This is a genomic window from Vulcanisaeta sp. JCM 14467, assembly GCF_001316245.1.
In the GTDB taxonomy this organism is placed as follows: Archaea; Thermoproteota; Thermoprotei; order Thermoproteales; family Thermocladiaceae; genus Vulcanisaeta.
Window position 1 is genome coordinate 1 of sequence record NZ_BBDM01000014.1, and the last position, 55043, is coordinate 55043.

Genomic DNA, 55043 nt, shown 5'->3' on the forward strand with positions numbered 1-55043 from the left:
CAACCTAGCCAGGGCAATGATCAACGTCTTGCCACCAATCCTCAAGGACATCCTCGGCGCGTTATCATTCGAGAAGTGGAACAACCTAAGGAGAATCGCCGAGATGGAGGTAAAGTATAGGAGAGGCGAGATGCAAGTGGATGTAGCCGGCTATAAGTTCACGGTGAGCGTTCGGGGAACACCATTGTATTAGAGCATAAGGTTAGGGATGATGTTGAGGCTAGGAGGGTCGTTAATGCGTTGAGGGCGAGGTACGGTGACGAATTCGCCGTTAACATCCATAAAAGTGGTAGGTATAGGGTTGTGGCAATTCCAGCGTACATATTCGAGAAGTATGATGATATCAAGGCACAGGTCATTGAGGTGTTGTGCAGGAGGCTCGGGAAAACGAAGGATGAGGGAAAAAGACAGAACATAATCATGATACTAAGGCGCTTAGCACCCACAGGGGCCGCGATGACTCGTCTTCCTTCATGTGCAATAGCCGCATGATTAATGTGTCTTGGTAACGAATTAGCCCTTCCTGCAACTTACTAACTGAGTTTTATTTTTACGCATATACGATAGCCTATGAAGATAAGAAGCATGACCAGCCTTTAATACTCAAATACCCCTAAACCATCAGTAACTAGGTATTTTATTCAGCAATATTAAATTGTGCCATACCTCCTCATTATGCCTAGTAACTCATCGACATGCTTAACGACTTGGTCCTTAATCCTCGGCAGTAAATTAGCGAGTTGGCTGCCCAGTCTATTCATGTCCCTTGCCTGGGATAGTATTATCATTGATGATGGGGACCTAATGTCGACCTTGACGACCACGTCCTCACCAACCCTAACCCTGACAATACCCGTCACCTTACCCTCGGTATAGGTAATGACCTCGATAACACCACCCTCTATGGGCTCGGCAACTAGGTTAAGCGTTATGTTATTACCGCTGTGGGTTACGTAAATTCTATCACTACCTGCAAGGCTAATGCTCGCCTTGCCAAGTCTCACTGAGTCTAGGATCCTCCTCCACCCATCACCAACAAGCCTGAGATACTCGTCATGATTATTGAGCCTCTTAATTAGGTACTGAATGGGATCCCAGGTTCAATGTTCTTCGTACTAATATTGACGTTGATCTCACGCCCAATATTGATAATGAGCTCATCGAGCTTATTAAGGAGTTCATTGAAGTAATCCTTATTATTGGTAATTATTTGCCTAGCATCGTCACTATTAATCTCCAGTAACCTCTCTTCATAACTACCGTCAGGCCCAACACCAATTATAAAGACGTACTTATCACTTATTGAGACCTTGGCATTACTTAGTACTCTACCTCCAACATTAACTGAGCCAAGCGGTGTCAGGAACTCCATTTATTATTACATGGTTGATTTAATCCTTATAAATGCTTGGGCGAGGTCTATGTTCGTATGGGCGAGTTCAGCAATAAGGTGGTCCTGGTCACAGGTGGCACCCGCGGTATTGGTAGGGCCATTGCGAGGCATTCCTTAAAGAGGGCGCCAGGGTTGCGGTTACCTACGTTAGTAGGGATGATAAGGCGAGGGAACTCGAGAAGATGGGCATACTAGCCATTAAGTGCGATGTGGCGAGTAGGGATGAGGTTAGGAGGGCTGCGGAGATAGTCAGTAGCAAGCTTGGTGATGTTGACATCCTCGTTAATAACGCTGGGGTCATGTACCTAATGCCCTTTGAATCATACAATGAGGAGTTGTTTGACAGGATGTTCGCAATTAACGTCAAGGGCATTATATACACGACACTCGAGTTTCTACCCCAGTTAAAGAGGACGAGGGGGGTCATAATTAACATAGCCTCAAACGCAGGCATTGGCACGGCCTTCGAGGGAACTACCTATTACGCAATAACGAAGGCCTCGGTCATAATACTGACTAAGCGCATGGCCTTCGAGCTTGGGAAGTATGGTATTAGGGTTAATGCCGTGGCGCCTGGCTGGATCGAGACGGACATGACCACGGCCGGTAGGGCTCCCGAGGAGGTTGAGAAGACAAAGGCCCTAGTTAGGTCGAGAACGATGCTGAGTACGACAGGTATACCTGAGGATATAGCCAACGTGGTTCTCTTCTTAGCCAGCGAAAGGGCTAGGTACATAACTGGCCAGACCATAGTGGCTGATGGCGGTAGGATTGATTACCTAACCCACGGTATCTAACACGAATTACTTAATAACCTCCCAATTTCTTAATCTTAAAATCATGGGCCTAACATTCGCTGAGTACTACGTATTGGCAGTACTCACGCTGGCAATAGTGTTGTTATTAATGCACATTGTCAGGTACGACGTGGTTGGGCTCCTCGTGATGGCACTACTAATCATTGGCGGTATAATCAGCCCGGGAAGGCCCTGGCATTTATTGGTTCAACCACGGTCGTGGTGCTCGGCAGCATAATGATCATCAGCAAGGCCCTCGAGGAGTCCGGATTCCTCGATAGGTTAGCTGAGGAGCTAGATAAGGTACTTAGGAATGAGTACCTACTCCTAATCGTGGTATTACTCATTATTTCACTGTCCTCGGGCTTCATGAGTGACGTAGCCCTGGTCTCCATATTCATCCCATTCATGTATGCGGTATCGAGGAACCATAACAAGAGGTTATCCAAGTACCTGCTACCCCTGTCCTATGCCGCGATTGTTGGTGGTAGGTATACGATCTTTGGGACCAGCACGAACCTAGTAATTGACCAGCTTTGGTTTGAGAGGTTTGGTAAGTACTTGTCTGTGTTTCAGTTCTTAAATATTGGACTTGCGATAGTATTTGCAAGCATACCCGCACTTCTACTCATATACTTATTACTGCCGAATAGGGAGAGCGTGGTCACCAGCGTTGATGATTTGAAGATTGGTGAGTACGTGGTTGAGGCCCAGGTCGGTGAGGACTGCGAGTTGGTTGGTAAGACTAGGCGTGAGGTGGAGAGGGAGTACGGCATTAGGATAAGGTCCATATTACCTAGGAGACTATCCAGGACTGGGAGGATACACGTAGGGACCACGTTAATCATGGAGGTCCCAGTGGATAAACTACCAGTGATATCATCAATAAAGGGGCTTAAACTGGCATCAGAGTCTGAGCAGGTTGAGGGTAAGGAGGTGGTTGAGGCATTGATAACGAGCTCCTCGCCGATCATTAACTACACAATATCCGACTTAGACGTGTTGAGTAAGTACGGTGTTAGGATCGTGGGAATCTCCGCAGGTAATAGGAGGATTTATGGCAGGATATCCCACGTAACCCTTAGGCCAGGCGACGCACTACTCCTAATGGGTAGTGAAGAGAGCATTGCGAAATTCATGGGTGATTACGGCCTCGTACCCCTCAGAACCAGGGGTGCCAGGTTATTCGATGCTAAGAAGGGCGCCGCGTCAATAATCGTGCTCATGGGAGCCACCATAGCATCACTACTCGGAGTCAACATAGCATTGGCATTCCTCACGGGGGTCATTGCGCTAATGCTCAGTGGCGCCGTTAATTATAGGAGGATTTACCAATACATTGATTGGCCAGTCCTAATATTCATAGCGTCCTTCCTATCCCTGGGCTACGCAATGAGTAGTAGTGGTTTGTCAATGGCCATAGCTAATGTACTCCCTAAGTCCCTGATAGTCCTGTTCGTAATAACAGCACTTATGGCGAACTTCGTGAATAACGTGAGTGCGGCGACTATAATGACGCCAGTAGCCCTGACCTACCCAAACCCGTTACTCGCTGTTACCGTGGTTGCCATGGCCTCAACAACCACATTCCTCACACCCTTCAGCCACCCAGCAAACCTCCTTGTGTATAACCCAGGGAATTACAGGCCCAGGGATTACCTAGCAATGGGTGCGATCCTCCTAATCATTGCCTTACTCATCACGGCCATATTCACCCACACGATTCAAATCTAAGTGTCAACCCGCATTGCTTCTTATAAAGTCATTGATTTATGATGCAACGAGTAAGCTTTATAAGTTAGATATCTATTTCGATATCGATAAATATGAAGGTCGTAACAGCGCCCGGCCCGGTCTCGTACCCACTAATACTTGCGACCAGGGAGTATAGGGACTTAGACCTGGTCTTTGGGAAGGGTAATGAGGAGGGTAGTGCCTATGCTATTGCAGATTCCTTAACATCACTTGTTAGGAGTGGTTTAAGGGTTGATATTGTGACTGTAAGGAGATTAATGTTTGTATACCCTGAATTAAGGGGACCTAGGATAGCCGTTTGGAGACGTGGTAGCGCAGCCGACGTGTTAATCAGGGCTTTGTTAGATAAGGTGGGTTTAACGGCTGAGCTTGTTTATGCTGATGATTGTACTCAGTACTTAACACGCTCAATAACGGCTCAGTACAAAGTGCCGTATTGAACCTAGGGGTCCCTGAGCATAAAGGTGAGTTTCTCGAGGATTTAATTGGTGCGCCAGGGGCTTGCGGTGCCCAGATTAATGGCGATCCTCAGTATTTCATTGATGTATATAAGGCTGGGATTAAGGCTGCTAAGAAGGATTTAGCGAGTACCGTTGATTACGTGGCTAGTAAATTACCGATAAGGTTGCCGAGGGAGTTCATTAGGAACATCCTTGCCAGGGTGGAGTATGGAATTTATAGCCCGGGTAATTACCGGGAGTTTGTAGAAATCGTTAGGAGGTACGGTGGTAAGGAGTGACGAGGAGTCAATATCTAGGGTTGCTTCAGGCGATTTCCGTAATAGTACCCCTTACCATAGCCATTAGGGCATCGAATAATATGTTACTCACCACAATACCGCTATTGGCTAGGTATAACTTTCAATTCAACAACACGCTAGTCGGCATCCTATCGGCCCTAGTCTCGTTAATGACCTTCCTAAGTAGTGGTCTAATAAACTCGAGGTTGAGGGCGTGCACTAGGAGAATAGCCTTCATAGCATCATCGGCTACCTACGCAGCCGTGTTTCCACTGTTTTGGTTATCATCACCAATAACGATCTGGATATTATCCGCAGCCGCAGGCTTCGTGCTGGGCTTCCTAATGCCCAACGTAATAACCTCAGCAAGCCTACTGCCAGACAGGAGAACCAGGGAGAGACTACTCAATATATACACGCTGTCCCTAAGCATAAGCCTGATCCTGGGCCCTGCCATTGAGTCATTAATACTTAAGTACTACGGGCTTAGGGAGTCCTTCCTATTCTTCACGGTATTCCCAATCCTGGCCCTCGCTATAGCGCCCTTCGTTAAATTCCCCGAGGAGAATATGGCAGGCGATTCTGTAGTGAGCACGTCCACGGTCATTTCGAACCCAGGTTTCATAGCCGCCATCCTAAACATAGCCACCTACAACGTGGTCTTCTCATTCCTAATGGCCTTCGGCGGCATATATGCCAGGACACATTTAACTTAAGCTACTCAATGGTTGAGGTATTATTCTCGCTATTTTTCGTGACATCCTTCCTGGGTAGGCTATACCTATCGATAAGACCCGCCGAAAGACTATGGCCCTACATGGCTAGTGCGGTCACAATGACCGTGGTTGGCGTGTTGATCATAGTCCTCACGGACAACCCACTGATCTACGCAACAGCCTTATTAATACTGGGTATACCCACGGAACCACCTACCCACTCTCCGTGGTCTCCATATCCAGGGCCTTCAAGCCGCAGCATAGGAATGCCGCGAATAGCCTATCTTCTCATTCATGATGCTCATAGGAATTGTGATGCCCACAATAACGGGTTACATAGCCGACCTAATCGGTATTAGGAATACCTTCATCGTACTAATACCGCCCGTAATAATTGCATTAATACTCCTGAGGAGGTACGTGAGGGCTGTTGATAAGCCACGAGATTAAACCCAATTAAGGGACAAGGGACATGATTTTAAGTCAAGTCCTCCAGGTGTTATTATGGTGAGTTTATTCGTAATTAGGAGACCGGATGTTGAGGGTGTCTTTGTTAGGAGGTTGAACAGGTTCGTTGGTGTTGGCGTCATTAACGGTAAGGAGGAGTTCGTGCACATTCATGACCCAGGTAGGTTAACGGAGCTGCTTAAGCCCGGCGTTAGGTTCTTCGCCTACTCAAAGTCCACGGGTAAGACAAGGTTTTACCTAACGGCCGTTGACCTAGGCAATGAATTAGTCCTTGTGAACTCCGCGATACATAATGCCATTGCTTCCTGGCTCATTAAGAATGGTTATGTATTAAGTGGTTATGAGGTGGTTAGGAAGGAGCCCGTCTTTGGCAGTGGTAGGTTCGACCTACTACTCAAGTCGCCAAGTAATGATTATGCCCTAGTCGAGGTTAAGGGCGTAACGCTGGAGGAGGGTGGGGTCGCCAAATTCCCCGATGCACCGACGGTACGTGGTGCAAGGCACATGCGTGAGTTAGCCAGGGCAGTGGAGCTTGGTTATGAGGCCTACGTACTCTTCCTCGTGCTTAGGTCAGGGGCGTCGATCTTCATGCCTAATACGGCGCTTGACCCAAAATTCTCGGAGTCGCTTAGGTACGCCATTGAGCATGGGGTTAGAGCCATAGCCTATAAGCTAATACTGACCAGGGACTGGGCATTAATGCCGGTGGGTCAGCTCGAGGTTAGGATTTATTAGTGGTTAGCGAGTGTGAATTCGATCATTAATCGCTCGCTGAAGTGTTCATCGCAATTACCTCCTGGGTAATTCCGGCCCGAGTATGTATGTACCAACATCACTCCTTGGGTTTAGCTCCCCAGCCACTGGCGTCAGCATGAGCCTCCTAACCTCACTCAAGTCTCTCGTCTGACCAAGAACCCAGGAAAGTTTAACAAAGGCAACCTCAGGCAGCATGTCCTCGGCAGGTATCACGCCAAGCTTCATTAGTTCCACGCCCCTCCTATACACGTTCAGGTTCACCCTGCCGAATATTGTTTGGCTCGTCATAACCACGGGTATCCCACTATCAATAGCCCTCTTTATTGGGTCGAGAAGCTCCTCCCTAACGTGGCCAAACCCCGTACCCTCAATCACAATCCCGTGATAACCCCTGTCAATTAGGAAGTGTAGTATCTCAGGGTCCATGCCCGGGTAGAACTTCACCAGGGCCGTCCTCTCATCGAACCTATTCATTAGTACCGTATCCTCAACCCTAGACCTAGGCGTGTAATTATTTGTGTTCATTACTATCTCAAGCTTATTAATGTCGACGTAGGCCACGGCCTATCATTAATGCTAATGAAAGTATCCCTCCTGGAGGTATGCATCTTCCTAACTCGCGTCCCCCTGTGAACAGCTATTAAGCCGTCATTAGTCGATGCATGCATTACTATGTAGGAGCCCGCGAATGGGACCCTGGCGCCGACTAGGACCGCTGCCAGCATGTTCTCGAAGGCGTCACTAGACGGTCTATCGCTACTCCTTTGTGAACCAACTAGGGCTATTGGGCCGGGCGGGTTCCTGATTGCGAAGGATAGGGCGGCTGCCGTGTAGTGCATGGTGTCTGTTCCATGAAGCACCACAACGCCCGAGACCCCGTCTAGGAACGCCCTGTAGGCGGCCTCGGCAATCTCGGCCCACCTCCTCGGTGTCATGTCCTCGCTGAATATGGCCATTAGGTTGAGGAGCTCCACATCAGCTATACCCTTAATCTCCGGGTACATGGCGTAGAGGTCCTCGAGACTAAAGCTTGGGTAAACAGCGCCGGTCCTGTAATCCACCTTGGACATTATGGTGCCGCCGGTCGCTACAAGCCTAACCCTAGGGAGTCCCGTGGACTCTGCCTTGACGAACTGGCCAATGGGTATGGACACGGCACTCCTCGACTCAACATGCCCGAGCACCTCCACCCTCTCTATGTTGCTCACGTGGATGCCCACGTTATAGCCATTATCAAGCTTCAGAATAACCACGTTAGGGTCACCAACACCAGGCCTGGGTAGCACCACACCATCGAGTGTGGTTCCATCCCTTAAATGAGCACGCACAAGGTCAAACTCCTTAATACCTAACTTACTCAATACCTCGCTTGACACGGTTAAATACGTGAAACCCCGGGTATAAGTGTTTTAAGGCGTGATTATATTAGAACCCTAGATGGTTAAGGCAGTGGGCAGTTTCAAGTATAGGATCAAGGTGGGTAAGGGTGGTCGGGTCACGATACCCAAGGCCATTAGGGATAATCTCGGAATTAGAGAGGGCGACGAATTAGTAATCGGCATTGAGGATAGTAAGATCGTGATTGAGAAGATGGATTTCGATATTAATGAGTTTGATGAAATAATTAGGAGACATTTAGAGACCATAAGGAGTTACCTGCGTATTAAGCCAAGGCTTGGCGACCTCAGTGGATTGAGTTTAGAGGATGAGTTTGAGGAGGATCTTCATAATAATAGATAAAGCATTTCTTGACGCAAATGTCGTAATATATTTAAATGTTGGTGAGGAAAAGGTGATAAGATTTTTTAAGGATCTTCTAATGAAGAAAGTAAAATTATATACTAACGTGTTAGTGCTTGATGAAGGTATTTATATTTCGAAGAAAAAGTATGGAATAAAATATGAGGATACCATTAATTTTCTTGACAGTATAATACTAACCTATGTTAATGTACTAAATATTGGCCCTAATGAGTATAGGATTGCTAAGAGATACATGAATATCTTAAAACCGTCTGATGCCCTTCATGTAGCAACTATGCTGAGTAATCACATAACAACGATAATAAGTGAAGATAGAGATTTCGATAAAATAGATTCAATTAAAAGAGTATGGGTTCAGGATTAACGAATTATTGGGTTACATTTAATAGTATTTTGAAGAGCCTTGTGTCTGTTTCCGTGGGTTGGCGGGTTATTATTACGTACTTGAGCCTGGACAGTGCGTATTCGCTTAGTAGGCCGAAGCCGTCCATGGATATGCATAGAACCTTGTTTCCGGCGGCGAGTAGGTAATCGACCTCGGTCTTATCCTTAATGCTCCTTAGCAATACCGTGATGACGCCGTCTAAATGCCTTAGTGAGTCATCGAACTGCCTGGCGAGTAATAATGCGCACTCGCCGGGTCCTAAATCAATGAGTACCTTATCAAGGTCTGAGTAGTTATTGATCCTGACGATCCTAACCATATCATTAATAACCCAGGAGCTCAGCATTTAACACCCAATTACTCAAAATAACTAAGCCTAATAACCCACTACACATTACGGTTCCGAAATACCTTTAAAGCCCTGGCAGGGCTTTCCTACATGGATTATAGGACTAGATTACGTGAGGCGAGTAAGGAAATTATTGAAAGGAGGGTAACATCGGATGAAGACCTTAGGAAAATAGCCGATAAGTACAACCTACCATTATCGACAGTTAAGACATTATCCACATTCTACTTCCACGACTACTCAGAGACCCAGGTATGCATGGGTCTTCCCTGCATACTAAAGGGAGCTAGGGAGGTGGCTAAGGAATTGGAAAGGCGTGGCATTAAATACTCCATAACGTACTGCCTCGGTCATTGTGATAAGGGCCCAGTGGTTAGAATGGGTGATAAGCATTACACGTACGTTAATGGTGAGTTTAGGGAGATTGAGGAGTCAAGGAGTGATTATGTTCAGTCTCAGTATGAATCTCTTGATAAGTACATAGCGAGGGGTGGTTATAAGTACTTTGAGAAATTCCTCAACGAAGACAATAAGCTATTCATACTTGAATTCCTGGTTAAGGCAGGCTTAATTGGAGGTGGTGCCCTAAGTAGGTTTAAGGCCCTGGCGGGTAGCGCAAATAGGCCTAAGTACTTAATTGTTAATGGTCACGAAGGCGAGCCAGGAGGCTTTAAGGATAGGCTCATTATGGAGAGGAACACGCATCAGCTTCTTGAGGGTGCATTACTGCTATCACTGGCGTTGGGTGTTGATGAGGTTATAATTGCGGTTAATGAGAGGTTTAGGAATGCCAAGGCAATGATCGATAGGGCGCTTGATGAGTTAAGGCGATTCCTGGCGGGTAAGGGTTTGCTTAATAGGTTACCCGTAATCACGGTTTCACTGGTTGGTTCTCCATACATCGTTGGTGAGGAGACGGCATTAATAAACTCACTCGAAGGTAACAGAGGTGAGCCTCGATTAAGGCCTCCGGATCCCACTGAAGCCGGCTTATTTGGTAAGCCCACTGCCGTTATTAACGTGGAGGTTGTGGCGGCCATGCCCGTACTCCTTAGTAATTACTATGAGGGTAGGGAAATAGAGATTGAGAAGTACTTCTGCATCACGGGTGATGTGGATAGGCCGGGGCTTTATAGGGAGAGGTTAACAGTAGGTCTAAATGAGTTATTGGCTAAGGCTGGGGCTAGGGAGGAGAATGTTAAGGCTGTCTTTGTTGGTGGGGTTTCCTCAGGTCTTGTACATTCGTCAAGGATTAGGATAAGGCTTACACCTGATGAGACGAGGAAGCTAGGCGTCTTCCTAGGCCCTGGCGTGGTCATTGCCCTATCTAATAATAGGTGTATTGTCGATGTGATGCTTGAGGTTGAGAGGTTTTTCTCCCATGAGTCATGTGGTAGGTGTGAGCCGTGTAGGCTAGGTACTAAGGAATTGGTCGATATCCTCGAGAGGGTTAGCGTGGGTAAGGCGAGTGAGGAGGATCTTAAGTGGGCTGAGTCGGTGGCTAGGACCATGATGGAGACCTCGCTCTGTGGCTTGGGCATGTCGGCTGGTAAGGTGTTCCTTGACGCACTTACTCAGTTTAGGGATGAGTTTGAGGATCACATTAAGGGCGTTTGTAGGGCTGGGGTTCATTTCAGGTGATGGGTATGGTTAGGGTAATCCTGAATGGTAAGGAGGTCGAGGCATTTGATGGGGAGACCATACTAAGCCTGGCTAGGAGGTATGGTATTGAGATACCGACGCTGTGTTACTACGAGGGTTTTGCGAATGGTTCCTGCAGGATATGCGTTGTTGAGGTAAATGGCAGGTTAATGCTTCATGTATAACAAAGGTTTCAGAGGGAATGAAGATAGAGACCGAAAGTACGAAGGCCATCGAGGCCAGGAAGACCTTACTAAGGCTCTTACTGAAGAATCATACCCACAGGAGTAAGGAGGAGCAAATGAGGTGCAGGGTGTGTGAGTACGCCGTTAAGTACGGCCTTGAACCAGCACCAATAATACCAGATACCAAGGTTGATGATACCCACCCAGCAATTGTGTTTGATCCATCGGCCTGCGTAATGTGTAGGAAGTGCGTAATTGCCTGCGGAGTTGATCAGAATAATGACGTAATAGCGGTCATAGGTAGGGGCTCAGGTACAAGGGTTGGTTTTGACCTTGACGTCTCAATGGGTGCATCAAGCTGTGTCAGCTGTGGTGCATGCGTTGATGCATGCCCAACGGGCGCATTAATGGAGCGGGACTGGGCACCGGCGGATAAGGTCGTCGAGACCACATGCCCATACTGCGGCACAGGGTGTCAAGTGGAGTACGGTGTTAAGGATGGTAGGGTTGTCTGGGCCAGGGGCGCATACGGACCTGCAAATGAGGGTAAGCTCTGCGTTAAGGGTAAGTTCGGATTCCACTACGTTGATAGTCCCGAGAGACTTACCAAGCCATTGATTAGGAGACCTGGTGTTCCCAAGGGGCCATTAAATGGTAGGCCGATTCATGAGGTGTTTAGGGAGCTACGTGGGAGGAGGCCCTGGACCTAGTAGCCAGTAAGATTAAGGAGATCCTGAGCAAGTATGGGCCTACGGCGATTGGCGGTATAATGAGTGATAGGAGTACCAACGAGAGCATTTATGCGTTTCAGAAATTCATGAGGTGCGCAGTTGGTACTGACAGTATTGATCAATCAGCCACGCTTTGCCATGAGCCATCGGCATGGTCCCTGGCAATGCAGTTGGGCTATGGCGCCGCCACCAACCCCGTTAAGGACGTGTTGAATTCCAGGACTATAATAGTGGTTGGTTCAAACATGAATGAGACGCACCCAGTCATTGCGGCATACGTTAAGAGGGCTGCCAAGCAGGGTACGCACTTAATAGTCGTTAACCCAATCCATACCGAGTTAGCTAGGTATGCCGAGTATGAACTCCTCATTAGGCCTGGTACGGATGTCGTGTTATTCTCGGCAATGGCTAAGTACATAATCGACATGGGCTGGTACGATAAGGAATTCATCAGCAAGTATACGGAGGGCTTTGATGAGTGGGTAAGGAGTCTCGGCGCATTTACCCTAGACTTTGTCGAGAAAATCACTAGCGTGCCCAGGGAAATCATTAGGGAGGTTGCCAGGCTATACGCACTTGAGAAGCCATCAATGGTCATGTGGACCCTTGGAATCACCGAGCATGAGAATGGCACGGAAAATGTATCGGCATTAATAAACCTGGCATTGCTCACGGGTAATGTTGGTAAGCCGGGCGCCGGTCTCATGCCCCTACGTGGGCAGAACAACGTCCAGGGTGGCGCAGACGTTGGGTGCGCACCGGGTAGGTTACCTGGTTATCAACCATTAATGGACCCAGAGGTTAGGAAGCGTTTTGAGGATGCCTGGAGGTGCAGGTTGCCGTCTTTCATTGGTTTTAGGAGTACTGAGATGATTGATATGGCTAGGAGGGGCTTGATAAAGATGCTTTACATCGTTGGCGAGAACAGCATTAGGTCACACCCAGACAGTAAGGCCGTTGCTGAGGCATTAAGTAAGCTCGAATTCCTCGTTGTTCAGGATATATTCCTGACAGAGACCGCTGAGTACGCAGACGTGGTATTACCCGCAGCCTCCGCAGCCCTTGAGGATTATGGCACGTTCACTAATACGGAGAGGAGGTTGCAGCTTACGAGGAAGGTCGTTGACCTGCCGGGTAGCGCAAGGCCTGACTGGTGGGTCTTCATTGAGTTGGCTAGGAGGCTTGGTTATGACATGAGTTTTAGTGATAGTGACGGCATAATGAGGGACCTGCCAGGGTGGCGCCAATATTTAGTGGCTTAAGCCATGAAAGGCTTGAGCGTGAGGGTGGTCTTCAATGGCCGGTGCCGTCAAGCACTAGTCCAGGTACTCCAATACTCTATTCCGACGCTTCCCAAGGGGTAAGGCCAGGTTTAGGGTTGTTAGTTGGAGGGGCTTTGACGTGGTTATAGAGAGACTCTACCATACTCGCTGATCATTGGTAGGGAGAGGGCTCAGTACCACACTGCCACCATGACTTCGAGGTCACCAATACTTAGGGTCATTTGGAGGGGACCCGTCGTTGAGATGAACCCTGAGGATATGAAGGCTGAGGGCATTAAAGATGGTGAGGTTATTAAGTTGGTTTCACCAGTTGGGGAGGTGTTGGCTAGGGTTAAAGCGTCAACTAGGGTTCCGAGGGGTGTATTGTTCACCACATTCCACTACCCAGAGCTTCCTGCAAATAGGTTGGTACCAGCCGTGTTGAATCCATTTACGAAGACGCCGGCGTATAAAGATACGAGAGTTCGCATTGAAAGGACTATACGGTAGTTTGAATACCTTAATCAATGCCATGGGTTAGTATGAAAAACTAATGAACTTTTCACGGTTTTATCACTGTTTATTATATTATAGTGTAAAGTATGAGTAGTTTACCAAGTCTTTAAGCGTTATTAACCCAGGTCTCGCACTTAAGACCCTCGGTATCAGGTTAACAATTACAGCGGCTGTGGCTGGGTCACCAAGCGTCCCCGTGCTCCTCCACGTAATTGATGGTTCACCCTCGAGCCTTACCTCCTCAAAGTCCTCACAGCCAACGCAAGCCCTCAACTCAACCCTAATCACCTCCCTACCACCAATGAAGCCACTTCCATGACCGACAACACCCTTAACCTGACCAGGCTCAACCTTGAAGTACTGCGTCTCATAATGTCTCTCCGCAATTAGCGCCTCCTGGCTCTCCTCAACCCTGTCCAGCCTAAGCCCAATAATGCTGGCCAATAGCAGTACCGATTCCGCAAAGCCCACGTGTGCTGTTATTTCACCCTTACTTAATGCCTCAGCGAATTGACTTGGCGTCATTCCAAGACCAATCTTCTTCTGGAAGGAGTACCTCCTCTTTGAGGCATCCAGGGATCTAATCACGGTGATCTTATCAAGTCTCGTCAGCGTCACCGAGAGAACCGCAGGTAATACATCAAATACGAAGCCTGGATTAACCCCGGCGCCAAGCACAGTCACTTCGCGGCTCCTTGCATAGTTATCGACAAGCTCCGCAAGGTCTGGGTACCTATACCAGGGCCATGCCAAGGTCTCGCATGTTGATAGGACATCAGCGCCAGCCCTAATTGCCTTCATTATCTGTGGGTAAACCCTATCGAAGAAGCTGCCCGTCGAGTGAAGGACTATGTCAGGCTTGGTATCCCTAAGGACCTTATCAGCATCGCTCTCAACCCTAATGCCCAGGGTCTTACCTAGCCCAATAACTTCGCCGAGGTCCCTACCAACCTTCTGCGGGTCAACATCAATCGCACCAACAATATCGAAACCCCTTTCAAACGCAGCCCTCGTTATTAACTGGCCAATGGGCCCCACGCCATAAACCACAACCCTAGCGACCATTAACTAAGGGTTAGGGTTTCATTTTATAACGATTATCACCCTTTATTACCTTAGCCTTAGGATTAATTATTCATCCTTTAATCAGCGCTTGGATCCCATCATCCCCAATCAGCCAAGCCCTAAATGTGTTCATCCTTAAAACCCTTCCCCTAAAGTATTAATAATATTAATTATTTACTTTAAGATGGGACAACACGTATTAATGCCATGTTAATTACCGTGGGGAAATACAATTACTAATGCATAATTTATTGTTATGTCTTTCATACCTACTCTTGTAATTACTCGTGTAAAAAGAATATTATGAATATTGATTTATGAGTTATTTACGACTATGATTATTTATTAAGGATAGAATAATCATTGAGATGCAATATGGCAGAACTATCAAGTTACATGGAGAAGGAGTATGAGATTGATTGCGATGGTCAGATAGTGAAGCTTAAGCCTGTCAAGGTCTGGATGCTTGCACCAAAGGGTAGGAGGGGCGTTATAATAGGGCTCTTCAAATGCCCCAATAATAAGGTGGTTAGGAAGGCCCTTGGTAGGGCTGAGTAGTTCAATTGCTTAAATGAAAATACCTTTAAAATAATTATTTTTCACAGTGATGAATGCGTAATTACGACGCCACCGAAGTATTGGCTGAGGAGTATAGATCACGCTTTGGAAGGGTTATACAGCAGATTTGCAGGTGTAAGAGTGAGTATGAGAGGAATAGGGAGTTAATTAAGGTCCTAGGCATTAGTGATAGTATCACTGAATGCATTAGGCAGAGGAGGCCCTGTGACCTGGGGTTTGTGAAGGTTAGGGTTGTTAAGAAATTCCTCAGTACTCAGGTAATCATTGTATTTAACAATGAGGAAATCAGTATTGACGCATTTAATAAGTTGGTTGCATCGGCTAAGTTCTTTAAGGAGTGGTATGATAATGATTGCTCAATAGATTCATACATGCAACCACTAATAGGCGCTGATCATTACGACATCATTAAGGAATTCCTAACGAAAAACCTAGAGAAATTACAGGAGGTATGCAACCACGTTAAGCCAAGCCTCAACCTAAATGATTTACCGATTTACGTATCCAACGGAATAACCAGGGCTATAAATGACTTGATAAATAAAACTAAAGAAAACTTAAGAATATAAAGCGAACAGTGACTTATGAATGATCCGGGGACCAATCGTATTGAAACTGAGTGGCCACCTCTTTGACGATGAGGATTTGCTACTTAAGTACGTGGACTTGATCCGTGAGCTTTGGAATAGTGGCTATAGGATGGCCGTGGTGACTGGCGGTGGGTCACTGGCGCGTAGGTACATAGAGGTTGGTAGGAAAATGGGTATAAATGAGTCGTTACTGGACATGCTTGGTATATCGGCTAGCAGGTTGAATGCCCAGTTACTTGCAGCTGCGCTCAGTGATATTGCGTACTTACCAATACCCACTAACCTCGATGAGGTCTTTAGGGCTTGGTCGACGGGCAGATTGGTAATTACGGGTGGCTTTCAACCAGGTCAATCAACAGCTACCGTGGCATTCCTCGTGAGTGAGTCCCTAGGTATTAAGCAGTTAATTGATTGCGCAAACGTGGATGCAGTCTACACGAGTGATCCTAGGACCGACCCCAACGCCAAAAGGCTCGATAAGGTGAGTATCAGTGAGTTGATGGGCATGCTTAGGTCAAGGACGATAGCGGGCACGTATGACCTGCTCGACCCATGGGCATTGAGCATAGCCCAGAGAAGCGGTATCACCATTTACGTGGTTGGCTGCAGTAGATTAAGTTCATTGAGAAGGCTTATCACCGAGGGTGTTAGTGATGGTACGGTCATCACACCATGAAAAGATAGGTCTAACAACATTTTTAATGACCTGCCCAACATCCCCAGTGAGTTCACTTAATAATCTCTCCACAACCTCCCTGTAATTAGTAATTAATTCCCTCATGTCGTAACCAACCCTGGCGTACATACACGCCCTAATTAGCGTTGCCAATTTATCGGAGAGATTCACAATCTTACCCTCAATACTCAACGCATACCTATACTCATGGAAGTATTTGGTTAATTCCTCGGGGAGTTGAAGTTCATTAAATAGCCTAACCTCGATATCCCTCCAATCACTAATTAATGATCTAACGTTATTACCCACATTACCTATTAAGGCTTCATGGGCGTCATGTATAAGCGCCATTGATGCGCACTTATCGGCGTCAATATTACTATCAACTCTCCTAGCACTATTACAAAGGACTAGGGCTAGGTAGCTCGTGAGGAGTGTGTGATCTCCCACACTTTCGGCAATGGCTTGCGGAACTCCGCGTTGTATCCAACCAATCCTTGGCGTGTTAAGTATTGTGTTTACGATATTAATTATGTCTATTAATGATGGCACCATGAAATCGGCGGGTGAACCCACTTAAAAGGGTTTTTAGCGTAATTTCACATGCATAACTAGGTAATGCTGCCCGACATTGATGCGGTGACTAGGGATGATTTAATTAGGCTAATTACGAGGTATAGGTTGAGGCTTATAAAGAGGTTGAGCCAGCACTTCGTTGTTGATCCAACGGTCATAAGGGATATTATTAATCATGTACCGAGTGGTTCGAAGGTGCTTGAGGTGGGTACAGGAATTGGCGTATTAACGTATTACCTGGCTAAGGTGGCGTCCCAGGTAGTTACCATTGAAATTGATGGAAGGCTTATGAGGATTGCTGAGCAAGTACTGCGTGGGTTAGACAATGTATCCCTGGTCCAGGGCGATGCATTAAGGATACCATGGCCGAGCGCTGATGTCCTAGTTTCTAATGTGCCGTATTCAATAACGTCACCATTAATAATAAGGATAATTAGGGAGGGCGTCCCAAGGGCTTTGTTGACGATACAGCGTGAGGTCGCTAATAGGCTAATCAGTGAGCCTGGCAATGATGATTATGGTAGGTTAAGCATAATCACTCAGTGTAATTACTCGGTTAGTGTGTTGAATACGTATGCGCCCGACTCCTTTTACCCAAGCCCCGAGGTCTACTCGTCTTTGGTGGTGATGATTAGGAAGGAGCCCTGCTACAGCGATATGAAGATCCTGGAATCCACGACAAACATATTATTTAGACATAGGAATAAGGTTCTCAGGTGGGTTCTCAATAAGTACATAGGCCCCGACGCGGTTAATGCCGTTGCTAATGCTGGGGTTAATGTTAATACCCGTGTTAGGCAATTGGGAATTAATGAATTGGTTAAGGTAGCGGATTCATTAAAGCCCTTTATTAATAGTATTGTTAATCACGACTAAGTCCGATATTTCCGTGTTACGAAGTGATTGTTAGGCTCATCAAATCCCTGGCGGCTATCACGTTTGTGAAGATCTCAGAAGCTCGGCAGCCAAAAGCTCTGGGTCGGAGTACCTATTACTAATGTGGGTTAACACGAGCTTATCAACACCAGCCTCCCTAGCCACCCTAGCGGCGTCTATCGACCTCGAGTGCCCCTGATTCCAAATAAGGTTTCCATCCTCAATAGCCGAGAATGTTGAGTCATGAATAAGCACCTGGGCGCCCCGCGATATATCGATGATTGTCTCCGTAGGTGCTGTATCACCCGTATAAACTATCTTCACCAAACCACTACCCCTGACCTCAACCACGTCCTCGGGCTTTATGACCCTGCCATCATCAAGCACTACGGTCTCACCCATGTGGAGTCTCTTCCAAAGCGTTATGGGTATGCCCAATTCCCGAGCACGCTCCGGGTTAAATCTACCCACATACGTCCTCCAACTAAGGGAGTAGGCGCAGTCAGGCACTGTGTGCTTCGCCGATACGCATTGTAGGCTGAAATTCTCTTCACTAATGACATCCTTAACGTTCGTGGAAGGTTCAACCTCATAAATCCGAACGCGGAATGGAGGATCACCAACAATCTCCATGCTACTCCTTATGAAGTTAGTAATACCGATAGGACCACTTATTACTAGGTCCTCCTTCCTGCCTAGCATGGCCATCGTGGCTAATAACCCAGGTAATCCAAAAACGTGGTCACCATGTAGGTGTGTTATGAATACGTGGGTTATCTTTAATGGGCTTATGCCAATCTCAAAAAGCCTATACTGAACACCCTCCCCCACGTCAAGCAGTATCTTTCTTAAGCCATCCTCGACCAAAATTGCCGGTAAGTACCTATCCTTACCTGGCGTCCCGGCGCCAGTTCCTAAGAAGGTAATTCTTATCGGCATTCCACCACGATTAACCTAGGTTATTTAAATAGAAATTCCCTTAGATTAGTAAAGTAAGATGGGTTATGAAGATATTGATATTGGGGAATTGATTAGGAACTTCAGGGTGGGCTTTGATAAGGCAGGTTTAACGATATACGTAGTACCGAGGGAAGATGCAACGCTACTAATCAGGGGTGAACCCTACCCCTTTAATAATGAGGATGTTCGGCTATACGGTACGAGAGTCACGCTACACCTGCCATGTAGTGGGGCTATATATGGTAGGTACTTGGTGAACATCGGCGATGATGTGAGGGGGTTATACGTAGTAATTACTGATGCAGGATGTGACATAGGTATTTTATGGCGTGAGGAGGGCTTAGACACGAGAATGCTTGTGAGGTCTAATGAAGCGTTAATAGTGATTGTGAGACTCATGAGGTTAGGGGCCCGTAAAATTAAACCTAGTGGTTATGCCCTTAGGGTAATGAGGGTGCTGAACTTATCTGGTGAATTATTGTATTCCGATTTAAATCAAGAGATCCAAGTATTCGGTATAAGTGTTAGAGCGGTTCCACAACTTCAGGGTACCTGTTTAGGTGAATTTAGTATTGGGCGGTGGAAATTCATACTTAGTAAATGCGGTTCTGTAACCGAGGTTCTTAATGATGGTAGTACCATTGTGCTACTCATTAGCAATGCCGATTCCTTAGTAATTAGTCGGTATTTTCCATCACTTAATAAATGGTACGAGCTACGCAGAGTATCTGGTTTCGATAAGTACCTTGTTATATTAAAGAGCGAGGTTTGAGTGCCTTATGAAGATCGAGTTTAGGCGTGGGCTGTCAAGCATTATGACGTTGTTCACTATATTTATCTTGAACTCCCTAAGTATTAACTGTGTGTAGAGGTGCATTAATGCCTTACTTGCATCATCATAGTCAATACTTACGTGGAATTGTTTCCCAATCCGCTTAATCCAGTCAAGGCATGCCTCATGGGATGGGCATGAATTCTTACAATCATGATTAGAATATGTTGGTGTTACTAGTATGAATTTACGGCCCCTAATGTCTATGAATGCGCCGTAATTAGTGGGTATTATTATTTTCATGCCATGCTCATTAATCTCGAGTTTAAACCCTAAATACACCATTGCCGTTGGTACGTAATAAATCCTATTTGCCTCCCTACTTAACCCTACGACCTTAACCTCCTCATCACTCAACTGCCTAATCCAGCCAAAGTCCTCCAGGGCCTTCACATGCCTATGAACAACACCCTTTAGTATGCCCAGTTCCTGGGCCAGCGATGTCACAGTCATTGGCCCCTTACTGAGCATATCCATTATACTTATCCTAACGTTATTGTTCAGCAATGTGTCGAAGGACTCGATGGGAAGCACGGCTACTGACTTCACGTTAATCCTAAACATGTCCAGCCCAGACATCGTGGTATTTATTCTAATCATTTCACGTGCACAAGTATGTAACCTCTGAGTTTAAAACCCTATTTTGGTAAATCATAAGGTTTAGCAAACATGTAAAATGGGTATTGAGGCATCATGTGGAGGGGTAGTATTAATGAGATTGAAAGGACCAGAGAAGTAATTAGAGTAGAGAGGGGTACGCCGCAGGTCGGCACCTTGGCCTTCGGCATAGTGGATAGGGGCACAAACATAATCGAGGTCAGGCCAACATCGCTATGCCCACTATCCTGCATATACTGCTCAGTGAATGCTGGCCCAAGGTCAACTAATAGATGGGCTGAGTTTGTTGACGACCTTGACACACTACTAGCGGCATTGGAGGAGGTGGTCAGGTTTAAGGGCACTAATGATGTCGAGGTACACATCGATGGCATGGGTGAGCCAGGCGTATACCCTTACCTGACACAACTTATCCGTGGTATTAAATCGATCAACGGTGTTTCGACAGTATCAATGCAGACGCGACTATACATGTTCACTGAGGAGGAGCTTAGGGAATTGGCTCAAGCCGGTTTGGACAGGATAAACCTAAGCATTGATACGCTAAACCCCGAACTAGCTAAGAAAATAAGCGGTGCGTCCTGGTACGACGTGAATCATGTTAAGGAATTAGTGCTTCAGGCCCTTGAGTTAGGGATTAACGTAATTGCATCCCCCGTCTGGTTACCTGGTATTAATGATAATGACATTGTTGAGATTATCAAGTGGGCCAGGGAGGTGGGGTTGGGCAGGAATAAGCTGTCTCCTGTGCTCATTCAGAAGTACATACCGCATAAGAGGGGTAGGAAGGCTAGGGTTAGGGTAATGACGTGGCAGGAATTTTGGGAGAGAATTAAGAGACTAGAGGGTGAATTGAATGTTAAACTAACGGCTACTAATGAGGAATTAAACATACATAAGGCCCCTAAATTGCCAAAGCCCTACAAGGTTAATGAGGAAGTTAAGGTCAGGATAATCAGTAGAGGGATACTTAGGGGCGAGTTTCTGGGGGTCATATTACCATTAAGTAATACTGCGATATTTGATAGGGTAATCACGGTGTTGGCTAACCCCACCATGGAGAAGATACTTATTGGGAATCAGGTTAGGGTTAGGGTCATTGAAAATGATGATAATATATACATTGGTAAGCTCGTCTAGGATTTATGTATTGCTATATTAGTTATATATTTATAAATTAAATTCATTTAGGCAAAATACTTAATTGCCTTTGCAATATCTCACTTGGTATGGTTGGCAGGGTTGCAGTTGTCAGTGGGTCGGGCCGTGGCATTGGTAGGGCTATTGCTGTTAGGCTTGCTAGGGATGGCTTCAGGGTCGTCGTTAATTATAAGAGGCATGATGAGGAGGGTGAGGAGACCATGAAGTTGATCAAGAGTGTTGGTGGTGAGGCTATCATGGTTAAGGCGGACGTTGCCGCGGCTGATGGGGCTAAGGCAATTGTTGATGAAGCTGTTAAACAATGGGGCTCCGTGGATGTTGTTGTTAATAATGCCGGCTTGGGCATAATGAGGCCGTTTGTCGATATTGACGAGGGTTTGTGGGATAAGATAATAAACACGAACCTGAAGTCAGCTTACTTATTGACTAAGTTTGCCGTACCCTACATGATCAAGAATAATTGGGGTAGGGTCATAAACATGAGTTCAATAGAGGGTATAATGGGTGCTGCCTATAACGTGCCCTACGCAACGGCAAAGGCAGCCCTAATAGGCTTCACTAAGGCGTTAGCCGCCGAGTTGGCGCCCTACGGGATAACGGTGAATGCAATAGCCCCTGGACTCGTGAGGACTAAGATGGGCATGAGCCTACTGCAGGTATTAAATGTTAAGGAGGAGGATTGGGTTAAGACAGGGACACTCACTGGGAGGGTTATTGAGCCTGAGGAGGTCGCTGACCTAGTGGCATTCCTCGTGAGTGACTCCGCAAAGAACATAACGGGACAGGTCTTCGTAATAGACGCAGGAACAACAATACTACCAGCGGCGAGGCACTTATCGAACATACCCAGGTAGGTTTAGGTTAACACGAGTTATCGTTAAAACACCCATTGTTCCTGCCTATAAGCCATATCCCAGAATAGGTATTCATAGGTGCTGGCCTGCCTAAATATACTCAATAGCCTATTGAAGTCCCTCATTAGGTAATCACTGGCTTCATCAATAATTGCCCTAAGCCCATCAACAATACTGGCATACTCAGGGGTTAAGTAAACCGAGGCCCAATCCCTATAAACCTTGACGGGATTCTTACTTAACTTATCAGCGTGGTACTTAGCAATCTCTAAATACGTCCAATAGCACGGTAATATGGCTACCAAGCTTCGTACGGACTACCCAAAGCGCATGTGGTTAGTAAGAAGTTCATATAGGCAATGTTTGTGGGGCTTGGGCGTGTCTTAACGACGTCGTCGATGCTCAAACCGAGGGAATTGAGCAGTCTATTATAGTTCTCGAGTTCGGTAGTCACATCAGCAAGTGCCAACTCAAGCACTCTCCTCATGGCCGCGGGATTCTCAAGCTTAGATGCGATTAGTGCTTGGCACCTTGTTAACGTTATTAGGTAATTATAGTCCTGAACAATATAATACCTAAACTTCTCGAGTGGTAGTGAGCCGTTGAATAATTCGGTAACGAATGGATGATTAACTATTCTAAGCCAAACATCACCTACCTGGTTCCTAAGGAGTTCAGTAATGCGATTACTCATTACTTAGTGTGCATGGTGTTTATAATTAAAAGCGTTATTATCTTATTACTATGTCGTTTTACCTCCCGTTCTCCTGCTGGTCTTACTTAATGCCTCCTTCAATGCCTTTATTAGTTCCATGGCAACCTCCCTCTGCCTATTCATGAATTTCTCATAGATCTTTCTAGCCTCGTTCTTAAATGTAAACAATACATCATCAGGGCTTAATGAACCCTTTGTTATCTCCATCAGGGCCTTCTCCATGCGTGACCTAAACCATGGGTCAATAAGTTCATTGCCGGTTTTACCCAGTACGCTTATTACGGCCTTACCCAACGGCGTTGGTATGCATTGCCTATTCCTAATCTTGAAGTATCCACGAATGACGTTGGTATGTATGTGGTCTTGCATCGTGGCGTCAGTCCCAATGCCGTACTTCCTCATCAACCTAAGTAACTCCGACTCTGATAGGTATGGTGGTGGTTCAGTCTCCCTCTCCTCAACCCAGGCCTTAACAATGCTCAGTTCATCACCAGCCCTCACCCTAGGCAATACCTTCTCACTTGGCCTCTCAAATGGGTATATTGTTAAGTACCCCTCATCAATTATCCTCAAGCCCTCGGCACTAAACCTATGGCTTGAAACGTCAACAACTATTTTCTGTTTCTCAACACGTGCAGGCGGACTTAACGTTGCCAGGAAGTGCCTAACCACTAGGTCGTAGATCCTCCAGTACCTCTCATTCTTAAAGTATTTAAGGAGCTCCTGCTTGGTGACGCCTCTTGTTGGGTATATCGGTGGGTGGGCGCCATCATTACTATCACCGCGTGTTGGCTTAATGCTCATGCCCAGCAACGCCTTCGCATAATCGCTGTGTTCACCGTGCGTGAGTTCGAGGAGTACCTGCCTGAGGTTAAGTGTGGGTGGGTATATCGTAGTCTCGGTCCTTGGGTATGAAATATATCCATGCCTATATAGTTCCTCGGCTATGTCAAGGGTCGCCTTAGGCCTAATGTTGAGGAACCTGCTAGCCCTCCTCTCAAGTTCTATCGTATCCAATGGAGCAGGTGGATCCAGGAAGTCCTCCTTATAATTAGCAATCACCACCTTAGCCCTTGCCCTACTCTTCACTAGGCCTAGTACCTTCTCAGCCTCCTGCCTATCCTTAAAGGTACCGTCATGGTTAAGCGTCAGTTTTGTTCCGCCAGCGTCAACCATTATATGGAGCGTATAGTACTTCTCGGGCTTGAAGTTCTCACGCTCAAGGGCCCTCTGAACGACTAGGTTAAGTACGGGTGTTTGACACGGACCATAACTAAGGAAACTCCCTCTTGCCAGCGCATTTCTATCAACGTTCTCAACACTTAGGGTGAGTGCTCTCGTGAACACGGCACCTAACGTTAGGTCCAGGATCATCCTAGTGAAGACCCTCCTGGCAAGTCCTGGGTTTAGATTTGTCGGTGAGTTGAAGGCTTCAATAATGTCGTTTTTTGGTTACTGCAGAGAACAAAACCCTCTTGAATACGGCCCTTGGGTTCACGTTCCTTATCACGAACACGGCCTCATAGGCTATGGCCTCACCCTCTGAGTCGGCGTCCAGGGCTAAGTAAACGGTACTCGCACTAGACCCAAGCCGTGATAATGCCCTTACGTAGCTTATTGTATCCTCCCTAATCACGAGTATTGGCTCGGCATCAAATAGCTTTGATGGTTCTACGGAGTGCCATTTATTCAATTCCTCGGGAAAATCCATATTCATTATGTGGCCCTTAAGCCCAATACTAACCCACTGCTTACCGTTCCTCGTGAACCAATACTCTTAACGCCATAAACCCTCCTAACACTTATACTACCCTGGGCTAGGTACCTGGCTATCGCCCTAGCCACCGAGTCCTTCTCAGCAACCACCAGTGAGTCAATAATCATTAACCCTAAACACCCTCTTTCGAAACATTTATTAACTTATTAATTAATAGACAAATCACTAAATGGTGTTGTGAATGAGCGAGAAGAAACCAGAAGAGAAGCAGGTTAGGAGACCACCCTACCAGCAATACCCAGCATACTCACAACAGTACCAATTACCTCCTCCACCACCAAGACAAACGCCAGTCACTAGGCCTGTAACACAACAACCAAGGATTGAGGAGCTGGCGCCAAGCCTGAGCAAGCTCGTGCTTTACCTAGGCATACCACTGGCATTAATAACGATAGTCTTCGTAATCACAGCTATTGCGTTATTCCCCACAACGAGTGACGCCTACGTGCCATACTCATCAATAGCCTTCATGGCATCCCTAATAACGGTGGCCGCCGCATTAATAGTAAGCTTCATAGCCATGTACCAAATAGCCATGGGCCTTGATAGGAGGTTCGAATACTTAACGAGGATCATAAGGCAGCAATCATCTGCAATCCAAACCACGCCAACAATGGCAGCGCTTCAGCACCGCAATACCCGCCTCAGCAGGGTATCGAGAGAATACTAACAGCACCACCACCAAGGTCACCGCCGGTTAAGCCCCAGCAGGTTCAGCCACAGCCACCTGCCATGGAAGGTAGTAGAACCAATGAGGAGGAGCAACAGACGCAGGAGGGCTCTGGGGAGGATATTAGTGAGGAGTGAGGTTAAAGTTTGTAATTTCGTTAATTAGTTCCTCATCGTTAACGACCACGTACTTACCGAAGTAATCCTTAAAGACCCTCGCCAACCTGGGCTCCCTGAACCTACGATCCATGAGTATCACCAGGGCCTTATCGTCCTCAGACCTAAACGCCCTACCTACCGCCTGCTTAATCCTAACAATGGCCGGCCATTGATACGTTAACTCCCAAGCCAACTTCCTGTCGTTGAGACGGGCCGCAAGTATCTCCATGAAGTCATCCAGGTAATCATTAGGTTCAGGGTATGGAACGCCAACAATTATTATGAGCCCAGTAGGTTCTCAGTACCGAGCCTATACTCAACGCCCTCAACAAGCTTGCCACCTGCCACGGCCATTATCAACTTCCTGCGATCATTCCTTAAATCCCTAATTAGGTCCTCAATCGAGGTATTGCCGAGCTCCATCACATACTTAACACCTGGGCTTAGGTACTTCCTAACGGACTTAAGTACAGTGTATGATGGAAATATCGATAATATAGCCTTATCAAGCGTGTAGGTCTGGTAAATCCTACTAAGTATGTTGGCAATCCTTTCATACTCCTCCTCATCCCTCTCGGCATATCTTGTGGTCACCCCATCATAGATTAAAACGTTATAGTTCTCGGGCTTCACATAGTCCCTAAAGCCTATCCTATACTCCACAATATCCCTATTTATGCCGAGCATACTCGTCACGTAATCCCTAGGCGGCAATGTACCGCTCATGAGAATGACACCACCAGCCTCATTAATCACAGGGCTGCTAACTACTGATGGGTCAACACACTTATAGACTAGTGAGACCCCTTGCTCATCCCTGGCGAGAAATACTCCGAAGCACTTACCTTATTTAGTATGGCCCTATGGAAGTCCAGCAAGCGTGATAATGGTGTGTATGGTATTGGCACGCCGGCGCTCCTCTTCTTCCTAATTATTTCGTAGTACGCATCTATTATTGCCTGGAAATCCTCAAAGAATTGGAGTACATCACCAAGCTCCAGGGATACCATGGTCTCCTCCTCAAGAACCTTACTCAGCTTCACCATATACGCCTGGAGACCCCTTAGTATCTTGATTGTTCTATTTTTCAATTCCTCATTATCAATCAACTTCTTAACCTCGGCGATCGAGGTGACTACCGAGGCAAGCGGTAGGTTAATGCTATTTAAGTTACTTATTGAGTCCGGCAGGTTGTGCGCCTCATCAATTACTAATACAGAATTCTTAACATCAACATTTATGGTTTCGGGCTTATTAATACTGAAGATGTAGTAATACGTCATGATACCAACTCGCCCTGTCAAGGTACAGCCTTGATACTTCATAGGGACATACATTAAGCGTGCATAGGCTTGATACGTACTCATTCACGTTACTTACCTCATCCATAATATTCAGCATTAAGTCATTAACATTGATTCTTCTAATGTTGGAGTAATAGGGGCACTCATCACTCGATCTCAAGAACCTACACTCCTCAAGGAATTCCTCATACGGTAATCTACGCGTACTAACCATGCAGCACATGTCCGGCCTATTCCTAATTACCACGTAATCAATATCAACGCCCCTATCCCTCAACTTACGTAACTCCCTAATTGGCGCTTGTGCCTCATTCTTTGTCCTAATTAGAAATAGAACCTTAACACCACTCTCCTCTGCGTACGCCAGCGACGCCGCTAGGGCACTAGCGGTCTTGCCTACGCCCGTGGGCGCCTCGATCAGCGCCACCCTACCACTCGACAATGCATCGTATATGCTCCTAGCTATCTCCCATTGATACCTCCTAAACGTATCATATGGGAAGTACCTCCTAATTAATGCCTCAACCCCAGGCACTACTATATCAAGGTATATTGACTAATTCTTGATTTAAAAACCTATGATGTGAATTACACACCCTGACCATTATTAATAAAGCGTTTTAAGGGGCCCACAGAAACCATAACTTTGAGTAATGAGCAACGTTAATGCATTGCTAAATAGGTTGAAGCCCACCAGGACAATATCTGGGGTAGTCCCAATAGCAATTATGGTCGAGCCTGTGGCATGCCCATTCAACTGCACCTACTGCCCAGGTGGGAAAAAGACGAACACCCCAAAGAGCTACCTGCCAGACTCACCCGTGGTCCTTAGAGCCACCCCACTGAATTACGACCCGTATAGGCAGGTCGTGGCTAGGATAAGGCAGTATGAGGCCCTTCATCACCCTGTATCTAAGGTCGAGTTAATAGTCATGGGTGGCACGGTAACATCATTACCTGAGTCATACTTAACCTGGTTCGTTGGTAATGCGTTCAAGGCCATTAATGACTACCCACTCGTAGGTTCAGGATCAATAGAGAGCCCAGACATTGAGTATGAGCATAGGCGTAATGAGAAGGCTAGGATTAGGGTTGTAGCCCTTGAGCTAGAGACGAGGCCCGACTTCGCAAGGCCAAGGCACATAGACCTAATGCTGAGACTCGGCTTTACTAGGGTTGAGGTTGGCGTTCAATCGATTTATGATGATGTACTAAGGAGGGTTAGGAGGGGTCACGGTGTTAAGGAGGTTATTGAAGCAACGCAGTACCTAAAGGACGCCGCGTACAAGGTCTGCTACCACATAATGCCTGGGCTCCCTGCTCAACGCCTGATAGGGACCTCGAGATGGTTAAGACCATATTCAGTGACCCAAGCTTCATGCCCGACTGCGTGAAGGTTTACCCAACCTTCGTTGTTGAGGGTACGGAATTATACGAGGAGTGGTTGAAGGGCTTGTACAGGAGTTATGATGAGGAGACCTGGCATTGGCTTTTGGCAAACATCATGGCCTCAATACCCAGGTGGGTCAGGGTCATGAGGTTTGGCAGGGACATACCACTTCACTGGGTCGTTGATGGTCCGAGGATAGGCAATATGAGGGAGGTAGTGCTTAGGGACATGGAGAAACTGGGCCTTAAGTGCGTGGAGATTAGGTGCCGTGAGGTTGGTCATAAGTACATAAAGAGAGGGTTGGTCCCAACGCCTAGGAAATTAATGATTAATAGGATTGATTATGAGGCATCCGGCGGTCACGAGGTCTTCCTGGAGGTAATTGATGATGACGACACGCTATACGGCATATTAAGGCTTAGGATACCAAGCGACAATGCACATAGGCCCGAGATCAGGCTGGGAGGGCGGCATTAATTAGAGAGTTACACGTCTACGGACCTGAGCTACCCATCGGTAGTAAGGCAGCGGACCTATTCTGGTGGCAGCATCGCGGTATTGGTAGGGCATTGATGGCTAGGGCTGAGCACATAGCCCTTGAGGAGTTCAATGCCTATAGGATGTTCGTGATATCGGGCGTTGGTGTTAGAGAGTACTATAGAAGGCTCGATTATCGCAAGTACCCGGGGAGTTTCTACATGTTTAAGGACTTGAGAAGGTCGATACTGACGGAGCACAGTGTAAATGAGGTGTTTTTGAGCAATGAGGATTTGGTGACGGGTTGAGATATGGATGGGCTTAGGGTAACGATAGCGCAGACCAGGAGGTTTAGTAATTATAATGATGGTATTACCTGGTTGAGGACTCAGGTTAGGGGCTTAACCACCGACCTAATAATACTGCCCGAGAATTGGGTTGGGACGAGGATACTCAGCGAGAAGGAGTTTAATGAGTACGTTGAAGGGCTTAGGGAGATCTCGAACGACATCAATGCCCTGATAATTGGTGGCGCAGTCTATGTGAGTATTAATGGCAGGAACCTGAGCATATGCCCCATGGTCAATGGGAAGGGGCTAATCAACTACTCAGAGAAGATATACCCATCAAAGGCCACCGGCGAGAGGATAGGAATAAGTGGTGGTGATAGGCTCGGTATAGTCAGGGTCAATGACTGGAGTATAGGCTGCATAATATGCATTGACGCCATGTACCCCGAGTTAACCAGGTTAATGGCTAAATACGGCGTGGACATAATCACAAACCCCAGCAGCATTAGTGTTGATAGGGTATACCTCTGGAGAAGCCTAGGCCTGATTAGGGCCTTTGAGAACTCAGCATACTTCGCATCGGCCATGGGCACGGGGTATAACTACCCAGATGGGCGTGACGTACTCGGCGGTAGCTTTATAGCGTCTCCAAATGGTGAGTTTGTGATGACCATTGACATTGGTATTGAGGGCTTATTCACCGCGACGATTAATCATAAGGAGATAGAGTATGCTCGCTCCAGGAGGGGTTACGTAGATGATATTAGGAATGAGGCTTTGAGTAGTAATATTTCAATTAATATTGCCAATGCCTAAGTTATTGCTCTAGCGGCATCCTGACTCACAACACCCTTCTTCATGAGTGTCCTTATTAATTGCCTGAAGGCCACGAGTCTCTGAATATTATTGGCACCCTCGTAGATCTCCGTTATCTTAACATCCCTTAGAAATCTCTCAATACCTGTTTCATGAATAACGCCTATACCTCCATGAACATCGATAGCCCTTGAAATTATCTTCTCCGCAGTCTCGGTTGCGTAGAACTTCGCGAGACTTGCCACGTACTTAAACTCCTCCCTGCCCTGATCAGCCAGGTAAGCCGCTAGGTAAACCAGGTACCTGGCAGTCATTAGCTCAGCCATCATCTCGGCAAGGCTGAATTGAATTGCCTCAAAACTGGCAAGGTATTGGCCAAAGGCCGTGCGCTGTAGTGAGTATTGGAAGGCCTTCTCAAAGGCTGCCTGCGCCATACCAAGTGCCTGGGCAGCAACCCCAACCCTGGTTCTGTCGTAGGTCTCCATGGCAATTATAAAGCCCATGCCAACATCACCAACCCTATTCTCATCGGGAACCTCGACATCATCCAGGATAACCTCCATTGCATGGCTACCCCTCAAACCCCTCTTCTCGAACTTGGCACCAATCTTGAGTCCAGGGGTTCCCTTCTCGACTATGAATGCTGTTATCCCAAACCAACGCCTGCTTGGCTGTGGTTCGCTGGTTCTTGCGAAGACCATTATGTAGTCGGCTATGTCGACATTGCTGATGAAGATCTTCCTACCATTAATAACCCACTTATCACCCTTCTTAACCGCCCTCGTCTGAATACCAGCCACGTCACTGCCGCAGCATGGCTCCGTCATTGCATGTGCACCAAAGGCCTCGCCCTTAGCTATTGGTGGTACGTATTTCCTCTTTAACTCATCACTACCGAATAGGAGGATTGGTATTACGAATAGGTCATTCGTACCACGAATGACCGCTAGTGGTGGCGCCACTCTGCTCAATTCTTCCATCAATATCACTGCTGATATTGTGTCACCCCCCTGACCGCCGAGACTCTCATCAATGCCAATGCCCCACAGTCCCTGCTCTCCAAGCTTTCTCAGGATTTCTCTAGGCACCTCATCCCTATCATCAAACTCCAAGGCATGCGGTGCGACTTCCCTCTCCAGGAACTCCCTAATGCTTTTCCTAAGCATTTCATGTTCTGGCTTGAATATTAATTGGTAGTCCTGTAGACTATCAAGGGGAAACACCATATGTCAGGGGGTATGGCTTTGACCTTATAAGTTATTCTAGAATATAGATTTAATAAGTTGGATATTCACGTGAGTAATGAATATGGAGTTAAGGCTTAGTAGGGATGAGATTATTGAGAATTATAGGGATGAGTTGACGGATGCCGAGATTTACGCCGCCCTGGCTAGGGTTGAGAGTAACGAGAGGTTGAGGGAGGAGCTACTGAAGTTGTCTCAGTACGAGGTTGGCCATGCCGAGTTCTGGAGGTTCATAGCAAATCAGGTGGGCATTGATGTTAGTAATGTGGGGCCGTCCAGGTTCTCGATAGCGTTCTCAGTACTTGTCAGGAAATTACTGGGCCTTGGCTTTCTCGTTAAGTTGAGGGAGAGTTCTGAGGTTGAGGCTATTAGGAGGTATGGTGAGATGGTTAGGAGGAGGGTGCTTGGTCCATACACGGATAGGCTTAGGGAGATACTCCTCGACGAGGTTGCCCACGAGGAGGTGTTCAGGGATGAGGAGTCCAGGTTTGAGGCGTTTATCAATAATATTAGGGATGCCATGTACGGGATGAGCGACGGGTTAGTGGAGGTCCTGGCCGCCGTGGCTGGGTTAGCGCCTGTGGTTACGAACCCAATATTGATAACACTCGCTGGTCTCATAGTTGGTGCTGCCGGCACGCTCTCCATGGCCGTTGGCGCCTATATGTCGACTAAGGCCCAGAGGGATATTAGGGAGACCGCTCTCTCAAAGATCGATATTGAGCTTGAGAACCTAAGCGCTGAGGATAGGGCCAAAAGGGTCAGGGACTCACTGAGTAGGATGGGGATTGACGAGAAGACGGCCAGTGAAATAGCGCCCGGCCTGTCGACCAACGTTAACATAAGTAAGAGACTTGCGGAGATAAGCGAGGTGGGCTTTTCCGAGGAGGCCCTCGAGAGCCCTGGGAAGTCGGCACTATACACGGGCATTTTCTACCTAATCGGTGCACTACTCGTGATAGCCCCATTTCCACTACTCGGCCACTTAATTGGTAACGTGGGCTCGCTCTACATATCCATAATACTCGTGGCACTGGCCCAGGCCATAAGTGGCCTATTAACAGCGATATCAGGTAGTGGCCACATAGCCCGCACAATGATCATGAACATAGCCCTATCCCTAGGCGCCGCGGCGGCCACGTACACCATAGGTACAATAGCGCATCAATTACTGCACATAGCGATAACCTAGCCCGGTGTACACGAATCCCTAGAGATCCTACCCAACTCATCCCTAAAGCACCAAACACCATTACCAGCATCAATAATGACAACACCCAACTCCGTCAGGCCCTATCGCTGAGGATCACATAATCCACGGACTCTGAAACCACGGGCGTCAACTTAATTATTGGCGTATCCCTATCATCAACAAGCACCCTAACGTCAACCCCCTCCTTAAGGCGGTATACCGGTGCAATACCAGACGCAGTACGTACCGCGTAAACCTCAGCATTACCACCCGAGAGACTTAACCCAAGCCTCTGGGCAACACCCATAGGCATTAGTACGTCTGGGCCCAAGCCCTCGAACCCAGTATTGGCTAGGGCACAGGTAATTAATTCATTGTCTCCCTTCCTTAGCATTATCCTTAACCACGTAGTCATGCCTCCTCAAGCCCCTGACATACTCATCGCAAGTCCCTAAATAAGCAATATACTTAATATAACCAACGAAGCCCCTAACCTCAAGCCTAGGCAACTCCTTCCTATTACCGCTCGACATCAAAACATTACCCATTCAGGGTTTAAAAACCGGTTGCTCCTGGATCAAGATTTAAACACCCCTGTGTATAATACACAGGGGTGTTTATTTCATGTTATTCGACATGGAGCCTAAGACGAGGAGGGGGATCTCTTTGGTAGGGATGATGAGGTGAATTTCATCTTAAGCTTTGTTAAGGGTAGGTCGAGGTTACTGGCTATATACGGCGTTAGGCGCGTTGGTAAGACGTCAGTTCTTAAGGTAGCGCTTAGCGAGGCTGGTGTGCCGTATTGCTACATTGATGCGAGGATGCTTGAGGGCGACTTCACCAGGAGGAGGCTTTATCAATTGATATCATCGTGCTTAACTGAACTATCTGTTAGGTGGCGCCTTGAGGGCATCATTAGGAGTATTGCGAGGATTGTTAGGGGCGTGAATGTGCTTGGTAGTGGTGTGGAGCTGAGTGTGGAGATTGACTGGAGCAGAACCTACCTAACTGACCTGCTTAATGCATTGTCAAGGCACCTAGACGTCTTTGTGCTGTCCATAGATGAGGCCCAGGTACTAAGGATGCTAAAGGGGTTCGGTAAGGTTGATATGGTTCAAGTGCTTGCTTACGTATATGATAACCTCGGCAATGTCAAGGTTATACTGACGGGCTCCGAGGTTGGTTTACTGCATGACTTCCTGGGTCTCGATAATCCCAGGTCGCCGCTTCATGGCAGGTTCATTGAGGAGTTGACAATAAGGCCCTTTAGTAGGGATTTATCAATTCAATTCCTAATAACAGGCTTTAGACAGTACGGTGTTGAGGTATCAATGGGTGAGATTCTCGAGGCTGTGAATAGGCTTGATGGTATTGTTGGGTGGTTAACGTATTACGGTAATGCAGGGTACGCGGTATCACTAATGTCAATGAGATTTATAGGAGGGCCGTGGAGCTAGTCAATGATGAATTAAAGTCATTGTTAAATAAGTCAATATATTATGGCATAATACTCGAGGCTATAGCCAGGGGTAAAAGGCGTTTCAATGAGATTAGGGATTACGTGATGACTAGGCTTAATAAGTACGTGGCGCCTGGCGAGGTTGAGAGGGCGTTAAGCAATCTCATGAGGATGAGCATAATTAATAGGGTTACCCATGGAGAGTATGAGATTGTGGACCCAATAGTTAGGATGAGGTTCAGCCAATTTTAAATGCAATTAATTCATAACACGGCTCACGTATTAAACGGAGTCCTATAATTCTGCTTCCTAGCTTCGTACTCCTCCAGGTCCTTCTTAACCCTCTCATACGTGAACTTGCTGATCCTGCCCTCCCTATACGCCTCCTCAATAACCCGCTTGCTCTTCTCCTCGAGCTTATCAATTATTGGTATCCTAACACCCTTCTCCCTAGCCACCATTAGGGACCTCGGGTAACCAGCGTGGGCGTGCCTTACGACACCGGAGCCTGGGTCAACTGTGAAAACTCTCAGGGCCTTCTCCTCGGCAAGTTCAGTACCATCAACGACCATTCCAAAGCCGGCGTGTATTGCATAGCCAATACCAACGCCACCACCGTGGTGGAAGCAGGTCCAGGTGGCGCCAGCGGCGGTGTTGAGTGCGTAATTCAGTATTGGCCAGTCACCAATTGCGTCTGAGCCATCGAGCATGCCCTCGGTCTCCCTGTACGGCGACGCCACAGAACCACTGTCTAGGTGATCCCTGCCGAACCAAATTGGCCCGCTTAACTCGCCTTTCTTAATCATCTCACTGACGATCTTACCAAACAACGCTCTTTCCCCATAGCCAAGGTAAACAACCCTGGCTGGTAATCCCTGGAACTTCACGTACTGATGGGCATTCTTGATCCACCTAACTAGCCTTGGATTCTTCTTCTCGAATAGTGTTATCAGCACGTCATCGAGCTTGTATATGTCGTTTGGATCACCCACTAGGCTAGTCCACCTGAATGGTCCACGACCCTCCTCGAATAGCGGTCTCATGTACTCCATCTGCCCAGGTATCTTGAATGCATCCTCAACGCCAGCGTCATAGGCCTGCTTCCTGAGGTTGTTGCCGTACTCAAAGGTCACGGCACCCCTAGACTGTAGCTGGAGCATTAATTGCACGTGCTTCTTCATCGTCTCCTTAGCCAATAATATGTACTTCTCTGGGTCGCTCTTCCTCAACTGCTCGGCCTGCTCGACAGTGAGTCCCTGAGGTACGTAGGAGAGTGGGTCATGGGCCGGGGTCTGGTCCGTGAGTATGTCGGGGACTATGTTCTCCCTAACCAACTTCTCAAGCAAGTCCACGGCGTTTGCGAGCACGCCAATGCTCGTTGCCTGTCTCTTCTCCTTGGCGTCAAGCGCCATGTCTATGGCCTTATCAAGATTGTCAGTCCAGGTGTCTAGGTAACCCGTGTCTATCATCCTTTGTATCATCCTCTTATCCACATCCGCTATCAAGGCAACACCACCGAGCATCTTAATCGCCAGTGGTTGGGCACCGCCCATGTTACCAAGCCCAGCACTAACCACTAACCTACCCTCGAGAGAACCACCAAAATGTCTATCGGCAGCCGCGCCAATTGTTTCATAGGTCCCCTGGAGAATGCCCTGAGTCCCAATGTAGGCCCAGCAGCCTGCTGTCATCTGGTGGAAGCTAATCAGTCCCTTGGCCTCGAGCTCCCAGAAGATCTTCCAATCAGCACTTGGGAACGAGCATTGCATTGCTTATCAACACCCTCGGCGCATGCTTACCAAGCTCCAAATGGCCACGGGCTGACCACTCTGGATTACCAGCGTATCCTCACTGTCCATGGTAAGTAGTGAGTCGACAATAGCCTCGAAGTCATCCCACGAACGAGCAGCCTTACCGGTACCACCATAGACGATTAAGTTCTTCGGGTCCTTAGCAACCATGGGGTCAAGTACGTGGAAGAGCATCCGAAGAGGACCCTCAAGCTGCCAATCACGACTATGCACATGAAGCTCGGGGCCGGTAATAACATGGACAGTCCTAGTCTCGGGATCGTAATAACCAGCCGAAATCAACTCCTCAATAGGCCTACCCCTGTATTTTTGAGGAACAGACATACGTCTCAGGTTATTCTTTATATTATGGAATTTTTAAGTTTTATCCATTTAATAACCTTTTATATTGAATTAATATTATTAAAAAATAGTAAAGTAATTAAAATTAATATTAGAAAAATAATATATTTTTTACCCATGTATTATTTTAAAGCACTATACCTTAGATCATAAGATCATATTATACTGAGAATAAGCCCAATTTAGCTATAGCCTCTGGCCTCTTCCTCTTTTCAATATAATATGCTACTATGCCTAGGATTATCCATATGAACGCTGCATAGGGTGCGTAGGTTATTGGCGGTGGTGGTGCTGGGTATACTGAGAGGACTATGAATGTGGCTAGGGCACCAACAACTATGGCCGGTATTACTATATGCCTAATTATGCCGAATCCACCATACTTATGCCTATACCTGGCTATGCCTATGGCCGCCAATAGGTGGTTTAACGCCATGAATACTGAATTGAAGGTTAACAACCACACACCACCCCACAGTGGACCAAGGGCTATTCCCGCCGCTATTGCCACTACGGCATTTAGTATTGCTAGGAATATTATGGCATCGCCTGGCGCACCATATTTATTAAGATTTACAAAGCGTCTTGGGAAGATGACGCCATCCCTCGCAAGGCCAAAGGCCATCCTAACCTCGCTATTGAAGAAGGCCAGTGCTGATGAGTTGAAGCTATTCACCACGAAGGCTATTAGCAGCGCGGCGCCAACGACACCCAGGTACTTTCCATAGATTATAACGCCTGGGTCAGGTAATTGGGAGTATTGAGCCATCTTATTTATGCCATATATTACCTCCTGGGCATACCCATTAAGCATGATCGTTACACCAAGTATTATGGCTATGGCAGCCAAAGCCCTAGGTACATTACGCTTAGGGTCTACCGTCTCCTCAGCAAGAGGTATCACTTGGTTCATACCTCCAAATGTCGTTATGCCAAATATCATTGTTGTTAGTATTAAGATCCAATTATTATTAACGGGCTTCACAGTGAATGGTAATACACTATTTTTAGGGCCAGCCATTATTATCAATATTAATGCCGTTACTATTAGGAAGGGTACCTCCATATAAAGGCCCGTGTAGAGTATGTATTTATTAGATGGCTTAATCCCCAAATATGCTAATATCGACGTCTCCGCTATAATGGCAAGCGCTATTGGTATCCAAAGCCACGATGGTGCCTTAGGAATGAGTAAATATACGAATGATGATAGCCCAAGCACGGCGAAGCCCACAGAACCCGTTAGGTAATACGCCCAATATGTCCAGCCAGCGAAGTAAGCCGCTAATGCACTATTGAATCCCTTCCTCTGTATGACAGTCCACGAGTGGGCGGCGGCAACATCCTTAGACCAATCATAGACTACCACAGTCATAGCCACGTATATTAACCAAGCCAATAATATATCCAGCATCATAGACCCACCGACAAGACCAGCGAGACTAGTGAAGTAGAGAGCAGTCACGGCGGCCGGTCCATTAGCACCAAGGGCGCCTGCTAAGGTCTCCCACATATTTAATACAGGCTTTAACCGAGGAGTTTCGGAATTATTTTCCTTTGTGGTCATAAAATTATTAATATTTTTATTAATTTTTAAGTTTTATCCATAGATAAAGATTAATGTATCATATATTTAAATCGATTGTGACTATGGTAACGATTATAAAGGCCGTATTATTAATGATACAATTAGTATGTAGTATGTTATTACTTTCCTATTGTAGTTCATTTATACATTCATATACTTATACTATAAAAGATTTTTACCGCGTAGACAGGTTAATTATACTGTGAATAAGATTGGTAAGTTGTACAGGATTAATAGTAATGTGGAGGTTAGGGGTAGGATTGGTAAGCTTTACCCTGCGTATAAGCACCCGTGGGTGATCGAACTTGGCGGTGAGGGTTCGACTGAGGTTAAGGACGGTGGAGGGGAGGGAAGAGATCACGGTGGCGCTGGTGAATAATGACTTCAAGAGCGACCCACCACAATTACTCATACCAATAGGCTTAGCTCCCGCGGGTTACTTCCCGACATCGTGAATGGCTTTTATGATTATCTATTAATTGACCTGACAAGCATCACATACAGTGTTAGGGACCTAGGCTTCCTCGTGAATGTTAGGCTCGCCATTGATTATGGTTACCTTAAACCAAGCATTGTTTTCACCCTTGACTACTCGAGGCCAGAGCACAAGTCCGTGGCTGGATCAAGGATTGAGTGGCTTAGGGAGTTGGGCTAAATAATCATTAAGCGCCTTAGGCGTTTAGCACCCACAGAGGGGGCGGCCGCGACGTCGAATCACAACCACTTGATAATTAGGTTATTCGAGACAAGGAATAGGGTTGAGTGGGTAATAAGGTACGCGGAGCAGAACGAAATAATCGAGGGATTGAGGGGATGAGTTGAAACCAGCATGAAGAGGTAAAAACATCCCACTTTTAGGTCAAAACTAATTTTAGAACCTTCTCATTCCTTAACATCGTCCTTGGGCAGTAAATGCATGAGGCATGCATGATGTCGATACCTCATTTTGCGTTATTCGTGGGGATTAAAAATTATTATTATTTTTAATTTTAAGGACTTTATTCATCACCTCATGCAGGTGGCGGTAGACCTGCGAAGAAGGCTATTGATAGCGCCAATGCTATTAGTATTATTATTGTCAACGACACCACATATGCAGCAATCATACGGCCAGCCTTGATCTCGGCAAGTGTCTTAAACCTGGTCGTTAGACCTATTGACATGAAGGTTAGGGCGAAGAAGAAGTACCTGAACAACTCCGTCTGTGGCGTTATACCACCTGTCATGAACTTCCAAGATGCAGCGGCGCCTACTGCGAAGCCGATACCCCACAGTATTAGCCACGTGGCTAAATACCCAAGGACAAACTTGGGGAACCTAAACCAAATCTGAATCGCAGGAACTTTCTCTCCAGGCTTTCTCTCTACCCTGGTTACCCATATCACGGCCAGTATGAATGCCCACAGCCCAATCCATATGTCGATAAACACCTTAGTCATGACCGCGGTTGTTAACACCCAACTCTTATAGACAGCAAGACCTGATTGGGCACTAATTAGGGCGTCAGCTAAGGCACCGCTGGCCGCAGCAGCGCCATCGGTCTTAACGGACAAGCCCATCCAGGCGCCAGCCGCGTATGGCGCCCATTTCAGGAACGTAGCAGCCACAAAAGGTAGTACTACCAATTCCACGGCAGCAAATAGCACGATTATTGATGCGACGGTGGCCGGTACTATTGACGGAGCGCCTATCGCCGCGGCGGTGGCTATGGCCGCCGACACGCCACATATACTGACGCCGGACGCCAATGTTGCTGCCCACTTAATATCTAACTTAAACACCTTATAAGATATTAAGTAAGAGATTGGCCAGTAGATTAGGTAGGCGGCGACTATGGCTATTAACGACCTCTCCACAAGCCTACGGCCAGCGATATGTACCTAAGGGATGAAGCACCGATTAACGCTCCGAGGAGGACTATGGCGGTCTTTATGTACCACTCGGTCCTAGCCCCGGTCTCCAAAACCGCTGGTAATTTCTTGTAAAATACTACGTTGGATATGAATAAACCTATGAGGAGTAGGTATATTAGTATACCGTCTGCCCCCACGGGTATTGACCAGTTAATGTGAAGCTTTGCATACTGGTCAGGCGTGGCATTGAAATATGCATAGCCGAAGAGCCACCAGAAGCCGAAGGTTAGTATGAACATTATTGTGAAACCAGCCAGGAACCTCTTGACATTATGCCCCATTAGCCAGGCTGCGAAGGTGAGGATTGCAAGCAGGAATATGTAGAAGAAGAGCACGCTAAGTACTGGGCTCAGGCCCTGGTATGCCTTAGTCATGGTTAGTGCTTGCCCGACAATTATAATGCTCTTTGAGGGGTCTAGCCACGGTGCCGAGACCCTGGGGACCCAGCCAAGTAGGTAGATGCCGTAATAGCCAGGTAGTGATAGGAAGAAGATTAGAAGTCCAATCCACAATGCCCACCAATCCTCCTTCTTCCATAGCGATGACCAGTCAATCTTTACCGCTGCCTGGGTCGCCATACTTATCGTATTAGTTTTGCAGATGTCAAAAATAAGACTTATTACATTTACCTAAGGCTTTCAATGCGAAATAATATTTAAAAATCTTTAATCACATAATCAATTTTATGATTGATAATTTCAAAATTATGATAATAAATACTAATTTATCATAAATACTTTAGTTCAGTGTAAAAGCATACTTATACATTAGCTATTTTAACTTAGGAGAAATCTTTTTATATAAGTAAATTTATAGTTCATTGTGAAGGTACTGGTTAAGGTTACTAGGAATTACCAGGTCACGATACCCGCGAGCGTCAGGGAGAGGCTTGGGATAAGGATTGGTGATTTGCTAAGTGTTGAGGTTGATGGTGACCGGATTATACTTAGGAAGGTTGTTCAGGAGATACCAACGATTAGGTTGGGTAGGGAGTTGACGATTGATGATATTGATAGGCTCATTGAGGAGGGCTTGATGAGAAATGCCGGAGGCAGTGATTGATACTAATGCATTGATATTTTACATCGTTGAGGACGCTAGGGAGCACGCTAAGGCTGTTAAGGTCCTTGATGGTTTGGATAGGTGGTTTTTACCGCACATAGTTATTTATGAACTGACCTGGTTCTTTAAGTCGATTAATCTATCGAGAGAACGCGCCCTGGATATACTAAGCAGTGTAATTAGTCATAGGAAGGCAATTCTAGTATGTAATGATGATGTAATTAAGTGGGTATTACACGTAATGCGAGGTTCCGACTGGGGTCTTGGAAGTTTTAATGATTTAATGGTATTGGGGACGGCTCGTGTACTGAATAAACCATTGATTACGTTTGATGAGAAACTTAGGAGGAGGGCTAAGAGACTGGGCGTTGAAGTTCTTGAGGTTTAGTACTTTAATATGGTTGCTCTATACTGGGTCTGTATGCGATTTGTCAGGGAGTCTGCGTATAAGTTCATTAAGGACCCTGGTGACGTCAGGATCGGCGAGGTAATTAAAAGGGGTTGGATTAGCGGTGACGTTGGGATCCTCGGTGTTCCCTGGGACGGCGCAGTAGGCACCAGGCCGGGCTCAAGGCTCGCGCCGGCGAGGATTAGGTCTTGGCTATACTCATCACCGTACATACTCAATGGCATTTCAATCGTAGACCTCGGTGATGTTGACGTGGTCGTCGGTGATCATGACGAGACCTGGCGTAGGGTTGAGGAGACAGTTAGTGAGGCCCTGGGACTTGTTAGGGAATTGATCGTGATTGGCGGCGATAGTACCACGTCCTACGCCGCGTTTAGGGGGTTGAGGAGGACTATTAGCGGTGACTTGGCATACGTACTGCTTGATGCACACCCTGACGTTAGGGTCGTCACCGAGGGCTTAACGAGTGGACAGGTGATCAGGTGGATTAGGAATGTAGATCCCAACGCCTACATAGCCATAATTGGCGTTAGAACCTACTCAAATGCGCCCTACCTATTTGATGAAGCCAGGAAATTGAGTGTCGAGATCTACACAATGGACCAGGTTGATTCCCTGGGCATCAATGAGGTGATTAAGGAAATCACGAACAAAATCGGCAATAGGACCACGCACCTAAGCATTAACCTAGACGTCGTAGACCCAGCCTACGCACCAGGCGTCAACAGCCCATCACCCGGTGGCTTCACGTCCAGGGAAGCCATAAAGCTCATCCACGAACTAAGCACAAGGCTAAAACCCAGGATCTTCGACGTAGTCGAGGTAACACCACCCTTCGACATAAACGACATAACAAGCATGCTCGCATCAACACTAATAACCAACGCCATATGGGTTAGTAAGACGCGACCTTTTAACTAGGATTATGGTAATGTTAATTTTAAATTGAAATTTGAAAACTATTCAAATGCTGCAGATCACTTAATGTATTTCCTAAGTCTATTCTCAGCCTCCTCCCAATTTAGTACATTCCAAATAGCATCTATGTAACCGTTCCTGTTATTTTTATATTGGAGGTAATAAGCATGTTCAAATTCGTCGATTATGAGTAGGATTGGTAGTTCTGCGATGTGTTGGTTGTAGTGGTTTTCGAAGGTTGTGAATTCTAGGTTTCCGGTTTCTGGGTCGTAGTATAGTACTGTCCATCCGCAGCCTGGTAGTGATCTCATGACTTCGGTGAATAGTGCTTTGAATTTGTCGAAGCTTCCGAATTGCTTTGTTATTAAGTCGCCTAGGTAGCCGCCTGGTTTTCCGCCGCCCTTTCCTGGTGGTGCCATTGAGTGCCAGTAGAGTGTGTGTAGTTTGTGTCCGTTTACGTTGAAGAAGAGGTTCCTTAGTAGTCCCTGTATGTCGTAGCTCGTCACCTCACCCTTTATTATCTTCTCGAGCCTTTCTATTGTTGCGTTTGCCCCATTCACATAGCCCTTATGGTGCCCATTATAATGTACGTCAATTACTTGACCGCTTATGTGGGGCTCAAGGGCATTTATTGAATATGGTAGTGGTGGTAGTTCATACCTTTTGAAGAGTGTTGCTGGGAGACTCATCAAGCCCTTGTGTGGGTTGGACTTATTAAATGTTGCCTTTTCATTATTTTGGCTGGGGTTGATAAAGTGCTAATGATCATACTATACGTAATTGCTGGATTCCTTTCCGTATTAGTTGGTGGTTGGCTCTTTACCAACGCCATGGAATACATTAGTTATAGGTACAGGTTGGTACCTCCTTCGTTGGCGCCATTTTGTCGCCAATCCTCACATCACTGCCGGAGTTGATAGTGTTTTTGGTAGCCCTCCTGCTTTATGGTGATGCTTCAGGTGAGGATGTTGCTGTGGGCACAATCATTGGTGAACCGTTTGTGGTATCCACAATTATATACCCGCTGATATTCATTATAGCCGCCGTTGGGTTTTATCTGAAGCGTAGGGGTGATGTTGTTCTCGAGGTCGATAGGGTATTAGTGATACCCTTCGCGGTTGTTATAGCGTTATTCCCCACGGTACTCTTGCCCGCCCTCATTAAGTCACCGTTAATCAGGTTCTCAATAGCTGTGTCTTTAATCGTGGTCTACCTATTGTATATTCATGTCATGAGGGGTCGACAGGGCATCGTGATAGAGGATTATGAGGGACTATACGCGCTTAAAATCGTTAAAGGGATTAGGGTTAGAGAATGGTTACTGCTCACTCTTCAACTTGGCATTTCAGTGGTATTGTTGTTCATTGGCTCAAATGCATGGTGGAGGGCATCATTGACTTATCCAGAAGCCTGACGCTTGATGTGATGGGGTTGTCAATAATCATAATACCAACGGCCACGGTTCTCCCTGAGTCAATAACCGCGGTTATATGGACGTGGAGGGAGCGTGATACCATGGCCGTCGCCGCATTAATTGGCGAAAAAGTCCTGTACTCAACGGTCTACCCAGCCCTGGCACTGCTTACCACCAGGTGGTTATTAAGTATTGAAGCCATAATCGGCGTTATTGTGGTTGAGGTGGTGTCAGCAATAATGCTTTACCACGTTATTAAGGGAAGGCTTACCTGGGACGTGGCAGTGATCGGGCTGGCTGGTTACCTGGTCTACATCCTTGTCCTAATTAATCATGGTATTTAATGCCCATGAATGATCAACGATTAGTAAGGACTACGATCCACTGATGATTAATGAGGCGCTCCAGCCGATGAAAATAGCCGAGAGGGCTTGAGTTACGAGAGAAATAACCGTAAGTGGGAAGTGCCTGGTTCGGCGTTGAAGTTCTCATTAACCCTGCACACTAGGCCAATGGTGGTCATGGGCTATAAACGCCTAACGCAGTAACTTAACCACGTACCTCATCACCCTACTCAGCGTTATTTCTCTCTCGCCAACCTCGTCACCGCATGCGTATCTGACCCTCACGGTCTTTGACCCCTCGCTCGTGATTACATATGTCACGCGTTACCTCGGCTTAAATAAGTCGTTGCTCAGTGTCCTTACCTGCTTGATGGCTTTGACGTCCTCATCTGAGTCCTCGGTGTGGTGGTTTTGATTGGCCCTGGGCACGTGTAGTGCCTTATTAATCCAGTTGAGGATTCAGTAATCAGTATGTCCAGTGCTCTGGACGAGCTTAGTGAACCCAACATGGAGCTTTTGAGAAGGAATAAATTCTGCATGGGCATTAAGCGTGGCAGGGAGCATCAATGTGGTAGCGATGCTGATGAAAACGCCATAAACAAAGCCGTTGAATTACTGGCCGAAGCTGTTAGGCGAATTCTGAGGTGGAGGGTTTGGGACTCATGGTGGGTTGAGGAGATAATGGATGAATGGCTGGAGAAACGGGATAGGCTTGAGGTCCAGTTAAGGGGCAAGTACAGCGAGGAGGTCATAAATGACCTCCTAGGACTAGTCGATAAGTTCGTAAGTTATAATGAGCGGTTCTTGAACTACTGGCGTGAAGTCGGCAGCGAGGTCAGGAAATTAATTGATGATTTGCTGAGTGGTAGGGCTGAGGTCATTATTTGGGAGGGTGAGAAGGGGATAAGCGTGCATGGAGAACACGTGACGTTAGAAGTGAATAAAAGCACCGGTGGTATAACGGTTTGTTTGGTGCTTAGCGACCTTGGGGGCGTGACGATTAGGATACCTGGTGTGTTTGCAATGACGATGAGTAAGGAGGAGTACGAGAAGTTCATCAATGGGGTGCTCAGGGCATTACGTGGAGGCCTTGAGGAGGCTGATGGGGTTGTTTTTAAGGGTAAGGCGGCCATGGGAACAACGCAGATCTGGCAAGTAATTGCTTGGGCGCTACTTTATCCAAGTGTGCATGTTCTTATAGATGCAATTAATGTCAATGAGAGTGATGTATCAATAACCTGGTACTTGAAGACGACGGTAGAAGCACTTAAAGGCAAGATCCTCAAGAACGTTGGTAAGCTCAGCAAGGAGGAGGTTTTAGCATTCATGTTCACTGCTGTATTAGGTGATGGTAGTGCGGAGATTATAAAAGTTATAAGGAATGGTCATGTTTACGATGAGGCTGTGATTAAAATGACAATGTCAGATGAGAGGTATAAAGTGTGGGAGCCGCTTTTTGAGAGGTTGGAGAGCATGGGCTTTAGGAATGGCAAGCCTAGCTTAAGCAATAGTAATGTGGTCAATGTGAGGTTTTACGGAAGCAATGCCATTGGCTTGGCGAGGGCTATGATAAATGTCCTGCCGCCTGTGTTACGTGACATATTCGATGCCCTAAACTTCGAGAAGTGGCTGAATTTACGGCGAATAGCCGAAATGGAGTTGAAGTTCAGAAAGGGCGAGATGCAAGTAGACGTGACTGGCTATAAGTTCACAGTGTGTGCTCGAAAGAGGACCGTTGTGTTGATACACCAAGTAAGGGATAGGGTTGAGGCCGAGAAGGTCATTAATGCATTAAAGGCTAAATACGGCAATGAGTTTCACGCCTACATTAATAAGAGGGGTAAATACTTAGCCGTCATAGTACCAGCATATGTGGTTGAAAAGTACGACGACATTAAGGAGCAAGTCATTGAAGTGCTACGTAGGAAGCTCGAGAAAACAAAGGACGAGAAGAAAAAAAGAGGAAATAGCTAAAGCCATAAAGAGGTTGGCACCCACAGAGGGAGACGGCAGCGGTCAGCGGCCCATTTTCCTAACCAATATAAGTATTTGTTCGCCCAATGATAATTCCATCATTAACACTTAAAACTTAATATTAAGGTATATTAAGTCTTGTCTACATGCCTAGGGCTTTACTTGGACGTGTTTGGGTTGGTGATGGTGAGCCTGTTAGGATTGTTGGCGTTATTAATGTTAGTCCTGAGTCCTTCTTTAAGGGTTCGGTTAGGAGGTCTGTTGATGAGGTTGTTAAGGCTGCCGAGTCCATGATCGCCAATGGCGTTGATGTTATTGACATTGGTGGTATGTCCACGGCACCGTATAACAAGACCGTGATAAGCGCCGATGAGGAGATCAATAGGGTGGTACCAGTGATCAAGGCCTTGAAGAGTGAGTTTCCAGAGTTGACAATATCCATCGATACCTTCAGGGCTGGGGTTGCCGAGGCCGCGCTGGAGGCTGGTGCTGACGTTGTTAATGACGTGACTGGTTTGAAGGGTGATAGGGACATTGTGCGTGTCATAGCCGACCACGGAGCCTCGGTAATAATCATGGCCAGGGAGAGGGCGCCTAGCCAGGGTGATCCTATTAGTAGGACTGTGAATGCCCTGAGGGAGAGCATTGAGGCGGCGTTGGGTAGTGGCGTTAAGGATGATGGCATAGTAATCGACCCTGGAGTTGGCGCCTGGCCGCCGTTGAGTATAGACCCAATCCTCACTGGTGGTGAGCCATTGAGGGGTGACTACATACGTGGCGATAAGACCTATCCCTGGTACTCCTGGGACTCAATAATAATAACGGGCATTGGCAGGATAAGAAGCGAGTTGAACAGACCAGTCCTCGTGGGTATTTCCAGGAAGTCCTTCCTAGAGCGTTTAATGCGTAGGAGGGCCCCACCCGAGGAGAGGCTGTTCGCGTCAGTAGCCGCTGAGGCGATTGCCGTGCTTATGGGCGCGGATGCCGTTAGGACGCATAACATTGGCGAGAGTAGGGATGCCGTTAGGGTTGCCGAGGCCCTTAGGCAATGCCTGGGTAAGGACCCGAGTAAGTGCAATGAGGAGTTGATTAGGCTTGTCAATGCCGGTAATCGTTAAAATTAATTAGGGGAGCGGAATTCCGTGGGTAGTATTGATAGGGCTAGGGAGGTTGCGGCCAGGGAGGCACTTAAGTACGTCAGGAGTGGTCAAGTGATTGGCGTCGGTACTGGCTCGACGGCGATGCTCTTCCTTAGGGAGCTCCATAAATCAATAATCAATGGCGCGGTGAGTAACGTCCTTCTCGTCCCAACATCGACGGAGACCGAGATCGAGATCGTGAGGCTTGGGTTGGTTAATCTATTGCGCTACCCCTGGCAAGTCGACCACATCGACGTAGCAATCGATGGTGCCGATGAGGTTGATTATGGGAAGAATTTAATTAAGGGTGGTGGTGCGGCCCTGACGAGGGAGAAGATAATTGATTACTGGGCTAGGGAGTTCATAGTGATTGTTGATGAGTCCAAGGTTTTCAACTCAATACCAAGTAAGCACCCAATACCCATTGAGGTAATACCCTTTGCCTGGTCCATAGTTAGGACTAGACTCGAGGAGCTTGGTGGGACTGCTGAGCTTAGGTTTGGTAGTGGTAAGAGGGGTCCCGTGGTGACTGATAATGGTAACTACATAATTGACTACATGCCCAAATCCGTGATAAACATTGAGGAGTTAGAGAGGGTAATTAAGGAGATACCTGGCGTTGTCGAGGTCGGCATATTTAATGGCAAGAGAGTTTCCAGGGTAATAATCGGTAAGGTGGACGGGTCCGTAATCACTATGGATTAATCCTTAAGTCAACGAGACTTGAAAGTTCGTCAATCGCATTTACTAGCCTTGTTATTGCCTCATTATGTGATTGAGCTCCTGAAACGTACTTACTGATTATGTCATAGACGCGTGTGGTTATCTTACCACAATTTCTACATGCATTATTAGCATTAGCCACTACGTAGGTATCATAGGCGAGTATTGCTATTAACTGCGCAATTGATGAATTAACCTCATGAAGCTTCATTGCGGAGTTAGCACTCATTGAATTGATATCCTCCTGAAAACCACTTGTTGGTATGTTCTGGACCGTGGACGGCATTGCCAGCTCCCTTAGTCTCGCCGATAATGCGGCAGCGGTGTATTGAGTTAGCATTAGACCAACACGCCAGGGACCATTGGCAAGATAGTTATTGACGCGTTAATCTCCCTCCTAAGTAATTGAGCGATTTGCCTCTCGATTAAATTACCAAGCACGGCGAGCGAGGTGCTGAGTAGATCCGTTGATAGTGCTATGTATTGGCCGTGGAAGTGGCAGGTTGAGTAAACGCTATTATTAATTATTATTGGATTATCGCTCACCGAGTTAACTTCATTTAATACATTACGCAGCGCCCAACTAAGCGCATCGAGTACCGAACCAAGCACTTGGGGCATGCACCTTATTGAGTATGGGTCCTGAACCCTACCGCTAGTATTCACGTTCCTGCTATCGACCAATAACTCACTAATGACCTTTGCAACCTCAAGTTCACCCCTATGTAACTTTACGGAATTAGCTTCAACACTTAATGGGGCTGAGCCTGCCCGCGCCGTCTCAATCATAAGCGCCATAACGGCCACGGCAGCCTTCAACAATCTATACGAGTCCCAAATGCCTAATGATGCAATGGCTGCGCTATAGCTGGTCCCGTTAATTAGCGACAGTGCCTCCTTATAACTAAGCCTTAGCTCATCAAGCCCAGCCAACTTAAGGGCCTCGGCACTGGTCATGACCCTACCCTGGTATTTAACGAACCCCCTACCCAATAGCTAATGCCACGTGAGCTAGCGGTGCTAAATCCCCTGAGGCGCCCACTGAACCGTATCTCGGGATTAATGGTGTTATCCTCATGTTTAGGAAATTAACCAGCCTATTCACGATCACCTCCCTAATACCACTGTACCCCAGGGATAATTGATGTGCTCTAATTAGCATCGTTGCCCTAACCCAATCATCAGGTGCATAATCGCCAACGCCAGTTGCATGGTCGATGAGCATCTCCAGCGAGTACTTAGCCACGTCCTCCGGGTTAACAGTAACATTGTATAGGTCGCCAAGTCCTGTATTAACGCCGTATATCCTCACATTGCCATGAATGAGCTCCTCAAGGACCTTACGGGACCGCCCCATAGCACTTAGGGCCTCATTACTTATCTCGACTTCCTCGTAATTCCTGGAAACTTCGACAATATCCGTTAAAGACAAGTACATGCCTGTTCCTATTTTTACGACCATACAGGTAAGGCACTAAAGTTAAAATATTAATTCATTTCCTTAGTATAATTGCTTAGAGATATGGAGTATTCCTAATTTATTTATCATATATTATTTTATTTTCTTCAAGGGTCATTTTACGCCGAAATCTATTACTAATAACTTATAAATATATTTCATGAAAGTTTACATTAATTTTACTAAAATTATTACGTACATATTCTTCTAAACGTGATTATTTTGCATAATCTTGGTTTTTTAATTATGAGATTTAATACTATATAAATATTAATTGGTGAAATAATGTTAAAATATATATTATATAACATAAAATTTATAAATTAATAAAGTACATCGGAGTTGTATGGCTGAGGACTTTGGTATCAGGACTGATAAAGAGTTACGTAGGGCTTTGGATAGGCGTAGGTTGTTGTTTCTCTCGATTGGTGAGATAATCGGTGCTGGTTGGTTGTTTGCGCCTATGTACGCCGCATCGTACGCCGGTGGCGCCGCGTTATTGGCTTGGATAATAGCTGGGATCATAATACTGCTCATAGCGTTTGCTAATGCTGAGATCGCCTCAGCAATACCGAAGTCAGGCGCCCTCGTTAGGTACCCCCACTATGTATTTGGTGGTTTTGCGGGTTTCCTGCTTGGTTGGTCGTACTTCCTGGCAATAACTGCTGTACCACCCACGGAGGCATTAACGGCAACTAGGTACTTATCCTTCTTCTTCCCGCAATTATACAACACGCATACTGGTACTTTAACGGTACTTGGCTATGTCGTCGCTTACCTATTCCTTGCATTATTTGTTTACATAAATTATATTGGTGTTAAGGCTGTTGGGGATACTGTTTATGGTCTCGGTTGGTGGAAGTTACTAATACCTTCATTAACTGCAATAATAATGATAGCCCTTGCCTTCAACCCGGCTAATTTTACTGCTGGTGGTGGTTTCATACCGACAAGCGGCACTGCGCCATACACGGGCTGGGCGGCGGTATTCTATGCAATGCCCACTGGCGGTGTTTTGTTTGCCTACCTCGGCTTTAGGCAGGCCATTGAGTATGGCGGTGAGGGTAGGGATCCTAGTAAGGACATCCCCTTCGCGGTCATAGGTGCAATACTAATAGCAATGACTATATACATATTACTTGAGCTTGCATTCATAGGCGCGATTCACTGGGACGTAATCGGCATTAAGGAGGGCGCTTGGTCGGCATTGAGAACTTCCTCAATATCCAAGGCGCCAATGGCACAATTACTAGAGTCCCTTAAGTATGTTATACCTGCGGCCGCCGCATTCTTAGTGGCTTGGGTCATAGTATTCTTAACAGATGCCATTATATCACCTGCGGGTACAGGGTTTGTATCTACGGGAGGCGCCACCAGGGCGCTCTATGGTGTTGCAGCCGATGGTTATTTGCCGTCTTGGTTCCTTGAATTAAGCCGTACAAGAATTCCGAAGTGGTCGCTCATTACAATAGCAATACTTGGTGCCCTATACCTACTACCATTCCCGACCTGGCAATCAATAGTTTCGTTCACAACGGTTGGTAGGGTGCTCACGTATATGGTCGTTGGCGGCATAGCCGTGCAGGCACTAAGGAGGACCGCACCTGATCTTCCTCGCCCATTCAAGCTATGGGCTGCATCGGTATTGGCACCAATAGCCACGCTTATGGCATCTCTGGTAATTTATTGGTCAGGGTTTAGTACGGTGTCTAAGTTCTTCCTGGCAGCATTTGTAGGGTTGCCTATTTACTTCGGTTATTATGCATATAAGAGACTGAATGTAAATCTCCCCGTATCATTAACCCTAGGTCTTGTCGATGCCATAGGCATAGCCGCAGCTTTTTCACTCTTTTATAGCCTGACCAAGGGATTAAAGGTTTATAATGACATGGGCCTATTGATATACGTCGTTGTCACGGCTGTGTTAATATACGTTAGTATGGCCATGCTTTATAGGCTGGGCAGTGATTACTTAAGGAGGGAGTTCAAGGCTGGTGTTTGGCTACCAACGTACATGATTGTAATAACAATACTCTCTTATTATGGCTCCTTCGGTCTGCATAAGATAATACCGTTCCCAGTGGATACGATAATCGCCGCAATAGTAACGTTAGTATTCCATTACTGGGCTGTATATAGTGCATTCAGGACGAAGGCCATAGATCAGATAATGGAGGGAATGAAAAGGTAACGAAAACCAGGTTGATAGTGGAAATAAAAATTAAATTCTTTATTCAATTCATAGTTTATCGTGAGCGCCAACATGGGTACCAATTACTTTATTGATCTGATGCCCCTTATTCAGGAGGCTTGGGAATTCACTAGGAGGATGGAATCGTTAGGCTACGTTATTAGAACCCCCCTCTATAAATCGGAGCACTTATCAGGTAATGGTTTAAATGTTTACCTGAAGCTGGAGAATCTACAGAGGAGTGGTAGCTTTAAGGTTAGGGGCGTGTTCTTCGCCGTCCATAAATACATGCGTGATGGTTACGAGCACTTCCTAACGGTATCCACCGGTAATCATGCCGTCGCATTGGCATACGTAGCCAGCATATTGAGGGTTAGGGCTACCGTAGTTGTTCCAGAATCAACGCCGAGGTCTAAGGTCGAGGACATGGAGAGGTACGGCGCTGAGGTTATTAAGTACGGTAGGTCATACGTTGAAGCTGAGAGGAAGGCTATCGAGATAGTCTCGGGCAATCCAAGGATTAAGTTCGTACATACATTTAATGACCATTACATAATTGCTGGGCATACAACCATTGGGCTTGAGATACTTGAGGACTTGCCTAACGTCGATGTTATTCTCATACCACTCGGTGGCGGCGCCTTACCGGCGGGCGTCTCCTATCTATTGAGGCATGTCAAGCCTGACACTAAGGTCTATGGGGTACAGCCTGAGAGTGCACCATTTTACGCATTGTCACTTAAGGAGGGTAAGCCCGTGATACTTAGTAATATTAAGACGATTGCTGATGGGCTTGCTTCCAGGCCCGGCGAGATACCCTTTGAGTACATAAGGCGTTACCTAGACGGCGTGCTCCTGGTTAATGAGGGTGATATTGAGAGGTCCATATACCTACTGCTTAAGTATGAGCACGTTGTCGCTGAGGGGGCTGGCGCCATAGCAATAGGCCTATAATAAATGGCGACTTAATTAGGAAGCTTGACCAGGGTGGTTCTCATAACGTGGTTGCCGTGATAACAGGTAGCCATATCGATATAGATAGGTTAAGGAGTATACTCGAGAATGAGAGGATTTACGAAACACACTGACTCAATGCCCTTATTCCCTCCTTTATCGCCTTCTCACTCTCCTTCGCAAACGTTAATCTCAGGTGGTTTTTGCCTCCCTCTCCGAAGGCTGAGCCTGGCACTGCAGCTACGTGGCATTGTCTTAGTAATTTCATGACGAAGTCTACATCACTCATACCGAGTTTTCTTAAGTATGGTTCCATATTTGGGAACATGAATAACCCAGCCTTTGGCTTTACCACCACGGTTTCTGGTAGGTGTTCCCTTATGGCTTTATACATGGTCTCCATCCTCGACTTGTAAATCGGCAGAGTCTCGCTTAGGTACTTCTCCTTGTACTTCCTCAGGTATAGTAATCCGACGTACTGGGCAGGTGTCGGTGGGTTTAGGTTTGTGTACTGCTTAACCCTGTTGAAGACCTTCATGAAGTCTTCATGTGCTATTACGTAGCCCAGTCTCCATCCTGGCAGTGCTGGTCCTTAGAGAATGTGTTTAGGGCTATCACATTCTCTAGGCTGTACCTAATGGCATATGTGTGTGTTCCCTCGTAGTACAGGTGCTATATGCTTCATCGTAGATGAGAAATGCATCGTAATCACGGGCTAGGTCAACCAACAACTTAATCATTGAGTCGCTGAGGACCCTACCCGTTGGGTTGTCCGGGTTTACGGCTATTATCGCCTTAACCCTCCTGCTCATCACAGCCTTAACATCCTCCTCACCAGGCTCCCAACCAAGCTCCTCCCTAGCCCTAACCCTGACCACCCTACCGCCCAGGTAATTAATGACTGGCTCATACATTAGGTATGTTGGTCGAAGAGTATGACCTCATCACCATCATCAATAATCGTCATGAACGCCGCCAATATAGCCTCGGCAGAACCTGCCGTGACAGAGACATTACTACTGCTTATCTTAACCCCTGAATACCTCGAGTAGTCCTCGGCTATGGCCTCCCTTAACTCCACAATACCACTACTTGGCGTATACATGCTATACTCAAAGGGTCTCTCAAGAAGCTCCTTCGTAAACTCAAGAAGCAATTCCCTACTAGGTGGAAGACCGGGCTGGCCAATATGGAAACTATAGACCTTAATACCCGACCTTTCAAGTTTAACAACCTCCTCATTAACACCCCTAATGGCGGACCCTGGGAATGCACCGCTCCTCTTCGAGATCCTCACGGCACGTAGGAAATAGCACGTGTTTATAAAGGTTACTCCTGTTAAATATATATCATTATATTTTACTCATAATATCTATATATTTCAAGCCACTTCCTGTTAGAATTATCACGACATCTTCATCATCACCTAGATAATTATTCTCCCGCAACTTAACATAACCTGAAAGGGCTATTGCGCTACTTGGCTCAACGATAAATCCCCTCCTTAACAGGAACTTCCACGACTGAAGAAGTTCATCATCGGTAATCACCAATACATCGCCATTACTCCACCTAATTGCCTTAACCATCTGCTCAATCCTTGGCGGATTAGATACCCTTAATGCATCGGCGAGTCTTGCGGGTTCCCTTACATAATCGCCATGTATCTTCTCATAGAGACTTGCAAACCCCTGGGCCTGCGCAGCGTATAGTCGCGGCACTTTATTAATAAGGCCGAGACTTAGTAACTCGTTAAAGCCAATCCATAGGCCAAGGAGTAAGGTGCCTGCTGACGTTGGTAAGATTACGGCGTCAGGGGCATGCCCCAGTTGATCAAGTAATTCGTATGCCAAGGTCTTCGTGCCCTGCAGAAACCAGGGATTCCACGCATGCCCAATATATGCTTCGCCGGGTCTCACAGACTCTATGGCTAACCTACCCGCCTCAGCCCTGGATGAGGCCTCGATTAATTCAGCCCCTAGTGATCTTATGAGACTCTTCTTCCCCTCAGGCGCGTCCTTGGGTACATATATTCTAGCCCTAATGCCAGCCGCAGCCGCGTAAGCTGCTATGGATATACCGGCATTACCGCTTGAGTCTTCGACTACGGTATTGGCGCCAAACTCCAGGGCTTTAGATACGGCGACGGCAGAGCCCTATCCTTAAATGAGCCAGTTGGATTGAGGTACTCAAGCTTTAGGTAGGTATTTTTGCCGAGAAAGCTGGCATTAATCAATGGCGTATAGCCCTCACCAAGGGTAACCACAGGCCTTGCCGGTATTACGCTGGAGAATCTCCATAAATCCCTACGTTCACTAAGTGTAAGTTTCAAGCTATCAATAATCAGGTCAAGTGGACCACCACATTTAGGGCAGCGCCAAAGCCATGATGATGCCTCAGTTGTATAGCCACACCTTGAACACCTGTACCATACCTTCATACATTAATTCATTAATTCTTAGGATTAAATTAACTTTTCGTAAATTACGAATTCAACGTTATGCCTTAATCATGGACGTAAATAAACCGATCATGCCCAACCCTCTTTACGAAGCCATACCTCATAAACTGCACAACCTCACCATTAGCCACTTGCTCCACGGCTGGTTCCGCAAGCCCCGCATCCTCAATAAGCTTCAAATCTTCAGGCCGTAAAACCCTTATTGGCAATCCATTGGGTGGTACCCATTGAATTATTGGTGCATTGACCCTCCTCGCACTCTCGAGATCCCTACTATGCACCCGCGCAATTAATTGACCCTCGCCCTTACTAGCTACCTCGATGTTTATGAGCTCCATCAACCTAATTACCGAGCCGACGCCAGCCTTGTCATAGTCTGATCTGCCTATGAAGACCATTACCTTATCATCGACTGGTTTCAGGGTTATTGTCCTAAACCCACGCTCCGGGTATGATGGGTGCATTGGTAACTTGGCCGTTAATTCCTCGGTGATCCCCTCAATGATTACCTTCACCGGGTCTATCACTGCCATGTACCTATTCGCCCTTGGTTCAATAATCTTCCTATTCTCTGCGAATAGGTTTGCCGAGGATATTGTGGCATC

At 46.6% G+C, this 55043-nt stretch carries 62 protein-coding genes and 11 pseudogenes (1 of these 73 running past the window's edge); 42 read left to right on the forward strand and 31 right to left on the reverse strand.

Going from position 1 to position 55043, the window contains the following annotated elements; all coding sequences use genetic code 11:
* A partial coding sequence (locus JCM14467_RS11755) for a hypothetical protein (protein ID WP_252901508.1) occupies positions 1–193 on the forward strand: 193 nt, incomplete at its 5' end.
* A gap of 47 nt (positions 194–240) precedes the next feature.
* The gene (locus JCM14467_RS11760; protein ID WP_054850289.1) at positions 241–492 is read left to right on the forward strand and encodes a hypothetical protein; all 252 of its coding nucleotides are present in this window, start codon (positions 241–243) and stop codon (positions 490–492) included.
* Between the two features lie 158 nt (positions 493–650).
* Here the strand turns inward: JCM14467_RS11760 and JCM14467_RS11765 are convergent, their stop codons facing one another.
* Both JCM14467_RS11765 and JCM14467_RS11770 read right to left on the reverse strand, forming a co-directional pair.
* Complete coding sequence (locus tag JCM14467_RS11765; RefSeq protein WP_054850290.1) at positions 651–1004, reverse strand: hypothetical protein; 354 nt, start codon at positions 1002–1004, stop codon at positions 651–653.
* 71 nt (positions 1005–1075) lie between these two features.
* Positions 1076–1372 carry a hypothetical protein gene (locus JCM14467_RS11770; protein ID WP_054850291.1) on the reverse strand — a complete coding sequence of 99 codons (297 nt, stop codon included), beginning with the start codon at positions 1370–1372 and terminating at the stop codon, positions 1076–1078.
* 57 nt (positions 1373–1429) lie between these two features.
* Here JCM14467_RS11770 and JCM14467_RS11775 point away from each other — a divergent pair.
* The 8 genes and pseudogenes from JCM14467_RS11775 (at position 1430) to sfsA (ending at position 6603) form a co-directional block, all read left to right on the forward strand.
* Positions 1430–2190: pseudogene (locus JCM14467_RS11775) on the forward strand (glucose 1-dehydrogenase).
* A 43-nt stretch (positions 2191–2233) separates the two neighbouring features.
* Entirely contained in the window at positions 2234–2428 is a 195-nt protein-coding gene (locus tag JCM14467_RS18270; protein ID WP_252901510.1) for a hypothetical protein, read from the forward strand.
* Positions 2413–3924, forward strand: coding sequence for an SLC13 family permease (locus tag JCM14467_RS11780; protein WP_252901511.1), 1512 nt, complete (start codon positions 2413–2415; stop codon positions 3922–3924). Before JCM14467_RS18270 ends, JCM14467_RS11780 begins: the two co-directional genes overlap by 16 nt.
* Positions 3925–4016: 92 nt before the next feature.
* A pseudogene (locus tag JCM14467_RS11785) lies at positions 4017–4684 on the forward strand (DUF3834 domain-containing protein).
* Entirely contained in the window at positions 4681–5400 is a 720-nt protein-coding gene (locus JCM14467_RS11790; protein WP_054850292.1) for an MFS transporter, read from the forward strand. Before JCM14467_RS11785 ends, JCM14467_RS11790 begins: the two are co-directional and overlap by 4 nt.
* 8 nt (positions 5401–5408) lie before the next feature.
* Positions 5409–5759: a hypothetical protein gene (locus JCM14467_RS18275; RefSeq protein ID WP_252901512.1), complete on the forward strand. Its 351-nt coding sequence runs from the start codon at positions 5409–5411 to the stop codon at positions 5757–5759.
* Complete coding sequence (locus JCM14467_RS19545) at positions 5716–5850, forward strand: hypothetical protein (protein WP_256359255.1); 135 nt, start codon at positions 5716–5718, stop codon at positions 5848–5850. Before JCM14467_RS18275 ends, JCM14467_RS19545 begins: the two co-directional genes overlap by 44 nt.
* 57 nt (positions 5851–5907) lie before the next feature.
* Positions 5908–6603, forward strand: coding sequence for a DNA/RNA nuclease SfsA (gene sfsA / locus JCM14467_RS11800; protein ID WP_444823192.1), 696 nt, complete (start codon positions 5908–5910; stop codon positions 6601–6603).
* 54 nt (positions 6604–6657) lie between these two features.
* Here the strand turns inward: sfsA and gatD are convergent.
* Positions 6658–8000: pseudogene (gene gatD / locus JCM14467_RS20535) on the reverse strand (Glu-tRNA(Gln) amidotransferase subunit GatD).
* Positions 8001–8073: 73 nt separating this feature from the next.
* On the opposite strand from gatD, the gene JCM14467_RS11810 reads away from it, so the two are divergent.
* Together JCM14467_RS11810 and JCM14467_RS11815 are read left to right on the forward strand one after the other, a co-directional pair.
* The gene (locus JCM14467_RS11810) at positions 8074–8364 is read left to right on the forward strand and encodes an AbrB/MazE/SpoVT family DNA-binding domain-containing protein (RefSeq protein ID WP_252901513.1); all 291 of its coding nucleotides are present in this window, start codon (positions 8074–8076) and stop codon (positions 8362–8364) included.
* Positions 8336–8752 carry a type II toxin-antitoxin system VapC family toxin gene (locus JCM14467_RS11815; RefSeq protein ID WP_252901514.1) on the forward strand — a complete coding sequence of 139 codons (417 nt, stop codon included), beginning with the start codon at positions 8336–8338 and terminating at the stop codon, positions 8750–8752. Before JCM14467_RS11810 ends, JCM14467_RS11815 begins: the two co-directional genes overlap by 29 nt.
* A 4-nt stretch (positions 8753–8756) precedes the next feature.
* Here the strand turns inward: JCM14467_RS11815 and JCM14467_RS11820 are convergent, their stop codons facing one another.
* Positions 8757–9119, reverse strand: coding sequence for a hypothetical protein (locus tag JCM14467_RS11820; RefSeq protein ID WP_054850296.1), 363 nt, complete (start codon positions 9117–9119; stop codon positions 8757–8759).
* Positions 9120–9212: 93 nt separating this feature from the next.
* On the opposite strand from JCM14467_RS11820, the gene JCM14467_RS11825 reads away from it, so the two are divergent.
* The 5 genes from JCM14467_RS11825 to JCM14467_RS18295 all read left to right on the forward strand — a co-directional run bounded on the left by JCM14467_RS11825 (position 9213) and on the right by JCM14467_RS18295 (position 13451).
* Entirely contained in the window at positions 9213–10763 is a 1551-nt protein-coding gene (locus tag JCM14467_RS11825; protein ID WP_054850297.1) for an NADH-ubiquinone oxidoreductase-F iron-sulfur binding region domain-containing protein, read from the forward strand.
* Complete coding sequence (locus JCM14467_RS18280; RefSeq protein WP_252901515.1) at positions 10763–10948, forward strand: 2Fe-2S iron-sulfur cluster-binding protein; 186 nt, start codon at positions 10763–10765, stop codon at positions 10946–10948. The genes JCM14467_RS11825 and JCM14467_RS18280 overlap by 1 nt, the downstream gene beginning before the upstream one ends.
* Positions 10949–10965: 17 nt before the next feature.
* Positions 10966–11658 carry a 4Fe-4S binding protein gene (locus JCM14467_RS18285; RefSeq protein WP_252901516.1) on the forward strand — a complete coding sequence of 231 codons (693 nt, stop codon included), beginning with the start codon at positions 10966–10968 and terminating at the stop codon, positions 11656–11658.
* A gap of 23 nt (positions 11659–11681) precedes the next feature.
* Positions 11682–12941 (forward strand): molybdopterin oxidoreductase family protein, encoded by a 1260-nt coding sequence (locus JCM14467_RS18290; protein WP_252901553.1) that lies wholly within the window; start codon positions 11682–11684, stop codon positions 12939–12941.
* Between the two features lie 210 nt (positions 12942–13151).
* Positions 13152–13451: a molybdopterin dinucleotide binding domain-containing protein gene (locus JCM14467_RS18295; protein WP_252901517.1), complete on the forward strand. Its 300-nt coding sequence runs from the start codon at positions 13152–13154 to the stop codon at positions 13449–13451.
* 78 nt (positions 13452–13529) lie between these two features.
* On the opposite strand, the gene JCM14467_RS11835 is transcribed toward JCM14467_RS18295, so the two are convergent.
* Positions 13530–14522 (reverse strand): NAD(P)H-dependent amine dehydrogenase family protein, encoded by a 993-nt coding sequence (locus JCM14467_RS11835; RefSeq protein WP_054850298.1) that lies wholly within the window; start codon positions 14520–14522, stop codon positions 13530–13532.
* A 375-nt stretch (positions 14523–14897) separates the two neighbouring features.
* On the opposite strand from JCM14467_RS11835, the gene JCM14467_RS11840 reads away from it, so the two are divergent.
* Genes JCM14467_RS11840 through pyrH form a run of 3 tightly spaced genes read left to right on the forward strand, consistent with a single transcriptional unit; the run spans position 14898 to position 16367 of the window.
* On the forward strand, positions 14898–15080 hold the full coding sequence (locus JCM14467_RS11840) for a chromatin protein Cren7 (RefSeq protein ID WP_054850299.1): 183 nt from the start codon (positions 14898–14900) through the stop codon (positions 15078–15080).
* 53 nt (positions 15081–15133) lie between these two features.
* Positions 15134–15670, forward strand: coding sequence for a hypothetical protein (locus JCM14467_RS11845; RefSeq protein ID WP_054850300.1), 537 nt, complete (start codon positions 15134–15136; stop codon positions 15668–15670).
* Positions 15671–15689: 19 nt separating this feature from the next.
* Entirely contained in the window at positions 15690–16367 is a 678-nt protein-coding gene (gene pyrH, locus JCM14467_RS11850; RefSeq protein ID WP_054850301.1) for a UMP kinase, read from the forward strand.
* Here pyrH and JCM14467_RS11855 read toward each other — a convergent pair.
* Entirely contained in the window at positions 16311–16943 is a 633-nt protein-coding gene (locus JCM14467_RS11855) for an HD domain-containing protein (protein WP_252901518.1), read from the reverse strand. The genes pyrH and JCM14467_RS11855 overlap by 57 nt on opposite strands.
* Positions 16944–16985: 42 nt before the next feature.
* On the opposite strand from JCM14467_RS11855, the gene rsmA reads away from it, so the two are divergent.
* Positions 16986–17819: a 16S rRNA (adenine(1518)-N(6)/adenine(1519)-N(6))-dimethyltransferase RsmA gene (gene rsmA, locus JCM14467_RS11860; RefSeq protein ID WP_054850303.1), complete on the forward strand. Its 834-nt coding sequence runs from the start codon at positions 16986–16988 to the stop codon at positions 17817–17819.
* A gap of 57 nt (positions 17820–17876) precedes the next feature.
* On the opposite strand, the gene JCM14467_RS11865 is transcribed toward rsmA, so the two are convergent.
* A complete protein-coding gene (locus JCM14467_RS11865) occupies positions 17877–18758 on the reverse strand; it encodes a ribonuclease Z (protein ID WP_252901519.1) in 882 nt (293 codons plus the stop codon).
* Between the two features lie 58 nt (positions 18759–18816).
* On the opposite strand from JCM14467_RS11865, the gene JCM14467_RS11870 reads away from it, so the two are divergent.
* The gene (locus JCM14467_RS11870) at positions 18817–19551 is read left to right on the forward strand and encodes a hypothetical protein (protein ID WP_054850304.1); all 735 of its coding nucleotides are present in this window, start codon (positions 18817–18819) and stop codon (positions 19549–19551) included.
* Here the strand turns inward: JCM14467_RS11870 and JCM14467_RS11875 are convergent.
* Positions 19534–20211 carry an ArsR/SmtB family transcription factor gene (locus tag JCM14467_RS11875; RefSeq protein WP_054850305.1) on the reverse strand — a complete coding sequence of 226 codons (678 nt, stop codon included), beginning with the start codon at positions 20209–20211 and terminating at the stop codon, positions 19534–19536. The two genes, JCM14467_RS11870 and JCM14467_RS11875, sit on opposite strands and share 18 nt — an antisense overlap.
* A gap of 93 nt (positions 20212–20304) precedes the next feature.
* Between JCM14467_RS11875 and JCM14467_RS11880 the strand changes: the two genes are divergently transcribed.
* On the forward strand, positions 20305–21369 hold the full coding sequence (locus JCM14467_RS11880; RefSeq protein ID WP_054850306.1) for a radical SAM protein: 1065 nt from the start codon (positions 20305–20307) through the stop codon (positions 21367–21369).
* An 89-nt stretch (positions 21370–21458) separates the two neighbouring features.
* Positions 21459–22244, forward strand: coding sequence for an SDR family NAD(P)-dependent oxidoreductase (locus JCM14467_RS11885; RefSeq protein ID WP_054850307.1), 786 nt, complete (start codon positions 21459–21461; stop codon positions 22242–22244).
* A 23-nt stretch (positions 22245–22267) separates the two neighbouring features.
* Here the strand turns inward: JCM14467_RS11885 and tenA are convergent.
* The 4 genes and pseudogenes from tenA to JCM14467_RS20230 form a co-directional block, all read right to left on the reverse strand.
* Positions 22268–22938: pseudogene (gene tenA / locus JCM14467_RS11890) on the reverse strand (thiaminase II).
* A 48-nt stretch (positions 22939–22986) separates the two neighbouring features.
* Positions 22987–24399 carry a type IA DNA topoisomerase gene (locus JCM14467_RS11895; protein WP_342765551.1) on the reverse strand — a complete coding sequence of 471 codons (1413 nt, stop codon included), beginning with the start codon at positions 24397–24399 and terminating at the stop codon, positions 22987–22989.
* Positions 24392–24676 (reverse strand): toprim domain-containing protein, encoded by a 285-nt coding sequence (locus JCM14467_RS20225; RefSeq protein WP_342765548.1) that lies wholly within the window; start codon positions 24674–24676, stop codon positions 24392–24394. Before JCM14467_RS20225 ends, JCM14467_RS11895 begins: the two co-directional genes overlap by 8 nt.
* Complete coding sequence (locus tag JCM14467_RS20230) at positions 24676–24843, reverse strand: hypothetical protein (RefSeq protein ID WP_342765549.1); 168 nt, start codon at positions 24841–24843, stop codon at positions 24676–24678. The genes JCM14467_RS20225 and JCM14467_RS20230 overlap by 1 nt, the downstream gene beginning before the upstream one ends.
* A 74-nt stretch (positions 24844–24917) precedes the next feature.
* Between JCM14467_RS20230 and JCM14467_RS11900 the strand changes: the two genes are divergently transcribed.
* The gene (locus JCM14467_RS11900) at positions 24918–25406 is read left to right on the forward strand and encodes a hypothetical protein (protein WP_054850308.1); all 489 of its coding nucleotides are present in this window, start codon (positions 24918–24920) and stop codon (positions 25404–25406) included.
* A gap of 123 nt (positions 25407–25529) precedes the next feature.
* On the opposite strand, the gene JCM14467_RS18300 is transcribed toward JCM14467_RS11900, so the two are convergent.
* The 4 genes from JCM14467_RS18300 to JCM14467_RS18315 all read right to left on the reverse strand — a co-directional run bounded on the left by JCM14467_RS18300 (position 25530) and on the right by JCM14467_RS18315 (position 27403).
* On the reverse strand, positions 25530–25793 hold the full coding sequence (locus JCM14467_RS18300) for a helicase C-terminal domain-containing protein (protein WP_252901520.1): 264 nt from the start codon (positions 25791–25793) through the stop codon (positions 25530–25532).
* Positions 25794–25843: 50 nt separating this feature from the next.
* Positions 25844–26290 carry a helicase C-terminal domain-containing protein gene (locus tag JCM14467_RS18305; RefSeq protein WP_342765550.1) on the reverse strand — a complete coding sequence of 149 codons (447 nt, stop codon included), beginning with the start codon at positions 26288–26290 and terminating at the stop codon, positions 25844–25846.
* 68 nt (positions 26291–26358) lie between these two features.
* On the reverse strand, positions 26359–26847 hold the full coding sequence (locus JCM14467_RS18310) for a hypothetical protein (RefSeq protein ID WP_252901521.1): 489 nt from the start codon (positions 26845–26847) through the stop codon (positions 26359–26361).
* Positions 26819–27403, reverse strand: a complete 585-nt coding sequence (locus JCM14467_RS18315; RefSeq protein WP_252901522.1) for a DEAD/DEAH box helicase — start codon at positions 27401–27403, stop codon at positions 26819–26821. Before JCM14467_RS18315 ends, JCM14467_RS18310 begins: the two co-directional genes overlap by 29 nt.
* 118 nt (positions 27404–27521) lie before the next feature.
* On the opposite strand from JCM14467_RS18315, the pseudogene JCM14467_RS11910 reads away from it, so the two are divergent.
* Together JCM14467_RS11910 and JCM14467_RS11915 are read left to right on the forward strand one after the other, a co-directional pair.
* A pseudogene (locus JCM14467_RS11910) lies at positions 27522–29043 on the forward strand (elongator complex protein 3).
* 3 nt (positions 29044–29046) lie between these two features.
* Positions 29047–29841: a carbon-nitrogen hydrolase family protein gene (locus JCM14467_RS11915; RefSeq protein ID WP_054850309.1), complete on the forward strand. Its 795-nt coding sequence runs from the start codon at positions 29047–29049 to the stop codon at positions 29839–29841.
* Here the strand turns inward: JCM14467_RS11915 and JCM14467_RS11920 are convergent.
* Entirely contained in the window at positions 29838–31067 is a 1230-nt protein-coding gene (locus tag JCM14467_RS11920; protein ID WP_054850310.1) for an acyl-CoA dehydrogenase family protein, read from the reverse strand. The two genes, JCM14467_RS11915 and JCM14467_RS11920, sit on opposite strands and share 4 nt — an antisense overlap.
* A gap of 76 nt (positions 31068–31143) precedes the next feature.
* On the opposite strand from JCM14467_RS11920, the gene JCM14467_RS11925 reads away from it, so the two are divergent.
* Entirely contained in the window at positions 31144–32277 is a 1134-nt protein-coding gene (locus JCM14467_RS11925; RefSeq protein WP_252901523.1) for a VIT1/CCC1 transporter family protein, read from the forward strand.
* Positions 32278–32371: 94 nt separating this feature from the next.
* Here the strand turns inward: JCM14467_RS11925 and JCM14467_RS11930 are convergent, their stop codons facing one another.
* Positions 32372–32671: a hypothetical protein gene (locus tag JCM14467_RS11930; RefSeq protein WP_054850311.1), complete on the reverse strand. Its 300-nt coding sequence runs from the start codon at positions 32669–32671 to the stop codon at positions 32372–32374.
* On the reverse strand, positions 32649–32810 hold the full coding sequence (locus JCM14467_RS18320; RefSeq protein WP_252901524.1) for a hypothetical protein: 162 nt from the start codon (positions 32808–32810) through the stop codon (positions 32649–32651). The genes JCM14467_RS11930 and JCM14467_RS18320 overlap by 23 nt, the downstream gene beginning before the upstream one ends.
* 144 nt (positions 32811–32954) lie before the next feature.
* On the opposite strand from JCM14467_RS18320, the pseudogene JCM14467_RS11935 reads away from it, so the two are divergent.
* Positions 32955–33734, forward strand: a pseudogene (locus tag JCM14467_RS11935) (AAA family ATPase); the annotation flags it as partial.
* Positions 33725–33988, forward strand: coding sequence for a hypothetical protein (locus JCM14467_RS11940; protein ID WP_054850313.1), 264 nt, complete (start codon positions 33725–33727; stop codon positions 33986–33988). The pseudogene JCM14467_RS11935 and the gene JCM14467_RS11940, both read left to right, overlap by 10 nt.
* A gap of 23 nt (positions 33989–34011) precedes the next feature.
* On the opposite strand, the pseudogene JCM14467_RS11945 reads toward JCM14467_RS11940, so the two are convergent.
* Both JCM14467_RS11945 and JCM14467_RS11950 read right to left on the reverse strand, forming a co-directional pair.
* Positions 34012–35871, reverse strand: a pseudogene (locus tag JCM14467_RS11945) (urocanate hydratase).
* A 178-nt stretch (positions 35872–36049) separates the two neighbouring features.
* Positions 36050–37456 (reverse strand): APC family permease, encoded by a 1407-nt coding sequence (locus tag JCM14467_RS11950; protein WP_252901527.1) that lies wholly within the window; start codon positions 37454–37456, stop codon positions 36050–36052.
* A gap of 223 nt (positions 37457–37679) precedes the next feature.
* Between JCM14467_RS11950 and JCM14467_RS18330 the strand changes: the two genes are divergently transcribed.
* Both JCM14467_RS18330 and JCM14467_RS11955 read left to right on the forward strand, forming a co-directional pair.
* Positions 37680–37856 carry a hypothetical protein gene (locus JCM14467_RS18330; RefSeq protein WP_252901528.1) on the forward strand — a complete coding sequence of 59 codons (177 nt, stop codon included), beginning with the start codon at positions 37680–37682 and terminating at the stop codon, positions 37854–37856.
* Between the two features lie 72 nt (positions 37857–37928).
* The gene (locus JCM14467_RS11955) at positions 37929–38132 is read left to right on the forward strand and encodes a hypothetical protein (RefSeq protein ID WP_252901529.1); all 204 of its coding nucleotides are present in this window, start codon (positions 37929–37931) and stop codon (positions 38130–38132) included.
* Positions 38133–38487: 355 nt separating this feature from the next.
* On the opposite strand, the gene JCM14467_RS18335 is transcribed toward JCM14467_RS11955, so the two are convergent.
* Positions 38488–39333 (reverse strand): putative sulfate exporter family transporter, encoded by an 846-nt coding sequence (locus tag JCM14467_RS18335; RefSeq protein WP_252901530.1) that lies wholly within the window; start codon positions 39331–39333, stop codon positions 38488–38490.
* On the reverse strand, positions 39318–39968 hold the full coding sequence (locus JCM14467_RS18340; protein ID WP_252901531.1) for a hypothetical protein: 651 nt from the start codon (positions 39966–39968) through the stop codon (positions 39318–39320). Before JCM14467_RS18340 ends, JCM14467_RS18335 begins: the two co-directional genes overlap by 16 nt.
* Before the next feature lie 244 nt (positions 39969–40212).
* On the opposite strand from JCM14467_RS18340, the gene JCM14467_RS11965 reads away from it, so the two are divergent.
* The 3 genes from JCM14467_RS11965 to JCM14467_RS11975 are packed head-to-tail and all read left to right on the forward strand — an operon-like array spanning position 40213 to position 41782.
* On the forward strand, positions 40213–40452 hold the full coding sequence (locus JCM14467_RS11965; protein WP_054850315.1) for an AbrB/MazE/SpoVT family DNA-binding domain-containing protein: 240 nt from the start codon (positions 40213–40215) through the stop codon (positions 40450–40452).
* Entirely contained in the window at positions 40433–40840 is a 408-nt protein-coding gene (locus JCM14467_RS11970) for a PIN domain-containing protein (RefSeq protein WP_054850316.1), read from the forward strand. Before JCM14467_RS11965 ends, JCM14467_RS11970 begins: the two co-directional genes overlap by 20 nt.
* Before the next feature lie 33 nt (positions 40841–40873).
* Positions 40874–41782: an arginase family protein gene (locus JCM14467_RS11975; RefSeq protein WP_054850317.1), complete on the forward strand. Its 909-nt coding sequence runs from the start codon at positions 40874–40876 to the stop codon at positions 41780–41782.
* 56 nt (positions 41783–41838) lie between these two features.
* Here the strand turns inward: JCM14467_RS11975 and JCM14467_RS11980 are convergent, their stop codons facing one another.
* A complete protein-coding gene (locus tag JCM14467_RS11980) occupies positions 41839–42468 on the reverse strand; it encodes a superoxide dismutase (protein WP_054850318.1) in 630 nt (209 codons plus the stop codon).
* Positions 42469–42662: 194 nt separating this feature from the next.
* Here JCM14467_RS11980 and JCM14467_RS18345 point away from each other — a divergent pair, with 194 nt between their 5' ends.
* A complete protein-coding gene (locus JCM14467_RS18345; protein WP_252901532.1) occupies positions 42663–43193 on the forward strand; it encodes a hypothetical protein in 531 nt (176 codons plus the stop codon).
* Positions 43157–43537, forward strand: coding sequence for a hypothetical protein (locus JCM14467_RS18350; RefSeq protein ID WP_252901533.1), 381 nt, complete (start codon positions 43157–43159; stop codon positions 43535–43537). Before JCM14467_RS18345 ends, JCM14467_RS18350 begins: the two co-directional genes overlap by 37 nt.
* Before the next feature lie 192 nt (positions 43538–43729).
* Here JCM14467_RS18350 and JCM14467_RS19550 read toward each other — a convergent pair whose 3' ends face one another.
* Positions 43730–43858: a hypothetical protein gene (locus JCM14467_RS19550; RefSeq protein WP_256359256.1), complete on the reverse strand. Its 129-nt coding sequence runs from the start codon at positions 43856–43858 to the stop codon at positions 43730–43732.
* 150 nt (positions 43859–44008) lie between these two features.
* Here JCM14467_RS19550 and JCM14467_RS11990 point away from each other — a divergent pair, with 150 nt between their 5' ends.
* The 3 genes from JCM14467_RS11990 to rpiA all read left to right on the forward strand — a co-directional run bounded on the left by JCM14467_RS11990 (position 44009) and on the right by rpiA (position 47355).
* Positions 44009–45511: a hypothetical protein gene (locus JCM14467_RS11990; protein WP_054850319.1), complete on the forward strand. Its 1503-nt coding sequence runs from the start codon at positions 44009–44011 to the stop codon at positions 45509–45511.
* Between the two features lie 146 nt (positions 45512–45657).
* A complete protein-coding gene (locus JCM14467_RS11995) occupies positions 45658–46629 on the forward strand; it encodes a dihydropteroate synthase (protein WP_054850320.1) in 972 nt (323 codons plus the stop codon).
* Positions 46630–46653: 24 nt separating this feature from the next.
* The gene (gene rpiA / locus JCM14467_RS12000) at positions 46654–47355 is read left to right on the forward strand and encodes a ribose-5-phosphate isomerase RpiA (RefSeq protein ID WP_054850321.1); all 702 of its coding nucleotides are present in this window, start codon (positions 46654–46656) and stop codon (positions 47353–47355) included.
* Here rpiA and JCM14467_RS18355 read toward each other — a convergent pair.
* Together JCM14467_RS18355 and JCM14467_RS20540 are read right to left on the reverse strand one after the other, a co-directional pair.
* Complete coding sequence (locus JCM14467_RS18355; RefSeq protein ID WP_252901534.1) at positions 47345–47713, reverse strand: aromatic amino acid lyase; 369 nt, start codon at positions 47711–47713, stop codon at positions 47345–47347. The genes rpiA and JCM14467_RS18355 overlap by 11 nt on opposite strands.
* Positions 47713–48835 (reverse strand): annotated as a pseudogene (locus JCM14467_RS20540) (aromatic amino acid ammonia-lyase). Before JCM14467_RS20540 ends, JCM14467_RS18355 begins: the two are co-directional and overlap by 1 nt.
* 343 nt (positions 48836–49178) lie before the next feature.
* Between JCM14467_RS20540 and JCM14467_RS12010 the strand changes: the two are divergent.
* On the forward strand, positions 49179–51023 hold the full coding sequence (locus JCM14467_RS12010) for an APC family permease (RefSeq protein WP_054850322.1): 1845 nt from the start codon (positions 49179–49181) through the stop codon (positions 51021–51023).
* 99 nt (positions 51024–51122) lie between these two features.
* Positions 51123–51977, forward strand: a complete 855-nt coding sequence (locus JCM14467_RS12015) for a threonine/serine dehydratase (protein WP_252901535.1) — start codon at positions 51123–51125, stop codon at positions 51975–51977.
* Between the two features lie 118 nt (positions 51978–52095).
* On the opposite strand, the gene JCM14467_RS18360 is transcribed toward JCM14467_RS12015, so the two are convergent.
* The 4 genes and pseudogenes from JCM14467_RS18360 to JCM14467_RS12030 form a co-directional block, all read right to left on the reverse strand.
* Positions 52096–52560: an aminotransferase class I/II-fold pyridoxal phosphate-dependent enzyme gene (locus JCM14467_RS18360; RefSeq protein ID WP_256359257.1), complete on the reverse strand. Its 465-nt coding sequence runs from the start codon at positions 52558–52560 to the stop codon at positions 52096–52098.
* A gap of 40 nt (positions 52561–52600) precedes the next feature.
* A pseudogene (locus JCM14467_RS20545) lies at positions 52601–53082 on the reverse strand (pyridoxal phosphate-dependent aminotransferase).
* A gap of 247 nt (positions 53083–53329) precedes the next feature.
* Positions 53330–54417: pseudogene (locus JCM14467_RS12025) on the reverse strand (threonine synthase).
* A gap of 65 nt (positions 54418–54482) precedes the next feature.
* Positions 54483–55043, reverse strand: a pseudogene (locus tag JCM14467_RS12030) (glutamate--tRNA ligase); it runs 1204 nt beyond the window's last position.

What these genes read in the sequence shown, in the direction of transcription:
- JCM14467_RS18285 (WP_252901516.1), top strand. Translation starts at nt 10,966, where the DNA reads ATGAAGATAGAGACCGAAAGTACGAAGGCCATCGAGGCCAGGAAGACC.
- JCM14467_RS20225 (WP_342765548.1), bottom strand. Translation starts at nt 24,676, where the DNA reads ATGAATATGGATTTTCCCGAGGAATTGAATAAATGGCACTCCGTAGAA.
- JCM14467_RS11840 (WP_054850299.1), top strand. Translation starts at nt 14,898, where the DNA reads ATGGCAGAACTATCAAGTTACATGGAGAAGGAGTATGAGATTGATTGC.
- JCM14467_RS11870 (WP_054850304.1), top strand. Translation starts at nt 18,817, where the DNA reads ATGGGTTATGAAGATATTGATATTGGGGAATTGATTAGGAACTTCAGG.
- JCM14467_RS18270 (WP_252901510.1), top strand. Translation starts at nt 2,234, where the DNA reads ATGGGCCTAACATTCGCTGAGTACTACGTATTGGCAGTACTCACGCTG.
- JCM14467_RS11920 (WP_054850310.1), bottom strand. Translation starts at nt 31,067, where the DNA reads ATGGTGTTTCCCCTTGATAGTCTACAGGACTACCAATTAATATTCAAG.
- JCM14467_RS18280 (WP_252901515.1), top strand. Translation starts at nt 10,763, where the DNA reads ATGGGTATGGTTAGGGTAATCCTGAATGGTAAGGAGGTCGAGGCATTT.
- JCM14467_RS18350 (WP_252901533.1), top strand. Translation starts at nt 43,157, where the DNA reads ATGGTGGAGGGCATCATTGACTTATCCAGAAGCCTGACGCTTGATGTG.
- JCM14467_RS11825 (WP_054850297.1), top strand. Translation starts at nt 9,213, where the DNA reads ATGGATTATAGGACTAGATTACGTGAGGCGAGTAAGGAAATTATTGAA.
- pyrH (WP_054850301.1), top strand. Translation starts at nt 15,690, where the DNA reads ATGATCCGGGGACCAATCGTATTGAAACTGAGTGGCCACCTCTTTGAC.
- JCM14467_RS12015 (WP_252901535.1), top strand. Translation starts at nt 51,123, where the DNA reads ATGCCCCTTATTCAGGAGGCTTGGGAATTCACTAGGAGGATGGAATCG.
- JCM14467_RS11875 (WP_054850305.1), bottom strand. Translation starts at nt 20,211, where the DNA reads ATGATTAGAATAAATACCACGATGTCTGGGCTGGACATGTTTAGGATT.
- JCM14467_RS18295 (WP_252901517.1), top strand. Translation starts at nt 13,152, where the DNA reads ATGACTTCGAGGTCACCAATACTTAGGGTCATTTGGAGGGGACCCGTC.
- JCM14467_RS11980 (WP_054850318.1), bottom strand. Translation starts at nt 42,468, where the DNA reads ATGAGTCTCCCAGCAACACTCTTCAAAAGGTATGAACTACCACCACTA.
- JCM14467_RS11915 (WP_054850309.1), top strand. Translation starts at nt 29,047, where the DNA reads ATGGATGGGCTTAGGGTAACGATAGCGCAGACCAGGAGGTTTAGTAAT.
- JCM14467_RS11885 (WP_054850307.1), top strand. Translation starts at nt 21,459, where the DNA reads ATGGTTGGCAGGGTTGCAGTTGTCAGTGGGTCGGGCCGTGGCATTGGT.
- JCM14467_RS11950 (WP_252901527.1), bottom strand. Translation starts at nt 37,456, where the DNA reads ATGACCACAAAGGAAAATAATTCCGAAACTCCTCGGTTAAAGCCTGTA.
- JCM14467_RS11820 (WP_054850296.1), bottom strand. Translation starts at nt 9,119, where the DNA reads ATGCTGAGCTCCTGGGTTATTAATGATATGGTTAGGATCGTCAGGATC.
- JCM14467_RS11865 (WP_252901519.1), bottom strand. Translation starts at nt 18,758, where the DNA reads ATGCCGATAAGAATTACCTTCTTAGGAACTGGCGCCGGGACGCCAGGT.
- JCM14467_RS11990 (WP_054850319.1), top strand. Translation starts at nt 44,009, where the DNA reads ATGTCCAGTGCTCTGGACGAGCTTAGTGAACCCAACATGGAGCTTTTG.
- JCM14467_RS20230 (WP_342765549.1), bottom strand. Translation starts at nt 24,843, where the DNA reads ATGATTATTGACTCACTGGTGGTTGCTGAGAAGGACTCGGTGGCTAGG.
- JCM14467_RS11900 (WP_054850308.1), top strand. Translation starts at nt 24,918, where the DNA reads ATGAGCGAGAAGAAACCAGAAGAGAAGCAGGTTAGGAGACCACCCTAC.
- JCM14467_RS11975 (WP_054850317.1), top strand. Translation starts at nt 40,874, where the DNA reads ATGCGATTTGTCAGGGAGTCTGCGTATAAGTTCATTAAGGACCCTGGT.
- JCM14467_RS18300 (WP_252901520.1), bottom strand. Translation starts at nt 25,793, where the DNA reads ATGGAGATACTTGCGGCCCGTCTCAACGACAGGAAGTTGGCTTGGGAG.
- rsmA (WP_054850303.1), top strand. Translation starts at nt 16,986, where the DNA reads ATGCTGCCCGACATTGATGCGGTGACTAGGGATGATTTAATTAGGCTA.
- JCM14467_RS18355 (WP_252901534.1), bottom strand. Translation starts at nt 47,713, where the DNA reads ATGCTAACTCAATACACCGCTGCCGCATTATCGGCGAGACTAAGGGAG.
- JCM14467_RS19545 (WP_256359255.1), top strand. Translation starts at nt 5,716, where the DNA reads ATGCCCACAATAACGGGTTACATAGCCGACCTAATCGGTATTAGGAAT.
- JCM14467_RS11995 (WP_054850320.1), top strand. Translation starts at nt 45,658, where the DNA reads ATGCCTAGGGCTTTACTTGGACGTGTTTGGGTTGGTGATGGTGAGCCT.
- JCM14467_RS12010 (WP_054850322.1), top strand. Translation starts at nt 49,179, where the DNA reads ATGGCTGAGGACTTTGGTATCAGGACTGATAAAGAGTTACGTAGGGCT.
- JCM14467_RS18275 (WP_252901512.1), top strand. Translation starts at nt 5,409, where the DNA reads ATGGTTGAGGTATTATTCTCGCTATTTTTCGTGACATCCTTCCTGGGT.
- JCM14467_RS11930 (WP_054850311.1), bottom strand. Translation starts at nt 32,671, where the DNA reads ATGCTAAGGAAGGGAGACAATGAATTAATTACCTGTGCCCTAGCCAAT.
- JCM14467_RS18340 (WP_252901531.1), bottom strand. Translation starts at nt 39,968, where the DNA reads ATGGCGACCCAGGCAGCGGTAAAGATTGACTGGTCATCGCTATGGAAG.
- JCM14467_RS11925 (WP_252901523.1), top strand. Translation starts at nt 31,144, where the DNA reads ATGAATATGGAGTTAAGGCTTAGTAGGGATGAGATTATTGAGAATTAT.
- JCM14467_RS11845 (WP_054850300.1), top strand. Translation starts at nt 15,134, where the DNA reads ATGCGTAATTACGACGCCACCGAAGTATTGGCTGAGGAGTATAGATCA.
- JCM14467_RS11770 (WP_054850291.1), bottom strand. Translation starts at nt 1,372, where the DNA reads ATGGAGTTCCTGACACCGCTTGGCTCAGTTAATGTTGGAGGTAGAGTA.
- JCM14467_RS18310 (WP_252901521.1), bottom strand. Translation starts at nt 26,847, where the DNA reads ATGACGTATTACTACATCTTCAGTATTAATAAGCCCGAAACCATAAAT.
- JCM14467_RS11835 (WP_054850298.1), bottom strand. Translation starts at nt 14,522, where the DNA reads ATGGTCGCTAGGGTTGTGGTTTATGGCGTGGGGCCCATTGGCCAGTTA.
- JCM14467_RS18320 (WP_252901524.1), bottom strand. Translation starts at nt 32,810, where the DNA reads ATGTCGAGCGGTAATAGGAAGGAGTTGCCTAGGCTTGAGGTTAGGGGC.
- JCM14467_RS11880 (WP_054850306.1), top strand. Translation starts at nt 20,305, where the DNA reads ATGTGGAGGGGTAGTATTAATGAGATTGAAAGGACCAGAGAAGTAATT.
- JCM14467_RS18305 (WP_342765550.1), bottom strand. Translation starts at nt 26,290, where the DNA reads ATGAGCGGTACATTGCCGCCTAGGGATTACGTGACGAGTATGCTCGGC.
- JCM14467_RS11970 (WP_054850316.1), top strand. Translation starts at nt 40,433, where the DNA reads ATGCCGGAGGCAGTGATTGATACTAATGCATTGATATTTTACATCGTT.